The organism is Frigoribacterium sp. MEB024, assembly GCF_000878135.1.
Classification (GTDB): Bacteria; Actinomycetota; Actinomycetes; order Actinomycetales; family Microbacteriaceae; genus Frigoribacterium.
Window position 1 is genome coordinate 1 of record NZ_JXQZ01000101.1, and the last position, 56456, is coordinate 56456.

Annotated in this window: 54 protein-coding genes and 1 pseudogene (1 of these 55 running past the window's edge); 29 read left to right on the top strand and 26 right to left on the bottom strand. The window is 71.2% G+C overall.

The annotated features are described in order from the left end of the window. The 3 genes and pseudogenes from SZ60_RS14645 to SZ60_RS14655 all read left to right on the top strand — a co-directional run. Positions 1 to 559, top strand: a pseudogene (locus SZ60_RS14645) (AMP-binding protein); the annotation flags it as partial. Continuing rightward, positions 556 to 1539, top strand: coding sequence for an NAD(P)-dependent oxidoreductase (locus SZ60_RS14650; RefSeq protein WP_043597302.1), 984 nt, complete (start codon positions 556 to 558; stop codon positions 1537 to 1539). The pseudogene SZ60_RS14645 and the gene SZ60_RS14650, both read left to right, overlap by 4 nt. Positions 1540 to 1767: 228 nt before the next feature. Beyond that, positions 1768 to 2976 (top strand): alcohol dehydrogenase catalytic domain-containing protein, encoded by a 1209-nt coding sequence (locus tag SZ60_RS14655; RefSeq protein WP_043597168.1) that lies wholly within the window; start codon positions 1768 to 1770, stop codon positions 2974 to 2976. 120 nt (positions 2977 to 3096) lie between these two features. Here SZ60_RS14655 and SZ60_RS14660 read toward each other — a convergent pair whose 3' ends face one another. Beyond that, entirely contained in the window at positions 3097 to 6597 is a 3501-nt protein-coding gene (locus SZ60_RS14660; protein ID WP_043597171.1) for a bifunctional proline dehydrogenase/L-glutamate gamma-semialdehyde dehydrogenase, read from the bottom strand. Between the two features lie 205 nt (positions 6598 to 6802). Between SZ60_RS14660 and SZ60_RS14665 the strand changes: the two genes are divergently transcribed. Together SZ60_RS14665 and SZ60_RS14670 are read left to right on the top strand one after the other, a co-directional pair. Beyond that, the gene (locus tag SZ60_RS14665) at positions 6803 to 7852 is read left to right on the top strand and encodes a daunorubicin resistance protein DrrA family ABC transporter ATP-binding protein (protein WP_043597174.1); all 1050 of its coding nucleotides are present in this window, start codon (positions 6803 to 6805) and stop codon (positions 7850 to 7852) included. Continuing rightward, positions 7849 to 8703 (top strand): ABC transporter permease, encoded by an 855-nt coding sequence (locus SZ60_RS14670; protein ID WP_043597176.1) that lies wholly within the window; start codon positions 7849 to 7851, stop codon positions 8701 to 8703. The genes SZ60_RS14665 and SZ60_RS14670 overlap by 4 nt, the downstream gene beginning before the upstream one ends. A gap of 67 nt (positions 8704 to 8770) precedes the next feature. Here the strand turns inward: SZ60_RS14670 and SZ60_RS14675 are convergent, their stop codons facing one another. Next, positions 8771 to 9463: a TetR/AcrR family transcriptional regulator gene (locus SZ60_RS14675; protein WP_052505440.1), complete on the bottom strand. Its 693-nt coding sequence runs from the start codon at positions 9461 to 9463 to the stop codon at positions 8771 to 8773. Between the two features lie 87 nt (positions 9464 to 9550). Here SZ60_RS14675 and SZ60_RS14680 point away from each other — a divergent pair, with 87 nt between their 5' ends. Then, positions 9551 to 10798 (top strand): MFS transporter, encoded by a 1248-nt coding sequence (locus SZ60_RS14680; RefSeq protein WP_056228830.1) that lies wholly within the window; start codon positions 9551 to 9553, stop codon positions 10796 to 10798. On the opposite strand, the gene SZ60_RS14685 is transcribed toward SZ60_RS14680, so the two are convergent. From SZ60_RS14685 to SZ60_RS14705, 5 genes are all read right to left on the bottom strand, one after another. Continuing rightward, on the bottom strand, positions 10791 to 11027 hold the full coding sequence (locus SZ60_RS14685; RefSeq protein ID WP_043597179.1) for a hypothetical protein: 237 nt from the start codon (positions 11025 to 11027) through the stop codon (positions 10791 to 10793). The two genes, SZ60_RS14680 and SZ60_RS14685, sit on opposite strands and share 8 nt — an antisense overlap. 49 nt (positions 11028 to 11076) lie before the next feature. Next, complete coding sequence (locus SZ60_RS14690) at positions 11077 to 11286, bottom strand: DUF2945 domain-containing protein (protein ID WP_043597181.1); 210 nt, start codon at positions 11284 to 11286, stop codon at positions 11077 to 11079. Positions 11287 to 11419: 133 nt separating this feature from the next. Continuing rightward, positions 11420 to 11869: a YdeI/OmpD-associated family protein gene (locus SZ60_RS14695; protein ID WP_043597183.1), complete on the bottom strand. Its 450-nt coding sequence runs from the start codon at positions 11867 to 11869 to the stop codon at positions 11420 to 11422. 48 nt (positions 11870 to 11917) lie between these two features. Next, positions 11918 to 12682 (bottom strand): SDR family oxidoreductase, encoded by a 765-nt coding sequence (locus tag SZ60_RS14700; RefSeq protein ID WP_231567184.1) that lies wholly within the window; start codon positions 12680 to 12682, stop codon positions 11918 to 11920. 68 nt (positions 12683 to 12750) lie between these two features. After that, entirely contained in the window at positions 12751 to 13476 is a 726-nt protein-coding gene (locus SZ60_RS14705; protein ID WP_043597189.1) for a LysR substrate-binding domain-containing protein, read from the bottom strand. Between the two features lie 33 nt (positions 13477 to 13509). On the opposite strand from SZ60_RS14705, the gene SZ60_RS14710 reads away from it, so the two are divergent. The 3 genes from SZ60_RS14710 to SZ60_RS14720 all read left to right on the top strand — a co-directional run bounded on the left by SZ60_RS14710 (position 13510) and on the right by SZ60_RS14720 (position 16059). Next, positions 13510 to 13947, top strand: a complete 438-nt coding sequence (locus SZ60_RS14710) for a DUF5997 family protein (RefSeq protein WP_043597192.1) — start codon at positions 13510 to 13512, stop codon at positions 13945 to 13947. 27 nt (positions 13948 to 13974) lie between these two features. After that, on the top strand, positions 13975 to 14883 hold the full coding sequence (locus SZ60_RS14715) for a neutral zinc metallopeptidase (protein ID WP_043597195.1): 909 nt from the start codon (positions 13975 to 13977) through the stop codon (positions 14881 to 14883). A 168-nt stretch (positions 14884 to 15051) separates the two neighbouring features. Continuing rightward, on the top strand, positions 15052 to 16059 hold the full coding sequence (locus SZ60_RS14720) for an NADP-dependent oxidoreductase (protein WP_043597198.1): 1008 nt from the start codon (positions 15052 to 15054) through the stop codon (positions 16057 to 16059). Positions 16060 to 16108: 49 nt separating this feature from the next. On the opposite strand, the gene SZ60_RS14725 is transcribed toward SZ60_RS14720, so the two are convergent. Further along, a complete protein-coding gene (locus tag SZ60_RS14725; RefSeq protein ID WP_043597199.1) occupies positions 16109 to 17032 on the bottom strand; it encodes a PfkB family carbohydrate kinase in 924 nt (307 codons plus the stop codon). Positions 17033 to 17114: 82 nt separating this feature from the next. Between SZ60_RS14725 and SZ60_RS14730 the strand changes: the two genes are divergently transcribed. Both SZ60_RS14730 and SZ60_RS14735 read left to right on the top strand, forming a co-directional pair. Continuing rightward, complete coding sequence (locus SZ60_RS14730) at positions 17115 to 18056, top strand: ROK family protein (RefSeq protein ID WP_043597201.1); 942 nt, start codon at positions 17115 to 17117, stop codon at positions 18054 to 18056. A gap of 171 nt (positions 18057 to 18227) precedes the next feature. Then, positions 18228 to 19271 (top strand): NAD(P)-dependent alcohol dehydrogenase, encoded by a 1044-nt coding sequence (locus SZ60_RS14735; RefSeq protein ID WP_043597203.1) that lies wholly within the window; start codon positions 18228 to 18230, stop codon positions 19269 to 19271. Between the two features lie 173 nt (positions 19272 to 19444). Here SZ60_RS14735 and SZ60_RS14740 read toward each other — a convergent pair whose 3' ends face one another. The 3 genes from SZ60_RS14740 to SZ60_RS14750 all read right to left on the bottom strand — a co-directional run bounded on the left by SZ60_RS14740 (position 19445) and on the right by SZ60_RS14750 (position 23330). Then, positions 19445 to 19993 carry a MarR family winged helix-turn-helix transcriptional regulator gene (locus tag SZ60_RS14740; protein WP_052505442.1) on the bottom strand — a complete coding sequence of 183 codons (549 nt, stop codon included), beginning with the start codon at positions 19991 to 19993 and terminating at the stop codon, positions 19445 to 19447. After that, positions 19974 to 21911 carry an MDR family MFS transporter gene (locus SZ60_RS14745; protein WP_082060204.1) on the bottom strand — a complete coding sequence of 646 codons (1938 nt, stop codon included), beginning with the start codon at positions 21909 to 21911 and terminating at the stop codon, positions 19974 to 19976. The genes SZ60_RS14740 and SZ60_RS14745 overlap by 20 nt, the downstream gene beginning before the upstream one ends. Before the next feature lie 285 nt (positions 21912 to 22196). Continuing rightward, positions 22197 to 23330, bottom strand: a complete 1134-nt coding sequence (locus tag SZ60_RS14750) for an AI-2E family transporter (RefSeq protein ID WP_043597204.1) — start codon at positions 23328 to 23330, stop codon at positions 22197 to 22199. 190 nt (positions 23331 to 23520) lie between these two features. Here SZ60_RS14750 and SZ60_RS14755 point away from each other — a divergent pair, with 190 nt between their 5' ends. Further along, the gene (locus SZ60_RS14755) at positions 23521 to 24072 is read left to right on the top strand and encodes a metallophosphoesterase (RefSeq protein WP_043597316.1); all 552 of its coding nucleotides are present in this window, start codon (positions 23521 to 23523) and stop codon (positions 24070 to 24072) included. Here SZ60_RS14755 and SZ60_RS14760 read toward each other — a convergent pair. Continuing rightward, the gene (locus SZ60_RS14760) at positions 24069 to 25016 is read right to left on the bottom strand and encodes a thioredoxin domain-containing protein (protein ID WP_043597205.1); all 948 of its coding nucleotides are present in this window, start codon (positions 25014 to 25016) and stop codon (positions 24069 to 24071) included. The two genes, SZ60_RS14755 and SZ60_RS14760, sit on opposite strands and share 4 nt — an antisense overlap. A 273-nt stretch (positions 25017 to 25289) precedes the next feature. Between SZ60_RS14760 and SZ60_RS14765 the strand changes: the two genes are divergently transcribed. Beyond that, the gene (locus tag SZ60_RS14765; RefSeq protein ID WP_043597318.1) at positions 25290 to 26390 is read left to right on the top strand and encodes an ABC transporter ATP-binding protein; all 1101 of its coding nucleotides are present in this window, start codon (positions 25290 to 25292) and stop codon (positions 26388 to 26390) included. Between the two features lie 142 nt (positions 26391 to 26532). Further along, positions 26533 to 27825, top strand: a complete 1293-nt coding sequence (locus tag SZ60_RS14770) for a DUF4032 domain-containing protein (protein ID WP_043597207.1) — start codon at positions 26533 to 26535, stop codon at positions 27823 to 27825. 73 nt (positions 27826 to 27898) lie between these two features. Here the strand turns inward: SZ60_RS14770 and rlmB are convergent, their stop codons facing one another. Genes rlmB through SZ60_RS14790 form a run of 4 tightly spaced genes read right to left on the bottom strand, consistent with a single transcriptional unit; the run spans position 27899 to position 32139 of the window. After that, on the bottom strand, positions 27899 to 28945 hold the full coding sequence (rlmB, locus tag SZ60_RS14775) for a 23S rRNA (guanosine(2251)-2'-O)-methyltransferase RlmB (protein WP_043597208.1): 1047 nt from the start codon (positions 28943 to 28945) through the stop codon (positions 27899 to 27901). After that, on the bottom strand, positions 28942 to 30360 hold the full coding sequence (gene cysS / locus SZ60_RS14780) for a cysteine--tRNA ligase (RefSeq protein ID WP_043597209.1): 1419 nt from the start codon (positions 30358 to 30360) through the stop codon (positions 28942 to 28944). Before cysS ends, rlmB begins: the two co-directional genes overlap by 4 nt. Beyond that, positions 30357 to 31667, bottom strand: a complete 1311-nt coding sequence (gene ispD / locus SZ60_RS14785) for a 2-C-methyl-D-erythritol 4-phosphate cytidylyltransferase (protein ID WP_052505443.1) — start codon at positions 31665 to 31667, stop codon at positions 30357 to 30359. The genes cysS and ispD overlap by 4 nt, the downstream gene beginning before the upstream one ends. Then, on the bottom strand, positions 31657 to 32139 hold the full coding sequence (locus SZ60_RS14790; protein ID WP_043597211.1) for a CarD family transcriptional regulator: 483 nt from the start codon (positions 32137 to 32139) through the stop codon (positions 31657 to 31659). The genes ispD and SZ60_RS14790 overlap by 11 nt, the downstream gene beginning before the upstream one ends. Positions 32140 to 32275: 136 nt before the next feature. On the opposite strand from SZ60_RS14790, the gene SZ60_RS14795 reads away from it, so the two are divergent. Further along, positions 32276 to 32872 (top strand): hypothetical protein, encoded by a 597-nt coding sequence (locus SZ60_RS14795; protein ID WP_192118921.1) that lies wholly within the window; start codon positions 32276 to 32278, stop codon positions 32870 to 32872. A gap of 128 nt (positions 32873 to 33000) precedes the next feature. On the opposite strand, the gene SZ60_RS14800 is transcribed toward SZ60_RS14795, so the two are convergent. Beyond that, positions 33001 to 33681: a response regulator transcription factor gene (locus tag SZ60_RS14800; protein WP_043597216.1), complete on the bottom strand. Its 681-nt coding sequence runs from the start codon at positions 33679 to 33681 to the stop codon at positions 33001 to 33003. A 13-nt stretch (positions 33682 to 33694) separates the two neighbouring features. Further along, positions 33695 to 34888, bottom strand: a complete 1194-nt coding sequence (locus SZ60_RS14805; RefSeq protein ID WP_043597218.1) for a cell wall metabolism sensor histidine kinase WalK — start codon at positions 34886 to 34888, stop codon at positions 33695 to 33697. Positions 34889 to 35127: 239 nt separating this feature from the next. Here SZ60_RS14805 and phoU point away from each other — a divergent pair, with 239 nt between their 5' ends. Then, a complete protein-coding gene (phoU, locus tag SZ60_RS14810) occupies positions 35128 to 35781 on the top strand; it encodes a phosphate signaling complex protein PhoU (protein ID WP_043597221.1) in 654 nt (217 codons plus the stop codon). A 94-nt stretch (positions 35782 to 35875) separates the two neighbouring features. Beyond that, on the top strand, positions 35876 to 36409 hold the full coding sequence (locus SZ60_RS14815) for an AAA family ATPase (RefSeq protein ID WP_052505444.1): 534 nt from the start codon (positions 35876 to 35878) through the stop codon (positions 36407 to 36409). A gap of 95 nt (positions 36410 to 36504) precedes the next feature. On the opposite strand, the gene SZ60_RS14820 is transcribed toward SZ60_RS14815, so the two are convergent. After that, entirely contained in the window at positions 36505 to 37248 is a 744-nt protein-coding gene (locus tag SZ60_RS14820) for a phosphoglyceromutase (RefSeq protein WP_043597224.1), read from the bottom strand. A gap of 41 nt (positions 37249 to 37289) precedes the next feature. Here SZ60_RS14820 and SZ60_RS14825 point away from each other — a divergent pair, with 41 nt between their 5' ends. Next, positions 37290 to 38066, top strand: a complete 777-nt coding sequence (locus tag SZ60_RS14825) for a methylase (RefSeq protein WP_043597225.1) — start codon at positions 37290 to 37292, stop codon at positions 38064 to 38066. 16 nt (positions 38067 to 38082) lie between these two features. On the opposite strand, the gene SZ60_RS14830 is transcribed toward SZ60_RS14825, so the two are convergent. The 4 genes from SZ60_RS14830 to SZ60_RS14850 form a co-directional block, all read right to left on the bottom strand. Beyond that, entirely contained in the window at positions 38083 to 39198 is a 1116-nt protein-coding gene (locus SZ60_RS14830) for an aromatic acid exporter family protein (protein ID WP_192118919.1), read from the bottom strand. Between the two features lie 33 nt (positions 39199 to 39231). Further along, complete coding sequence (locus tag SZ60_RS14835; RefSeq protein ID WP_043597228.1) at positions 39232 to 40431, bottom strand: folate-binding protein YgfZ; 1200 nt, start codon at positions 40429 to 40431, stop codon at positions 39232 to 39234. 34 nt (positions 40432 to 40465) lie between these two features. Continuing rightward, entirely contained in the window at positions 40466 to 41089 is a 624-nt protein-coding gene (locus tag SZ60_RS14840) for an FABP family protein (protein WP_043597230.1), read from the bottom strand. 202 nt (positions 41090 to 41291) lie between these two features. Next, complete coding sequence (locus tag SZ60_RS14850; protein ID WP_043597234.1) at positions 41292 to 41582, bottom strand: hypothetical protein; 291 nt, start codon at positions 41580 to 41582, stop codon at positions 41292 to 41294. A 113-nt stretch (positions 41583 to 41695) separates the two neighbouring features. Here SZ60_RS14850 and SZ60_RS14855 point away from each other — a divergent pair, with 113 nt between their 5' ends. The 4 genes from SZ60_RS14855 to SZ60_RS14870 all read left to right on the top strand — a co-directional run bounded on the left by SZ60_RS14855 (position 41696) and on the right by SZ60_RS14870 (position 45178). After that, on the top strand, positions 41696 to 42376 hold the full coding sequence (locus tag SZ60_RS14855; RefSeq protein WP_043597237.1) for a winged helix-turn-helix domain-containing protein: 681 nt from the start codon (positions 41696 to 41698) through the stop codon (positions 42374 to 42376). Positions 42377 to 42389: 13 nt separating this feature from the next. Then, entirely contained in the window at positions 42390 to 43220 is an 831-nt protein-coding gene (mshD, locus tag SZ60_RS14860; RefSeq protein WP_043597238.1) for a mycothiol synthase, read from the top strand. Between the two features lie 97 nt (positions 43221 to 43317). Then, the gene (locus SZ60_RS14865) at positions 43318 to 44817 is read left to right on the top strand and encodes a hypothetical protein (protein ID WP_043597241.1); all 1500 of its coding nucleotides are present in this window, start codon (positions 43318 to 43320) and stop codon (positions 44815 to 44817) included. A gap of 142 nt (positions 44818 to 44959) precedes the next feature. After that, a complete protein-coding gene (locus SZ60_RS14870) occupies positions 44960 to 45178 on the top strand; it encodes a hypothetical protein (RefSeq protein WP_043597243.1) in 219 nt (72 codons plus the stop codon). A gap of 89 nt (positions 45179 to 45267) precedes the next feature. Here the strand turns inward: SZ60_RS14870 and SZ60_RS14875 are convergent, their stop codons facing one another. Next, positions 45268 to 46017 (bottom strand): aspartate/glutamate racemase family protein, encoded by a 750-nt coding sequence (locus tag SZ60_RS14875; protein WP_043597246.1) that lies wholly within the window; start codon positions 46015 to 46017, stop codon positions 45268 to 45270. Further along, on the bottom strand, positions 46014 to 47624 hold the full coding sequence (locus tag SZ60_RS14880; RefSeq protein ID WP_082060200.1) for an NCS1 family nucleobase:cation symporter-1: 1611 nt from the start codon (positions 47622 to 47624) through the stop codon (positions 46014 to 46016). The genes SZ60_RS14875 and SZ60_RS14880 overlap by 4 nt, the downstream gene beginning before the upstream one ends. Before the next feature lie 167 nt (positions 47625 to 47791). Between SZ60_RS14880 and SZ60_RS14885 the strand changes: the two genes are divergently transcribed. The 7 genes from SZ60_RS14885 to pstB all read left to right on the top strand — a co-directional run bounded on the left by SZ60_RS14885 (position 47792) and on the right by pstB (position 56042). Next, the gene (locus tag SZ60_RS14885) at positions 47792 to 48427 is read left to right on the top strand and encodes a helix-turn-helix domain-containing protein (protein WP_043597248.1); all 636 of its coding nucleotides are present in this window, start codon (positions 47792 to 47794) and stop codon (positions 48425 to 48427) included. A gap of 115 nt (positions 48428 to 48542) precedes the next feature. Next, complete coding sequence (locus SZ60_RS14890) at positions 48543 to 50714, top strand: RNA degradosome polyphosphate kinase (protein WP_043597251.1); 2172 nt, start codon at positions 48543 to 48545, stop codon at positions 50712 to 50714. Continuing rightward, on the top strand, positions 50711 to 51652 hold the full coding sequence (locus SZ60_RS14895; RefSeq protein ID WP_043597252.1) for an NUDIX hydrolase: 942 nt from the start codon (positions 50711 to 50713) through the stop codon (positions 51650 to 51652). Before SZ60_RS14890 ends, SZ60_RS14895 begins: the two co-directional genes overlap by 4 nt. A gap of 226 nt (positions 51653 to 51878) precedes the next feature. After that, positions 51879 to 52979, top strand: coding sequence for a phosphate ABC transporter substrate-binding protein PstS (locus tag SZ60_RS14900; RefSeq protein ID WP_369700715.1), 1101 nt, complete (start codon positions 51879 to 51881; stop codon positions 52977 to 52979). Positions 52980 to 53141: 162 nt separating this feature from the next. Beyond that, complete coding sequence (gene pstC / locus SZ60_RS14905) at positions 53142 to 54104, top strand: phosphate ABC transporter permease subunit PstC (protein ID WP_043597255.1); 963 nt, start codon at positions 53142 to 53144, stop codon at positions 54102 to 54104. Beyond that, positions 54104 to 55198, top strand: a complete 1095-nt coding sequence (gene pstA / locus SZ60_RS14910) for a phosphate ABC transporter permease PstA (RefSeq protein WP_043597258.1) — start codon at positions 54104 to 54106, stop codon at positions 55196 to 55198. Before pstC ends, pstA begins: the two co-directional genes overlap by 1 nt. Positions 55199 to 55262: 64 nt before the next feature. Continuing rightward, positions 55263 to 56042 (top strand): phosphate ABC transporter ATP-binding protein PstB, encoded by a 780-nt coding sequence (gene pstB, locus SZ60_RS14915; RefSeq protein WP_043597259.1) that lies wholly within the window; start codon positions 55263 to 55265, stop codon positions 56040 to 56042. Positions 56043 to 56199: 157 nt separating this feature from the next. Here the strand turns inward: pstB and SZ60_RS14920 are convergent, their stop codons facing one another. Continuing rightward, positions 56200 to 56456, bottom strand: the 3' portion of a protein-coding gene (locus SZ60_RS14920) for an anti-sigma factor domain-containing protein (protein ID WP_052505446.1). 685 nt of this gene lie beyond the right edge of the window; the window shows 257 of its 942 coding nt (coding positions 686–942); the start codon falls outside the window, past its right edge; its stop codon occupies positions 56200 to 56202.

Consider the following 56456-nt stretch of genomic DNA (forward strand, 5'->3'; position numbering starts at 1 on the left):
CGCCTCCTCGACGTTCACGGACGACGCCGGCGTGACCGGCGAGATCGTCGTCTCGGCGCCCCACGTCGAGGACCACTACGACCGTCTCTGGCTGACGCACCGCATCAGCCGCCTGGGCTCGACCGCCGAGACCCGCTGGCACCGCACCGGCGACGTCGGGCACCTCGACGCGCAGGGGCGACTCTGGGTCGAGGGCCGCCTGCCCCACGTGATCACGACGGCGACGGGCGTGCTGACGCCGGTGGCGTCCGAACAGGCCGTGGAGGCGCGGGCCGGCATCGCCCGCGCCGCCGTCGTGGGCGTCGGCCCGGCGGGCACGCAGCAGGTCGTCGTCGTGGCCGAGACCGTCCCCCCGGCTCGTCGCGCGGGGCTGGCGTCCGCGGCCCTGGCGGCCTCGGTCCGCTCGGCCGTCGGGTCGGCGTCGGGTCGGCCCGTGGCCGCGGTGCTCGTCGTGCCGCAGCTGCCGACCGACGTGCGACACAACAGCAAGATCGACCGCACCGGCCTCGCCGCGTGGGCGACGTCCGTGCTGTCCGGCCGCCGGATGCGCCGCCCGTGAGGGTGCTGGTCACCGGCGCGAGCGGCCTGCTCGGCGGCGCCGTCGCCCGAGCCGTCGCCGCCGCCGGCCACGAGGTCACGACCTTCCAACGCCGGGCCTCGGGCGTGCCGGGCGCCCGCGACGTGCTCGGATCGATGACGAACCCGCGGGCCGTGGCCGCCGCCGTCCGCGACCAGGACGCCGTCGTCCACCTCGCCGCGAAGGTGTCGCTCACGGGTGACGCCGCCGAGTTCGAGGCCGTCAACGTCGGGGGCACGCGCTCCCTCGTCGACGCGATGCGCGCCTCCTCGGTCCCGCGGCTGGTCTTCGTCTCGTCGCCGTCCGTCGCGCACGCCGGATCATCGATCGTCGGCGACGACGCCCTGCCCGCCTCACCCGGGCACGCTCGCGGCGACTACGCCCGCACCAAGGCCGCGGCCGAGCGCGTCGCCCTCGGAGCCGCCGACGCCGACCTGCGCGTCGTGGCCGTCCGCCCGCACCTGGTTTGGGGCCCGGGCGACACCCAACTCGTCGAGCGCATCGTCGACCGTGCGCGCTCCGGCCGCCTGCCGCTGCTCGACCACGGCGCCGCCCTGATCGACTCCACCTACGTGGACAACGCGGCGTCCGGCATCGCCGCAGCCCTCGAGCGCGTGGACGAGGTCAGCGGCGGGTCGTACGTGATCAGCAACGGCGAGCCCCGCACCGTCGCCGACCTGATGGCCGGGATCTGCGCGGCCGCCGGGGTGCCCGCGCCTCGCCTGCGGGTGCCGGCCGGGATCGCCCGCGCCGCGGGGTCGTTGGTCGAGCGCGTCTGGGCCGTGCGGCCGGGCACCGACGAACCACCCATGACGAGGTTCCTCGCCGAGCAGCTGTCCACGGCGCACTGGTTCGACCAGCGGCGCACGCAGCACGACCTCCGCTGGACGCCCGCCGTCAGCGTCGACGAGGGACTGCGCCGGCTCGCCGCCTGGTACGCCGCCGGGCAGCCCTCCGTCTGAGGCCCACCCCGGCCGCACTCGAGTCGGCCGGTTCCCGTCGTGCCCGGCGGGTCGGCGACGACCCGCCAGGGTGACGGAGTCCGCCGACCCCCCTGGCGGAGGGAAGCAGGGCGAGGCGGCGTCCCCCGTTCTCTGTGCGAGGGCACACCTCGCTCCGACGCCGTGCCGCCTACCGTCGCACGGGTACCGGCAGCTCCGGTGCCGAGGGCTCAACGGAAGGACCATCCCATGAAGGCAGTCGTCTGGCACGGCATCGGCGACATCCGACTCGACGAGGTCGCCGACCCCACGATCGTCGACCCGACCGATGCGGTCGTCCGCATCACCCGGAGTGCGATCTGCGGCACCGACCTGCACTTCGTGCGCGGCACGATGGCGCCCATGGCCGAGGGCACGATCCTCGGTCACGAGGCGGTGGGCATCGTCACCGCGGTCGGCGACGACGTGCGCGGCTTCAGTGCCGGCGACCGGGTCGTCATCAACTCGACGGTGTCGTGTGGCACCTGCCGCTACTGCCGCCAAGGCCAGACCGCTCAGTGCGACGTGGCGAACCCCAACGGCCCCGACGCCGGTACCTGCTTCTTCGGCGGTCCGGCCTCGACCGGCCCGGTGAACGGCCTGCAGGCCGAGCAGGTGCGCGTCCCGTTCGCGCAGAACACCATGCACCGCCTGCCCGACACGGTCAGCGACGAGCAGGCCATCCTGTTGAGCGACATCTTCCCCACCGGCTGGTTCGGCGCCGAACTCGCCGGGGTCACCCGCGGCGACGTGGTCGCCGTCTTCGGTGCCGGAGTGGTGGGCCAGTTCGCGATCGCCTCGGCCTTCAAGCAGGGCGCGAGCCGCGTGATCGTGGTCGACCGTGAGGAGACCCGTCTGGCGCAGGCGCTCGCCCAGAACGCCGAGATCGTGAACTTCGACGAGGAGGACCCGGTCGAGACGATCGCGCGCCTCACCGGCGGTGCGGGCGTGGACGCCGTCATCGACGCGGTCGGCGTGGACGCACAGCACGCGAGCCACGGTCCCGCCGCCCCCGACCCCGACACGGCCGCCGAGTTCGCCGCCGAGGTCGCGCAGGTGGCCCCCGACGCGAACCCGCAGGGCGACCAGTGGGTGCCCGGCAACGCGCCGACCCAGGCCCTGCGCTGGGCCGTCGAGGTCGTGGCGAAGTACGGCCGCATCGGCGTCATCGGCGTCTACTCGCCGACCGTGACGTCGTTCCCCTTCGGCGAGGCGATGCTGAAGAACCTCACCATCCGCATGGGCAACTGCGACCACCACTCGGTGACCCCGCCGCTGATCGACCTGGTCGCGTCCGGCCAGTTCGACCCCACGGCGTTCATCACCGAGCACGAGGGCATCGGCTCGGCCATCGAGGCCTACGAGGCGTTCGACCGCCGCGAGCCCGGCTGGACCAAGGTCGAGGTCGTCCCCGGCTAGGGGCTCGGGTCGGCGGGTTCCCGTCGCTCCCGGCGGGCCGGCGCCGGCCCCATGGACGGCACGAACCCGCCGACTCCCGAGGGGGTCGGCGGGTTCGGGCGTCTGCGTGCGCCGGCAGGGTCAGATGACCGAGGCGCTCCAGTCGTCGGGGTTGCCGAAGCGGTGGGCCGTGATGGCGACGGCCTGCTCGCGCAGGAACGGCAGCAGCTCGAGGCGCCCGGTCGGCGTGACGGCTGCCGCGAACACGGCCACCGCCGGGTCGCCGCCCAGGGCGTCCGCCAGAGCCGAGGAGGCGCGGGTCGCGCCATCGGCACCGGTCACCAACCGCACGCGCTCGGTCGACAGGCGACCCGCACGCACCCGCGCGTGCCAGGCGGCGTCGTCCTCGTGCACGACGTCGGAGGCCGCGAGGCCGAGCGCGCGGACGAGGGCGCCCGGCAGCTCGACCGACGACGACACCGTGAGCGGCGCACCCGAGCGCCGTCCGGCGAGCAACACGCGGACCACGTCGGCCGGCGCCGCGCCGTCGGCGGCGCGGATCGTGACGGGCAGGGGACGGTAACGCAGCAGGTCGCGCTCGAGGCCGAGGTCGCTCACGTCGCGGGCGACGCCGAACTCGGTGGCCCAGAAGTGCTCGTCGCTGGCGGCGGCGGCCCGCAGGTCGTCGGAGGCCGACGAACCCGACGCCCCGAGCAGCGGCGACGCGGCCTCGAGGGCGGCCAGGGCCTCGCGACCCGGGCGCGCCTCCTGCGGTTCGGTCAGCGACGTCGGCTGCCACGAGCCGAGGTGCACGAGGTAGTTCGGTCCGCCCGCCTTGGCGCCGGCGCCGACCGAGGACTTCTTCCAGCCGCCGAACGGCTGGCGCCGCACGATCGCCCCGGTGATGCCGCGGTTGACGTAGAGGTTCCCCGCCTCGACCCGGTCGAGCCAGGTCGAGAGCTCGGCGGGGTCGAGGGTGTGCAGGCCTGCGGTCAGGCCGTAGTCGGTCGCGTTCTGCAGCTCGATCGCCTCGTCGAGGGTCTTCGCGGTCATGATGCCGAGCACCGGGCCGAAGTACTCGGTGAGGTGGAACTCGCTGCCCGCGGCGACGCCGGCACGGACGCCGGGTGACCAGAGCCGCCCGGTGTCGTCGAGTCGCTTCGGCTCGACCAGCCAGGTCTCGCCCGCGCCGAGCGTGGTGAGCGCCCGTTCGAGCTTGCCGTGGGCCGGCTCGACGATCGGGCCCATCTGCGTCCTGGGGTCGGAGGGCAGTCCGACGCGCATCGTCGACGCGGCGTCGACGAGCTGACGGCGGAAGCGCTCCGAGGTGGCGACCGAGCCGACCAGGATCACCAGGCTCGCCGCCGAGCACTTCTGGCCCGCGTGACCGAACGCCGACTTGATGACGTCGGACGCGGCCAGGTCGAGGTCGGCACTCGGAGTGACGATGATGGCGTTCTTGCCGCTCGTCTCGGCGAGCAGGGGCAGGTCGGTGCGCCAGCTGGTGAACAGCGCGGCCGTCTCGAAGGCGCCGGTGAGGATGACGCGGTCGACCGACGGGTGCGACACGAGGTGTCGACCGAGGTCGCCTTCGTCGACGTCGACCAGCTTGAGCACCTCGCGGGGCACGCCGGCGTCCCAGAGGGCCTGCACCATCACGGCGCCGCTGCGCTTGGCCTGACCGGCCGGCTTGACGACGACGCTGCTGCCCGCGGCGAGCGCGGCGAGGGTCGAGCCGGCCGGGATCGCCAGCGGGAAGTTCCAGGGCGGCGTGACGAGGGTGAGTCGCTCGGGGACGAACGTCGCGCCGTCGACCCGGTCGAGTTCTTCGGCGAGGTGGGCGTACCAGTTCGCGAAGTCGATCGCCTCGCTGACCTCGACGTCGCCCTCGGCGACGGTCTTGCCGGTCTCGCTCGCGGCGACCTCCATCAGGTCGGCGCGGCGGGCCGACAGCGTCGCCGCGGCCTCGCGCAGGACCGCGGCCCGACCCGCGCCTCCGCGGGCAGCCCAGTCGGCGGACGCGGCGACGGCGTCGGCGACGATCGCGTCGAGGGTGGCCTCGTCGGTCACCCGGGCGGACTCGATCAGCTCGACGCCCAGGCGCGAGTCGGCCGAGCGGGCGGCGATCTCGCGGCCCCAGGCGCGGTTGTCGGCCAGGGCGGGGTCGGTGTCGGGCTCGTTGTCGAAGCCGCTGCCGGCTTCGCGGGGCTGCAACGCCTGGGCCGCGTCGAGGCGGCTCTGCACGCGGTGCGGCGCCGGGGTGTCGCCGTCGACCTCGGCGAGCGAGGCGAGGAACCGGCCCTTCTCGCGCTCGAACATGGCCTCGTTCGAGGCGAGCTCGAAGACGGCGGACATGAAGTTCTCGCTCGAGGCGTTCTCTTCGAGGCGGCGGATCAGGTAACTGATGGCGACGTCGAACTCACGAGGGTGCACGACGGGCGTGTAGAGCAGGAGGCCCCCGACGTCGGCCTTGACCAGCTCGGCCTGCCCCTCGGCCATGCCGAGCAGCATCTCGAACTCGACGCGGTCGCCGACGCCACGGGCCTCGGCCAGCAGGTGGGCGAAGGCGATGTCGAACAGGTTGTGCCCGGCGACGCCGACCCGTACGGCGCGCGTCCGCTCGGGCGTGAAGGCCCACGTCAGCACGCGCTTGTAGTTGGTGTCGCTGTCCTGCTTGGTGCCGTAGGTCGCGAGCGGCCACTCGTGCACGGTGGCGTCGACGGTCTCCATCGCGAGGTTCGCACCCTTGACGATGCGCACCTTGATCGCGGCCCCGCCGGCGTCGACCCGCTCGGTCGCCCAGGTGGTGAGGTGCTGCAGGGCGCCCAGGGCGTCGGGCAGGTAGGTCTGCAGGACGATGCCGGCCTCGAGGCCCTTCAGCTGCGGCTGGTCGAGGAGGCGCGTGAAGACCGCGATCGTCAGGTCGAGGTCGCGGTACTCCTCCATGTCGAGGTTGATGAACTTCGGCTTCGGCGACCGGGCGGCGAGTTCGTACAGCGGGGTGAGCTTCTCGACGACGCGCTCGACGGTCTCGTCGAAGGCCCACATCGAGAGCTGGCTGACGATCGACGAGACCTTGATCGACACGTAGTCGACGTCGTCTCGGGCGAGCAGCGCCCGGGTGCCGGCGAGGCGGTGCTCGGCCTCGGCGTCGCCCAGGACGGCCTCGCCGAGCAGGTTGAGGTTCAGCCGCGTCTTGTCTTTCTTGATGTTCGCGATGGCCGCACCGAGCTTGGCGGGGCGGGCATCGGCGATGAGGTGGCCGACCATGCCGCGCAGGACTCGACGGGCGATCGGCACGACCACGCCCGGCAACACGGGCGCCATGACGCCGCCGAGGCGCACGGCCGAGCGCATGTGCCACGGCAGGAAGGCCGGTGCCTGCTTCGCCAGGGTCGACAGGTTGCGGGCGGCGACGCCGAGATCTTCGGGACGGACGACGCGGTCGACGAAGCCGATCGTGAAGGCGAGTCCCGACTCGTCCTTCAGGACCTGGGCGAGCAGGTGGGCCGAGCCGGTGCTCGGGGCGCCCGACGCGTCGTGCGCCCAGCGGCGGGCGAGGGCGACGGCGTCGTCGCCGATGCCGACGGGCAGGAGCTGTTCAGCGGTGGACGGCCCCGCCGTCTCGTCGATGGTGGTCATGGGATGAATGTAGGGCGGAACTTGCCACCTGGCAAGGTTTGACACGAGACCGTAACGTGCGCCGCGCCTCCTTCTCCACAGGGGGCCGATCGGCACTGGCGGTGGGGGCCGGACAGCGCTACCTTGGGCGCGTTCAGGCGGTGCACAGCGGCCGCCAAGACCGACCCGTCTGCGGATGGACGGGCCCCATGCACCGGGAGCACCCATGGCGATGATCGAGGCCCGCGGCCTCACGAAGACCTACCGGTCCAAGTCCGGCCCGGTCCACGCACTGACCGGCCTCGACCTGATCGTGCCCGAAGGCACCGTCAAGGCGCTGCTCGGTCCGAACGGCGCGGGCAAGACCACGGGCGTCAAGATGCTCACCACCCTCGAGCGTCCGGACGCCGGCACGGCCACGATCGCCGGGCTCGACGTCGTCGCCGACGCCCAGGCCGTGCGCCGCTCGATCGGCGTCTCGGGGCAGTACGCCGCGGTCGACGAGAACCTCACCGGATTCGAGAACCTCGACATGATCGGGCGGCTGTACCACCTGGGCAGCCGCGTCAGTCGGGACCGCGCCCGCGAGCTGATCGAGGTCTTCGACCTCGCCGCCGCGGGCGACCGGCCGGTCAAGGGCTTCTCGGGCGGCATGCGCCGACGGATCGACCTCGCCGGGGCGCTCGTGACGAATCCGCGGGTGCTCTTCCTCGACGAGCCGACGACGGGGCTCGATCCCCGCAGCCGACTCGCCCTGTGGGACATCATCACCGGGCTGGTCGACGGGGGCACGACGGTCCTGCTGACCACGCAGTACCTCGAGGAGGCCGACCGCCTGGCCGACGACATCTCGGTGATCGACGGCGGGGCCGTCATCGCCGAGGGCACGGCCGACCAGCTCAAGGCCCAGGTCGGCGGCCACCGCCTCGTCGTGGCCCTCGTCGACGAGGCGCGGGCGGATCAGGCGGTCGAGGTGCTCCGTCGGCACGGAGACTCCGATCCGACCGTCGGGGCCGACGGCCGCCAGCTCGAGGTCGCGGTCACCGACGGCCCGACCGCCCTGCAGCGGACGCTCGCCGACCTCGGGGCGGCCGGCATCGAGCTGCACGACGCCGGCATGCGACGTCCGACCCTCGACGACGTGTTCCTCCAGCTCACCGGCCACCGCGCGGCCGACGACGACGCGGGCGACGACCACGGCTCCCCCGACGACGACCCGGCCGGTGGTCGAGGTCGCGGTCGGCGCGGTGCGAAGAAGAGAGAGGCACGGGCATGACCACCACCGGAACCACCGCCGCCCTGGCGCAGACGCTCGTCCCGTCGAGCGACACGGGCCTCGGCACCTGGGCCTCGGACGGCTGGACGGTCACCAAGCGCAACCTGATCAAGGTGAAGCGCTCGCCCGACATGCTGATCTTCGCCGTGCTGCAGCCGATCATGTTCGTCCTGCTCTTCAGCCAGGTCTACGGCGGGGCCATCGCCGTCCAGGGCACCGACTACACGCAGTTCCTCATGGCGGGCATCTTCGCGCAGACCGTGGTCTTCGGCTCGACCTTCTCGGGTGCCGCGATGGCCCAAGACCTGAAAGAGGGCATCATCGACCGGTTCCGCACCCTGCCCATGAGCCCGTCGGCCGTGCTGATCGGTCGCACGAACAGCGACCTCGCGCTCAACACGATCTCGATGGTCATCATGATGCTCACCGGACTCGCGGTCGGCTGGCGGGTGAACGCCTCGCCTGCCTCGTTCGTCGGCGGGGTCGCCCTCCTGCTGCTGTTCAGCTACTCGTTCAGCTGGGTGATGGCCCTGCTCGGCATGAGCGTCAAGACACCCGAGACCATCAACAACGCGTCGTTCATGATCCTGTTCCCGTTGACCTTCGTCTCGAACGCGTTCGTGCCGAGCGACACCCTGCCGACCGTGCTGAGGGTCTTCGCCGAGTGGAACCCGGTGTCGTCGCTGGTTCAGGCCGCCCGCACCTCGTTCGGCAACCTGGGTGCCACCCCGGTGCCCGACATCTGGACGATGCAGCACCCCTACGCGACCGTCCTGCTCGGCATCACCGTGATGCTGGTGGTCTTCGTGCCGCTGTGCATCCGCAAGTTCCAGCGCATCAGCGCGAAGTAGCGAACGCCGGCGGTCGACCGCGAGCCGCCGCCCGCGGACCGTCGCGCGTCCGCCGAGGAGGCGCGGGTCAGCCCGCGAGCCCGGCCGCCTCGCGCACGGCGGCGTCGAGTTCGCTCGTCGGCACCGTGAGGACGCTCCCGATCACGAGGCGCATCAGGGCGGGGACGTCCACGGCGTCCCGCTCGTACAACCACTGCAGCTGCAACCCGTCCTGGACGGCGAGCACGACGCGGGCGGCCGACTCGGCCGTGTAGCCGTCGCGCAACCACCCCCGAGCCTGGGCGAGCCCGAGGTAGGCCGAGGTCGACGAGACGATGCGTTCGTAGTAGTCGGCGTAGTACTGGTGTGCGGGGTGGTCGGGTGAGGTGGCCTCGGCCGACGCCGTGATGAACAGCGAGATGACGACGGGCACGTCGACGTTGTACTCGGCGAGCGCGACGAGCTCGTCGACCCTCATGCCCCCGTCGTCGTCGAAGTGGCGTCGCAGTCGTTCGTCGCGCCGACGGAGCACGGCCATCAGCAGCTCGTCCTTCGTCGGGAAGTAGTGCATGAGCGACTGGTGAGAGACGCCGCACCGCCGCGCGATCTCGCGCAGGGTGGCGCCGTGGAACCCGACCTTGCCGAACACCGGCAGGGCCGCGTCGAGGATCGCCTCGCGCTTGGCGATGCCCTTGCGGTAGCGACCGGGTTCGCGCACCGCACCGACCGGGGGGACGTCGGTGACGTCGGCACGGGTCGGGTCGGGCTCGGGGGCGTCCATCGGGGTCAGCCTAGGTCGTCCCCCGAGCAGATGACGACGCCCGGGGACGAGGCGTCCGCACACGGTGCGTCGGCATAGAGTTCAGCGGTGCCGTGGTCGCTGCTGAGAACGCCTGCCTTCCGGGCCCTCTGGGTCGGACGCCTGTTCTCGTGGGTGGGCAGCGGCTTCGCGCCCCTGGCCATCGTCTTCGCGGCGATCGACCTGGGGGCCGACGCCGTCGACCTCGGGCTCGTGGTCGTCGCCCGGTCCGTGCCCAACATCGCCCTGGTGCTGGTCGGCGGGGCCCTCGCGGACCGTTTCTCGAAGCGCACCGTCGCGATCGCCTCGTCGTGGCTGTCGGCGGCGTCGCTCGTCGTCGCGGCCACCCTGATGCTGACGCAGACCGAGACGTTGCCCACCCTCGCGGCGGTGGGGGCGGTGAACGGTGCCGCGGCCGCCTTCTTCGGCCCCGCGACGAGCGCCCTGCTGCGCGAGACCGTGCCCGACGAACGCCTCCGGGACGCGACGGTGCTCAGCCGCGTCGGCATGAACGTCGGATTGGTGATCGGAACGGCGGTGGGCGGCGCCGTGGTCGCGACCGCCGGGTCGGGCGTTGCCCTGGCCGTCGGGGCGGCCGTCTTCGTGGTCGCGGCCGTCGTGTTCGTGGGGCTGCCCCGGGACGGTGCCCGCGCCTCCGGAGGGACGTCGGTGCTCGAGGACCTCGGCAGCGGGCTGGGCTTCGTCTGGCGCACGCGCTGGCTCGTCGCCACGGCGGCGCTGGCCTTCACGTTCCAGTTCGCCTTCGCCGGCGGGGTGCAGGTGGTGGGCCCGCTCGTGGCCGACCAGTCGTTCGGACGGCTGCTCTGGGGGTTCGCGGGTGCCCTGCAGACCCTCGGCCTGATCGTCGGGGCGTACTGGGCCGGTGCCCTGCGAGGACGGCTGCGCCTCTGGGCGGCCTGCCTCGGAGCCGCGGCACTCGCCCTGCCGCTCGTCTTGCTCTCGTTCGCCTACGGCACGGATCCGGTCGTGTTCGACCCGCTGCACTGGTTCTTCTGGATCAGCCTCGGCCTCTTCGCCGCCAGTGTGGGGCTCGAGGTCTTCACGGTGCCGCTGGACGTGGTCGTGCAACGTCAGGTCCCGGGGGCCTACCTGGGTCGCGTGTTCTCGTGCCTGACGCTGGCCTCGTTGGCCGGTGTGCCGGTCGGCGAGGTCGTCGTCGGACCGCTCACCGAACTCATCGGCACGCCGGCGACGCTCGCCGCCCTGGCCGGCCTCGTGGTCGCCGTCGCGGTGGCCGTGGCGCTCAGCTCACGGGTGCGACGGGTCGACGCCGGCCAGGAGGCGCGGGTCAGCTGAAGTCGCCGCGCTCGATCGCCTCGGCGTACTTGCGGACGTCCGGGCCGGGCTCGTAGTCGATGAAGCGATCCTTGACGGCGTCGTTGATCGCCTTGAAGGACTCCTCCCACGACTCGCCCGAGTGGGCGGCGGCGGCGTCGCGGACCGCGTCGCGCAGCACGTTGTCGGCGTCGGTCAGGATCTTGTCGCGGGCTTCGTCGTTCCAGCGCACGTCGTTCAGGTCGGCCATGGTGTTCTCCTCGTGGGGTGGGGCGGTGGTGGGTGGGGTGCGGCTGGTGCTACTTCTTCTTCGGGCTCAACGACGAGCCCTTGTGGGCGGCCTTCGCCCCGCTCTTGTCGCTCTCGACGACGAAGTAGGGCTCGTCGTCCGAGGCCTTGAACGTCTGCCCGTCGAGCTGGAACTCCTTCACGCGCTTCTCCACGACCGTGCCGTGGGTCTCGCCCTGGGGGGTGTTCCAGGTGACGTGGTCTCCCTTGCTGAACGACATCGCGCCTCCTTGGTGTGTCGATCCGTCCGTCGGCGTCCGGTGCCGCGCGGTGGTGGCGTGGACGGTACCCCGCTCGCGCCGACCCACCACCCAGCGTGGCGGGGTACAGGTCGGACGCCGCGACCCGTCGGGCTCAGCCGGTGAGGACGGCGAGCGCCGCGGCGAGCCGACGAGCCCTGGTCTCGGAGGTCTTCGCCGCTCCGATCGGTTCGACCAGGGCGCGCTGCCGGCTGAAGGACAGGGACTCGTAGGAGGCGCGGGCCGCGTCGTCCGCGTCGAGTGCCTCGCGCAGGTCCGCCGGCACCTCGACGACCCGCGGCTCGGTGTCGAGGGCCAGTGTGACCTCGACGTCCTGCCCGCCGACGACGCCCGACCCCGCCCGGTGCTCGGCACTGACGGGGATCAGGAACCGCCCGCCCATGCTCGCGACCGTGCTGCGGTACGTGTATCCCCGGAGCGTGACGACCACTGCGGGCTTCTTCCCGGCCGCCAGGGAGTCGACGACCTCCGGCGGCACGACGATCCCGGTCGCGTTCGTCCGGGCCTCGGCTATCGTGGTGCGGAACGTCACGGGTTCGGTCATGTCCGGATGCTAACGAGCCGCCACCGCCGGCACCACCACCGGCGCCGCTCAGACCGAGAAGCCGCCGTCGGCCTTGAGCAGCTGACCCGAGATCCAGCGACCCTCGGACGACAGCAGGAAGCGCACGACCCGTCCGATGTCGGCGGGCGTGCCGAGGCGCCCGGTCGGCTGACGCTCGATGCCGCTGGCGCGGATGGCGTCGTCCATCCACCCCGTGTCGATCGGGCCGGGGTTCAGCACGTTCGACGAGACGCCCAGGTGCCCGAGCTCGCGCGCCGCCGCGACGACGAGCCGGTCGAGGGCGCCCTTGCTCGACCCGTAGGGCAGGTTGTGCACGACGTGGTCGCTCGTCAGGGCGACGATGCGGGCGCCGTCGTCGAGCCGGTCGACCGGGGGCAACTGCTCGGCGAACGCCTTGATCGCGAGCCATGCCGCCCGCACGTTGACCGCGTAGTGCGCGTCCCAGCTCTCGAGCGTCGTGTCGAGGATCGACGAGTCGACGCTGTGCGAGTGCGACAGCACGAGCGCCGTCACCGGCCCCAGGTCGTCGGCCACCGCCCCGAGGAGGCGCGCGGGGGTCCCCGGGTCCGCCAGATCCGCCGGGTACACGGCCACGCGCGCACCCGCGGCTTCGAGCTGGGCGACGAGCGTCCCCACGTCGACGGACTTCAGCCCCCAGGGCATGGCGGCGTCGTAACCGTCCCAGGTGGTCAGCGCGAGGTCCCAGCCGTCGGCGGCGAGCTCGTGGGCGATGCCGTTCGCGATCGAGTTCGTGCGGCCGGCACCGGTGAGCAGACAGATCTTCTTCGACATGCGGGTCTCCTTCGACATCCGCTCAGCTTGTCAGACCGGTCGGCGCCGGCGGGGTCACGCGAGAGGAATCAGCGCCCGCGGCGCGGTCGGCTGCGGCCCGTGCCGCGCTGCGGCCCTCGGCCCTTCGGCGGCGTGCGCTTCGGCTTCGCCCCGCGCGGGTCGGGAGCCGACCCCTTGCGGGCCGTGGCCTCCTGCTCGGGTTCGTCGCGCCTCCTCGATCGCGAGCTGCGGGCCGTCCGACCCCGCACGACCCCGATGAAGTCGTCGAGGTCGTCGGTGAGCTCGCCCTCGGGCCAGACCAGCGCGATCGTGGTCGGCGGCAGGTCGGCGACGTAGCGGTAGGTCACCTCTTTGCGGGCGTGCAGCCGGGCGAGGGACTGCGGCATGACCGCGACGCCGGCCCCGGTCGCGACGACCGCGACGGCATCGGCGAGCGAGAGGGACGGGTCGAGGTCGTGCCGGTGCTCGTCGGCGAACGCGGCGGCCTCGACCTCGTCCTCGGCGCCGGCCGCGGTGACGGCGTGGTCCTTCGGCACGACGACGACGGCCCTCTCGTCGTAGAGCCGGATGACCGACAGCCCCTCGACCTCGATCGGCAGGCGGGCCAGGGCCATGTCGACCCGGTCGTCGCCCCGGGCGTCGTCGAGGGCGGGCACCGCGTCCGCGTCGGCGAGCGGCACGAAGGCCAGCGGGGTCTCGGGACGGCGTTCCTCCCAGAGCCTCGACCACTTGGACAGGGTGACGCCGGGCACGACCCCGATGCGGAACGGGGTGCGGGTCGGCTCGGTCGTCATGGGTCGAGGGTATCGGCCCGGTACCCTGGGCAGATGACCTCCGACGCGCCGTCCGGCAAGCAGCCGCAGACCCTCAAGCCCTTCACGGCCGCCAAGAAGCTCGGGGTGTACCTGCCGGCCACGCCCGCCGAGTTCCAGGCCGCCCCCGTCACGCGCGAGGCCTTCGCCGAGCTCAGCACGAACCCGCCCGAGTGGCTGTCCGAGCTGCGCCGCACCGGTCCCCACCCGCGACCCGTCGTCGCCCAGAAGCTCGGCATCTCGACCTCCGGCCTCGCCCGGGCCGGCGTCGACGACGTCATGACCACCGACGAGATCCACGCCCTGCTCGACGAGATGCCCGACTGGCTCCGCACCGAACGCGGCATCCACGCCGACGTGCGCGAAGAAGAACTGCGCGTGAAAGAGCGCAACGCCGGCCGCGAGGTGCTCCGCAAAGAGCGCGAGGCGAAAGAAGCCGCCGAAGGGCACTGACCCCCGCCCTGCGCTACCGTCGGCGACATGTCCTTCAACGACGACGCGCGCCTCGACGGCAGCAAGGTCAAGCGACGCGGTCGCGGTCGCACGGTGGGTGTCGCCGGCGGCGGCATCGGCATCGGCATCGTCGGCCTGATCGCCGTCTTCCTCATCAGTCAGGTCACCGGCGTCGACGTCTCGGGGTTGCTCAGCGGCGGGACGGCCGGCGGAGGCGCCCAGCCGGTCAGCGAGGGCGACCTGTCGTCCGAGTGCACCACCGGCGCGCAGGCCAACGACAGCGTGGACTGCCGCATGGTCGGCGCGGCCGACTCGCTCGACGCGTACTGGGCCGCCGAGGCCCCGGCACTCGGTGTCACCGACTACCGCACCCCCGACTTCTTCCTCTTCAGCGGCTCGACCGACACCGGCTGCGGTGGGGCGACGAGCGCCACGGGCCCGTTCTACTGCCCACCCGACGAGGCCCTCTTCGTCGACACCGACTTCTTCGAGCAGCTCCGGTCGCAGTTCGGCGCCAGCGGCGGCCCCCTCGCGCAGATGTACGTCGTCGGCCACGAGTGGGGCCACCACGTCCAGCAGTTGACCGGCGCCTTCGACCGCGCCGATCGCAGCGGCACGGGCCCGGGCTCCGACACCATCCGGCTCGAGGTCCAGGCCGACTGCTACGCCGGGGCCTGGGTCGGCGCGGCGTCCACCGTGCAGGACGCGAACGGCACCACGTTCCTCGAGCCCGTGACCGACCAGCAGGTCGCCGACGCGCTCGACGCGGCGGCCGCGGTGGGCGACGACCGCATCCAGTCCGCCGGCGGCGGCCAGGTCGATCCCGACACCTGGACGCACGGCTCGGCCGAGCAGCGCCAGAAGTGGTTCGAGACCGGGCGCAGCCAGGGCGCGACGGCCTGCGACACGTTCTCGGTGCCGACCGACCAGCTCTGACGACGAGGCCGACCCGCGCCTCCTGACGGTCGACGCCGCCACCGCGGCACGGTGCGTCCAGGCAACTCGAAGCGCACCTTCCGGGCGACGGCGGCCCGGAGGGCGCACACTTCACTCACCCTCGCGACGGCACAGGCGCCACCGCGACGACAGCAGTGGAGGCACGTCATGGCACGACCGGGCAAGGCCATCGAGTTCGACGGGTACGGGGACGTCTCGCAGCTGCACTTCGTCGAGCAGCCGTTGCCGACACCGTCCGACGACGAGGTCGTCGTCGAGGTGATCTGCGCGGGCCTCAACCACATCGAGAACTTTATCCGCCAGGGAGACTTCGTCGACCGGCTGCCCCTCGACTTCCCGGCCCGTGAGGGCTCGTGCTTCGCGGGCATCGTGAAGAAGCGCGGCGCCGCGGTGCGCAACTTCTCGGTCGGTGCCGAGGTGATCGGCCACGCGGTCGGGGGCGGCGCGCACGCCACCTACATCGCCGTGCCGGCGAGCGCCGTCGTGCCCAAGCCGCAGCACGTCCCGTGGGAGGTCGCCGGAGGGCTCTACCTGGCGGGAGCCACCGCGTACGACACCGTCCGCAGCCTGCACCTCGGGCCGGACGACGTCGTCGTGATCACGGCCGCGGCGGGTGGCGTGGGCCACATCGAGTGCCAGCTCGCCCTGCAGCTCGGCGCCAAGGTGATCGGCACCTGCAGCCCGGGCAACCACGACTACCTGCGCTCGATCGGCGTCGTACCCGTCGACTACGGCGAGGGCCTGCGCGAGCGCATCGACAAGGCCGCGGGCACCGACCGCCACGTGACGGCGTTCATCGACAACTTCGGCGGGGACAACCCGGCCCTCAGCGCCGACCTCGGCGTGCTGCCGGCGCGGTTCAGCTCGAGCGAGGACCGCCTCGAGCGCGAGATCCGCTTCATCGGCGCCGAGCGCGACGACACCGAACCCGCGATGATCCTCTCGGCCCTCGCGAAGCTCATCGCCGAGAACAAACTGCGCGTGCTCGTCTCGGGCTTCTACCCGTTCGACTACATCGCCCAGGCGTTCGAGGACCTCGCCGAGCAGCACTCGCGCGGCAAGGTCGTCGTGGGCATGCAGCCGGTCGAGACCGGTGCACGCTCGCACTGGTACCTGTCGGGCAAGGCGCGGGCGGTCGCCGAGTCGCTCGGCTGATCCGCACCGACAGAGCGCAGGAGGCGCGGGTCGGCAGACCCCACGGGCGTCAGCGGGGCAGCCGCAACAACGCCCCCGGAGCCCTGACCGTCGCCGCCGCCACGTCCATGGCCCCCTCGAGGGCAGCCGGCCAGTCGACCGAGCCGGGTTCGCGCCGCTCGGCGAGCAGCGAGGCCACGATCGACGCGAAGGTCGCGTCGCCCGCGCCCATCGTGTCGACGACCTCACCCTCGGCCGACGAGATGCCCCGCGTGAGGGCAGTGACGTCCGTCGCGTCCGCCGACGCTCCGAGCGCCAGGCTCGCCCCGGCCGAGCCGCGGGTCGCGAGCACTCCCCCGGTGCCCGCCGCGAGCAGCGCCTCCTGCCAGTCGTCGAGCGAGCGCCCGGCGACGAGTTCGGCGTCGTCGTCACCGATCTTCACGAGCAGGGCCGAGGCCGCGACCCGCTCGAAGCCGACGGCGAAGTCGGCGATCTGGGCCGCCCCACCGGGCAGGAACCCCGGCCGCGGGTTCGGGTCGACCACCAGCCGCACGGGGTCGGTGCCGACCACGCGCAGCAACCGCTCGGTCAGCGGGGCGTCGTCGAACGGGTACGAGCTGACGGCGACCACGGGGGCGGCGTCGAGCACGGCGAGCTGCTCGGGCGAGAAGTCGAGACCGCGGGCGACGGCGGCGTCGGTGAAGACGTAGCTCGGCTCGCCGTCGACCCGGAGCGAGACCGCCCGGCCGGTCCCGAGGGGGTTGATCGTCGCGACGAGCTCGACGCCGTGCTCGGCGAGGAAGGCGCGGATCGACTCGCCGTCGGCGTCGTCGCCGATCGAGGCGAGCAGCGTCGTGGGGACGCCGAGGCGGCTGAGCCCCACGGCGACGTTGAGGCCGGCCCCGCCGACGTGGTCGGTCGAGCCGTCGTCGGTGCGGAGTTCGTCGATGAGGGCGTCGCCGAGAACGGCGACCCGACCGTCGGTGGTGTCCATGGGGGTGCCTTTCGTCAGCGTGCCGGCAGCCACCCTATTCCGGCACGCGGTCGGGTCGCACTCCCCCGCTACGCTGGCCGACGTGACCGATTACGCACTGGCCGTCGACGTGGGCGGAACGAAGGTCGAGGCGGCGCTGGTCGCCTCCGACGGAACCCTGCTCGACGGCAGTCGCGACCGACGCCCCACCGGCGCCGGGTCGACGTCGGACGAACTCGCCGAGGCGGTCCGCGCGGTCGTCGCGCACGCCCTCGACGCCCTGCCCGACGGTGACGCCCTCGTCGGGGCGGGCATCGGCAGCGCCGGACCGGTCGACCTCGTGCACGGCACGGTGTCGCCGATCAACCTGCACGCCTGGCGCGGCTACCCGCTGCGCGAGCAGGTCGCGGCCCTCGCGGCCTCGACCCTGCCCGACGCCGCCCCCGTCACCCTGCGGCTCGACGGCGTCAGCCTCGCCCTCGCCGAGCACTGGGTCGGTGCCACCCAGGGCGCCGACAACGCCCTGGCCATCACCGTCTCGACCGGCGTCGGCGGCGGCCTCATCGTCAACGGCCGCCTGCTCTCGGGCGGCACGGGCAACGCCGGCCACATCGGCCAGATCCAGATCGCCGACCGCCCCGCGGGCGAGAACGCCTGGGCCGCCACCCTCGAGGTCATCGCCTCGGGCCCGAACGTCGTCGCCTGGGCCCGTGAGCAGGGCTGGCAGGGCGAGCGCGGCGAAGACCTGGCGGCCGGTTACGTCGCGGGCGACGAGATCGCCGTCGCGGCCGTCCGCCGTTCGGCCAACGCCGTCGGCGAGGCCGTCTCGTCGGTCACCACGCTGCTCGACCTCGACGTCGTCGCGATCGGCGGCGGGTTCTCGCGCGTCAGCGACGACTACCTCGACCTGGTCCGGGCCACGGTCCAGGAGGCGCCGGTCAACGAGTACGCCCGTCGCGTCCGCGTCGTCCGCTCGGGCCTGAGCGACGAGAGCCCCCTGGTCGGGGCCGCAGCGCTCGTGTGGCGGGCCGAGCTGCTCGGCTGAGCCGCGCCTCCTGCGGTCGGTGACCCGCGCCTCCCGGGGTCGGTCGCTTCTCTGGGAACGGTCGTCGGCGGCCCGGCCTAGGCTGGGTTGCATCCCACAACGTCGTCGGAGTCCGTCGCGCCCTCGGGGCGCGCACCACCACCGCACCACCACTCGCAGAGAGGTCATCTCATGCCCACCACCGTCCCCGTCATGCTCACGCCGTCCGCCGGCGCACCCTTCGAGCACTCCACCGTCGAACTGCGCGACGTCGGCCCGAACGACGTCCAGATCGACATCGCGTTCGCCGGCATCTGCCACAGCGACATCCACCAGGCCCGCGAAGAATGGGGCAAGGCGATCTTCCCGATGGTGCCCGGCCACGAGATCGCCGGCATCGTCACCGAGGTCGGCTCCGAGGTCACCAAGCACCAGGTCGGCGACCGCGTCGGCATCGGCTGCTTCGTCGACAGCTGCCGTGAGTGCGAGAACTGCCTCGCGGGCGAGCAGCAGTTCTGCGTCAAGGGCAACGTCGCGACCTACAACGGCCGCCAGTACTCGGGCGAGCCCACCTACGGCGGCTACGCCAAGCAGATCGTCGCCGACGAGAACTACGTGCTGTCGATCCCCGAGGGCATCGCACTCGACGAGGCCGCGCCGCTGCTCTGCGCCGGCATCACGACCTACTCGCCCCTCAAGCACTGGGGTGCCGGCCCCGGCAAGAAGGTCGCCGTCGTCGGCATGGGCGGGCTCGGCCACATGGCCGTCAAGATCGCGCACGCCATGGGCGCCGAGGTCACCGTCATCAGCCAGACGCTGTCCAAGCAGGAGGACGGCCTGAAGCTCGGCGCCGACCACTACTACGCCTCGAGCGACCCCGAGACCTTCGGAAAGCTCAAGAACTCGTTCGACCTGATCATCAACACGATCTCGGCCGACATGGACATCGACGCCTACGCCCGCACCCTGCGCCTCAACGGCACCATGGTCTTCGTCGGCCTGCCCGAGAACCCGCAGTCCTTCCGCGCCGGGTCGCTGATCGGCGGCCGTCGCAGCCTCGCCGGCTCGAACATCGGCGGCATCCCCGAGACGCAAGAAATGCTGGACTTCTGCGCCGAGCACCACATCGGCGCCGAGATCGAGACGATCGGCGCCGACGAGGTCGACGAGGCCTACGAGCGCGTCGTCGCCAGCAAGGTCCGCTACCGCTTCGTGATCGACACCGCGACCATCTAGCACCCGCCGCAGGCACGAAGGCCCCCTCCCGTCACGGGAGGGGGCCTTCGTCGATGCCGAGGGCGGACGGGTACGACCACGGGCGACCCCGGGGACGGCGGGCGACCACGGCAGCCCCCCTCCGACGAACTCGCCCGTCGGGGGTCGGCACCAGCAGACGTCCGCCGGCTCCGCTACCCGGCGGGGGTGTTGAACCGACGAAGCCAACCGGCGAACTCGGCGAGCTCGTCGTCGGACCAGCCCTCGACGTGGTTGCGGAACACGGCGCGGTTCTCGTGCCGCACCTCGAGCATGCGGCTCTCGGCGCGTTCGGTGCTGCGCAGGGTCATGACACGACCGTCGGCCGCGTCGGGCACCACGTCGACGAACCCGGCCTCGCGGAGCAGCGTTACCTGCCTGCTGACCGCGCTCTTGTCCATCGCCATCGCCTTGACGATGTCGCCGGCGCTGCACGGCTGGTGCTTCATCACGTACCGCAGCACGTAGAAGGCCGTGGGGGGCACGTCCGGGTCGAAGCGCGACGCCGCCGCGGCGATCGTGCGTTTGGCCTCGACCATCATCGAGCCGATCTCGTCGACCACGCCGGCCATGAGGCCCTCGCGGCCGTCGTCGTCAGGACCCGGGAGGCGCGGTGCGGCCTGGTCGGGAGCCTCGGCCCCCGCAGGGCGCGGCACGTCGAGCACCGCGCCCTCGGGCTGGCCGTCAACGGTCGGCTGCGACATCTTTCTCCTCGACCAGGGACGAGAACACCGGGCTCTCGGCCAGTTCGTCGGCGGGCACCGGGTGACCCGCCACCTCGGCGGCGCCCGTCGCGATGATCGTGTCGATGGTACCGGTGGCGGTCGACGTGTGGCTGTGGTGACGGCGCTGCGCCTCGGCGACGCCGTCCCCTCCGTCGACGGGTGAGACGGGCGCGGGCGAACCCGACAGGCCCGAGGTCGGGTCGGACGCCGTGACGGGCGTGGAGGCCGTCGCCGGGGCGCTCGACACCGCGGGGGCCAGGCCGGCCGTGGCCGCGACTCCCTTGGCGGCCGGGGACGCGGCGTTCGCGTCGACCGGGGCCGCGCCTCCGTCGCTGTCGTCCGAGGCCGTGGCCGCCGACGAGTCGGCCGCCGGGCCGTCCGTCTTCGCCGCCGCACGCTGGAGACCGGTCTTGGTGCCGAGCTCGACGTTCGGGAGCAGGCAGACGAACACGATGGTGATGATCGCCAGCGGAGCCGCGATGAGGAACACGTCGGCGACGCCCTGACCGTAGGCCGATTCGATGATCGTCCGGATCGGGCCGGGCACGGTGCTGAGGTCGGGGATGCTCGTCGAGCCGCCGCTGCCGAGCGCGCTGGGGTCGACCCCGGCGTCGGTGAGGCCGTCGGTGATGTAGCCCGACACCTTGGTGCCGAGCACGGCACCCATGACCGAGACGCCGATGGTGCCGCCGAGGCTGCGGAAGAACGCGACGCTCGACGAGGCCGCCCCGACGACGCTGACGTCGACCGAGTTCTGCACGACCAGCACCAGGTTCTGCATCACCATGCCGATGCCGAGACCCATCATCGCCATGAAGACCGAGACGACGAAGAAGTTCGTGTCGTACTCGATGGTCGACATGAGGAAGAGTCCGGCGGCGAGCAGGATCGAGCCGACGATCATGTAGGGCTTCCACTTGCCGTACTTCGAGATGAGCGCACCGGCGACCATCGACGAGATCAGCAGGCCGAGCACCATCGGCAGGGTCAGGATGCCGGCCATGGTCGGCGACTGGCCGCGGGCGAGCTGCATGTACTGGCCGAGGAAGACGCTGGTGCCGAACATGGCGACGCCGACGCTGAGCGAGGCGACCACCGCGAAGGTGAAGGTGCGGTTCTTGAAGAGCGTCAGCGGGATGATCGGCTCCTTCGAGCGGAACTCCACGACCACGGCGAGCACGAGCAGGGCGGCGGCGCCGAGGCCCATGACCCAGCTGGTGACCGAGTTCCACTCGAACTGCTTGCCGCCGAGCGACACCCAGATGAGCAGCAGCGAGACGCCACCGGCGATCAGGCCGGCGCCCCAGTAGTCGATGACGACCTTCTTCTTGGGCTTGGCGGGCAGGTGCAGCGTCTTCTGGATGACGACGAGGGCCGCGATGCCCACGGGCACGCCGACGAAGAAGTTCCAGCGCCAGCCGATGCTGTCGGTCAGCACGCCGCCGAGCAGCGGGCCACCGATGGTGCCGACGCTCATGACGGCACCGAGGTAGCCCATGTACCGGCCGCGCTCGCGCGGGCTGATGATGTCGCTCATGACGACCTGCACCAGGGCGGTCAGGCCGCCGGCACCGAGACCCTGGAAGACGCGGAAGGTGATCAACGTCGCGGTGTTCTGCGAGAAGCCGGCCGCGACCGACGCGAGCACGAACAGCACGAGAGCCACCTGCAGCAGCACCTTGCGGTTCGTCAGGTCGCTGAACTTGCCCCACAGCGGGGTGCTGACCGTGGTGGCCAGCAGGGTGGCCGTGATGACCCAGGTGTACGAGGTCTGGCTGCCGTTGAGGTCGCTGACGATGCGCGGAAGCGAGGTCGACACGACGGTCGACGAGAGGATCGCCACGAGCATGCCCATCAGCAGGCCCGACAGGGCCGTGAGGACTTCGCGGTGGCTCATGCCGGGCGCTTCGCCCGGTTCGTGCGGAGCCGCGGGCTTGGTGCCCGCGGCGGTCGTGGTCTGCGACAAGGTGCGCTCCGGTGGTTCGAGATGGTGAGGGACCGATCGCCGTTGGCCGTGTCCGTTGGTTGCAGAACGTCAACCATACGCTTTCGTTGACGATCCGCAACCATTTCGCTGCAGTTGCTGCAGTTTTTTCTCTTTACGGGCGACCTCCCGGTCGCGGGAACGCAGGAGGCGCGGTGCGAGCACTGCTCGCACCGCGCCTCCTCGGGGCCTCCGGGGTCAGCGGACCTCTTCGGGCCTCTTCTGTCGGAACATCTCGGCGGGCTCGTGATCGCCGTTCCAGACCTGGGTGATGCCCCAGACGACGGCCATGAGCGGCACGGCGATGACGGCACCCACGACGCCGCCGAGGATCGTGCCGGCGGTCAGCGCGACCAGGATGACCAGGCCGTGCAGCTGCAGCGTGCGGCCCATGAGCACCGGCTGCAGCAGGTTGCCCTCGAGCTGGTTCACGACGACGACGACGGCCACGACGGCCAGGGCCGTGCCCGGCCCGTTGGCGACGAGTGCCACGAGGGCGGCGAGGATGCCCGCGGCGGTGGCACCGACCAGCGGGATGAACGCGGTCAGGAACACGACGACGGCCAACGGCAGCGCCAGGGGCACGCCGAGGGCGAAGAGGCCGATGCCGATGCCGACGGCGTCGACCGCGGCGACCGTCGCCGTCCCGCGCACGTAACCACCGAGGGTGGAGACCGTCTTGTCACCGATGCGACGGGCACGGGCGTAGTGCTCACCCCGGAACGGGCGCAGCAGGAACTCCCAGATCGCGGGGCCGTCCTTGAGGAAGAAGAACAGGACCACGATCATCAGCACGAGACCCGTCGCGAAGCTGCCGACCGCCGAGGCGCCGGCCAGGGCGCCCGAGCCGAACTGCGAGCTCGTGACGAAGTCGACGGCCGCGTTGCGGGCGTCCTCGATCTGCTGGTCGCTGATCGAGAAGGGCAGGGTCGTGATCCAGTCCTGAAGCTTGTTGAAGCCCGAGGTGGCCGAGTCGACCAGCGAGCTCGCCTGGTTCTCGACCGCCCAGACGATCAGCCAGGCGACGAGGCCGAGGATGATCAGCACGGCGAACAGGGCGATCAGCGTGGCCAGCACCGAAGGCACCTTGTGACGTCGCAGGAACGCCACGACGGGCAGCATGGCCGAGGCGAAGATGAGCGCGAGCAGCACCGGAAGGGTGACGAGGCTGAGGCTCAAGAACACGTAGATGACGCCGATCGCCACGATCAGCACGGCGATGATCTGCACGGCGCGCGTCGCGAGGGTGCCGAAGGCGTCGGCCCAGAGGGAGTGCCGGACGGCGGCGTCCTCTCGGGCGATCTCGGATTCTTGGCTGCGGAAGAGTCCCACGGTGTCGTCCTCGTTTCTGGTGGTGCGGGCGTCGAGATGGTGCCGGGCGAGGCGCGGTCGAGTGCGGCCGGGTGCCGGTGGGCTGGCAGAAGCGTCGGAGGTGATCGCCCCGACTAGGACAGCAAACCCCGCCACGACGATATCGGGCCGATCGACGCCCGCGGCTCGACGCGCGCCTAGCGTGGAGGGCATGCCGACCACCGTCCTCGTCGTGTCCGACACCCACGTCCCGCAGAAGGCGAAGGCCGTGCCGGGGGTCGTGTGGGCCGCGGTCGAGCGCGCCGACGTCGTCGTGCACGCGGGCGACTGGACCGGCGCACCGACGCTCGACGAGTTCGAGGCCCGTGCGCGCCTCCTGGTCGGGGTGTGGGGCAACAACGACGGCGACGCGTTGCGCGCCCGCCTGCCCGAGGTCGCCCGCACGACGATCGAGGGCGTACGCCTCGCCGTGGTGCACGAGACCGGAGCCAAGGAGGGGCGCGAGGCCCGCATGGACCGCGCCTTCCCCGAGACCGACCTGCTGTTGTTCGGGCACAGCCACATCCCGTGGGACACGACGACGCCCGCGGGCCTGCGCCTGCTGAACCCGGGGTCACCCACGGACCGTCGGCGCCAGCCGCACGCCACCTACCTCACGCTGACCCTCGACGCGGGCGAGGTGCGCGACGTGGTGCTGCACGAGCTGCCCGTCGCCGCGCGGGACCGCACGGGGGTGCTTCCGCACCCCCGCATGACGACCTAGCCGGCGGGCGTCTCGGCGGGGGCCGACTCGGTCGGGGTCGGCGACGGGCTGGCCGTGCCCGACTCGGTGTAGCTGTTGCCGGCCGCGGTGACGACGAAGCTGCGGAACTCCTGCACCGTGAACGGACGGCTGCCGTCGTACTTCTGGCCGTTGACCAGGACCGTCGGGGTGCCCGTCAGGGCGTCGAGGTCGCTGTTCGGCAGGGGCCCGTCGATGGCCCGCTGCGTCGACGCCGTCACCCACGAGCCGAACTCGTCGTCGTCGATGCACCTCGTGATGTCGCTCGCCTTCGTCACCCCGTCGACGCCGGTCGCGATGTCGGCGAGTTGCGAGTCGTCGAGGCCGCGGGTGCCCTCTTCGGGTTGCTGCTCGAACATGGCGGTGTTGAAGTCGAAGAACGAGTTCGGCGAGTAGTTCGCCACGCAGGCCGCCGCGTTGGCCGCCCGGTTGCTGTACTTCGTGCCGAGGGACTGGTTCGTGAGGATGGCGACCGGGTGGTACTCGACCGTCGCCGCCCCCGACTCGACGAGACCGCTGATGTAGTCGTTGTTGGCCTGCTCGAACTCGCCGCAGATGGGGCAGAGGTAGTCGAGGTAGACCACGATGTCGACCGTGTCGCTCGACGCCGTGGACGCGGACGCCGTGGGCTCGTCGTCGGGGCCCAGGGCCCCCGTCTGCACGGCCTCGAAGCCCTGACCGATCTTGATGCCGTCGCTGGCCATGTTGGCGGGACCGGGCCCGGCCGGGCGGATGCTGTTCGTGATGACCAGGACGACGCCGACGACGATGGCGATCACCACGAGGGCGAGGCCGCCCTGCAGCGCCCACTTGCCCGCGCGCTGGCGCCGCTTCTGCTTCTGGCGGGCGAGCTGGGCCTTCTGGCGGGCCGCCGCGCGCCGCTGGTTCTTGGTCAACGACGAGTCGTCGGGATTCAGGTCAGTCATGGGGCTCCGGTGCGCGACGGCCTCGCATGGTCGCGTCGAGCGGGTGGTGGGGACGGTCGCCACGAGTCGTGGCCACGAAACATGGTACGAGGCGAGCCTGGCAGAAGTCCGCCAGGCGCGGGCGAGAGAGGGTGGAGAAGAGGCGCTCCCGTGGCGATCCGAGAGATTTTCATGGCATGCTGATCGGTGGTGGTCACCGCAGACCTCTGAGGTTGATCACCGTCCATTCACAACGGATCGTCCGGCACGTACCTGCCGGTGAAGGAGAAGATCATGGCGTCAGTCACGTTCAGCAAGGCAACTCGTCTCTACCCCGGCAGCACCCGCGCCGCGGTCGACGGCATCGACCTCGAGGTCGCCGACGGCGAGTTCCTCGTCCTCGTCGGCCCCTCCGGCTGCGGCAAGTCGACCACCCTGCGCATGCTCGCGGGCCTCGAAGAGGTCAACTCGGGTGACATCTACATCGGCGACCGCAACGTCACCGACGTCCCGCCGAAGGACCGTGACATCGCGATGGTCTTCCAGAACTACGCGCTCTACCCGCACATGACGGTCGCCGAGAACATGGGCTTCGCCCTGAAGATCGCCGGCGTCGGCAAAGAAGAGCGCGCCACCCGCGTCCTCGAGGCCGCCAAGCTGCTCGACCTCGAGCCCTACCTCTCGCGCAAGCCCAAGGCCCTCTCGGGTGGTCAGCGTCAGCGCGTCGCCATGGGCCGCGCGATCGTCCGTCAGCCCCAGGTGTTCCTCATGGACGAGCCGCTGTCGAACCTCGACGCCAAGCTGCGCGTGCAGACCCGCACCCAGATCGCGTCGCTGCAGCGCCGCCTGGGCGTCACCACGGTCTACGTCACGCACGACCAGACCGAGGCCCTCACCATGGGTGACCGCATCGCGGTGCTCAAGGACGGCGTCCTGCAGCAGGTCGGCACGCCGCGCGACCTGTACGAGAAGCCGCAGAACGTCTTCGTCGCCGGCTTCATCGGTTCGCCCGCCATGAACCTGCTGCCCGCCGACGTCGTCGACGGTGGCATCCAGTTCGGCACGGCCGTCACCGCGGTCGACCGCGACACCGTCGGCCAGGCCAACGGCAAGAGCGTCACCGTGGGCGTCCGCCCCGAGGACGTCGTGGTCAACACGACCGGCGAGGGCCTCGCGGTCACCGTCGACGTCGTCGAAGAGCTCGGCGCCGACGGCTACCTCTACGGTCACACCGAGGTCGACGGCAACCGCGTCGACGTCGTCGTCCGCGTCGACGGTCGCAACCACCCGAAGCTCGGCGAGACGATCTACGTCACCCCGCAGGCGCACCACGTGCACGTCTTCGACACCGAGAGCGGCGAGCGTCTCGGCGACAAGGCCGTCGTCAGCGCCTAGCACCCCGTCGGGTCGGCCCGTCGAGTCCGGTCGGAGCATTCCTCCGATCGACCCGGCGGGCCGTCCCGCGTTCCGGCCCCGCGCCTCCTGACCTCCCCCGCCGCCTCGCCTCAGGCGGCGCTCCCCCGCACGAGAGGCCCTCATGCCCGACTCCCTGAACATCACCTCGGCCACGGCCGACCCGGCGCTTCTCGACCTGCCCTGGTCCCTGCCGCTCGACGAATGGCCCGACGAGGCCATCGCGACCCTGCCCAAGGGCATCTCGCGGCACCTGGTGCGCTTCGCGCACCTCAGCGGCTTCGTCATCGCGATCAAGGAGACGTCGGGCGAGATGGCTCGCGGCGAGTACGAGATGCTGCGCACGCTGCAGCGCATGGACATCCCGTGCGTCGATCCGCTCGCCGTCATCACCAACCGCCAGGACGCCGACGGGTCGCCGCTCAACCCGGTGCTCGTGACGCGGCACCTCAAGTTCTCGCTGCCGTACCGGGCGCTGTACTCGCAGACGTTGCGACCCGACACGGCCCGTCGCCTCGTCGACGCGCTGGCCCTGCTGCTAGTCCGGCTGCACATCATCGGCTTCTACTGGGGCGACGTGTCGCTGTCGAACACGCTGTTCCGCCGTGATGCCGGCGCGTTCGCCGCGTACCTCGTCGACGCCGAGACCGGCAAGCTCTACCCGGGCGGCCTCTCGAACGGCCAGCGCGAGAACGACCTCGAGGTCGCCCGCGTCAACATCGCCGGCGAGCTGCTCGACCTCGAGGCCGGCGGGCGCCTCGACGACAACCTCGACCCGGTCGACGTCAGCAACGGCATCGTCGCCGCGTACCGCAGCCTCTGGACCGAGCTGACCGGTGCCGAGACCTTCGACAGCTCCGAACGCTGGCGCATCAACGACCGCGTCGAGCGCCTGAACGACCTGGGCTTCGACATCGAAGAACTGGCGATCAAGACGGCCGAGGGCGGCAGCCAGGTCAAGATCCAGCCCAAGGTCGTCGACGCGGGGCACCACTCCCGCCGCCTGCTGCGACTCACCGGCCTCGACGTGGAGGAGAACCAGGCCCGTCGCCTGCTGAACGACCTCGACGCCTACCGCATGCGCACCGACCAGTCGGACTCGGACGAAGAGATGATCGCCCACGAGTGGGCCTCGCGCGTCTTCGAACCCGTCGTGCGGTCGATCCCCCGTGACCTGCGCGGACGGCTCGAACCGGCCGAGGTGTTCCACCAGCTGCTCGAGCACCGCTGGTACCAGTCGCAGGCCGAGAACCGCGACGTGCCCATCGCCGAGGCCCTCACCTCGTACATCAACGACGTGTTGCGACACCGTCGCGACGAGCAGATGGTGATCGAGCCGGCGACCGAGTCGATCACGCTGCCCGAGGCCGCCCAGCTCGAGGCCGACGCCGACGAGGACTGGCGCAGCAAGGTCTGAGGACGCAGGAGGCGCGGGCCGGCACCCAGCCGACCCGCGCCTCGTCGAGACCCCGCGTCTCGCGGGTGCCCGCCTACTTCTTCTTGCGCTCGGCGCGCAGCTTCGAGATCTCGTACAGCGTGACCGAGGCCGCGATGCCGGCGTTCAGCGACTCGACGGCACCGGTGATCGGCACCGACACGATCGCGTCGCAGGTCTCGGCGACGATGCGCGACAGGCCTTTGCCCTCGCTGCCGACGACGACCACGATCGGGCGATCGGCGAGCTCGAGGCCGGGCAGCATGACGTCGCCGTCACCGTCGAGGCCCACGACGAACACGCCCTGCTCTTTGAACGACTTGAGGGTCTGCGTCAGGTTCGACGCCATCGCGACGGGGATGCGCGCGGCCGCACCGGCCGAGGTCTTCCAGGCCGATGCCGTCAGGCCGACCGAACGACGCTGCGGGACGATGACGCCCTGCCCGCCGAACGCGGCGACCGATCGGATGATCGCCCCGAGGTTGCGCGGGTCGGTGATGCCGTCGAGTGCGACGAAGAGCGGCTTCTGCTGACGCTTGACCGCGGCCTCGAGCATGTCGACGGGGTGTGCGTACTCGTACGGCGGCACCTTGAGCGCGACGCCCTGGTGCACGGAGTCGTGCCCGGTGATGCGGTCGAGCTCGGGGCGCATGACCTCGAGGATCGGCAGGCCGCGACGGGTGGCGAGCTGCAGGATCTCTTTCGTGCGCTCGTCCATCTCGATGCGGGCGGCGATGTAGAGGGTCGTCGCCGGGATGCGCGTCCGGAGGGCCTCGACGACCGAGTTGCGACCGGTGACCATCTCGTGGTCGTCGGCCGACTTCGGGCGACGTCGGGGTGCATCGGGCCCGCCGCGACCGGCGATGGGCGACCCGGCACGGGGGCCGGCTCCGCCACGACCGCGCGCCGCCTCGAGCCGGTCGCGCGCCGCCTTGGCCTTGCCCGCGGGGTGGTACGGGCGGTCCTCGGCCGCCGGAGTGGGCTTCTTGCCCTCGAGCGCCTGGCGCCCCTGTCCGCCGCTGCCGACCTGCTTGCCCTTGCTGCCCTGACGCACGGCACTGCTGCCGGGACGGCCCTTGCGTGCTCCGCTGGTGTTCTTCACTGTTCGAGGCTCCAATGCGACCCGCTGGGGGTGTCTTCGATGGTGATGCCGGCGCCCGTCAGGACGCCTCTGATCTCGTCGGCCCGCGAGAAGTCGCGATCGGCCCGGGCTTGCTGGCGTTCGGCCAAGAGTACGTCGACGAGCGCGCCGAGCGCACGGTGCGCGTCGACCTCGTCACCGGCACGCCACTCGGGCGCGGTCGGGTCGATGCCGAGCACGGCCACCATGGCGGCCACGTGCTGCCAGGAGCGCGCGGCGGTGTCGAGGTCGCCGTCGTCGAGGGCCACGTTGCCTGCCCGCACCGTGTCGTGCAGCACGGCCACGGCCTGGGGGACGTTGAGGTCGTCGTCCATCGCCTCGCCGAACTCGTCGGGCACGACGCGGGCACCGACCCCGGCGAAGCGCGTGTCGGCGAGACGGCGCTGAGCCCGCTCGAGGAACGTCTCGACGCGGTCGAGGGCTGCCTCGGCCTCGAGCAGGGCGCCCTCGTGGTAGTCGATGGTCGACCGGTAGTGCGCGACGCTGAAGAAGTAGCGCACGACCACGGGCCGGGCCTGCGCCAGGAAGTCGGCGGCGAAGATCGAGTTGCCGAGGGACTTCGACATCTTCTGGCCCTCGACGGCGACGAGGCCGTTGTGCATCCAGTACGAGGCGAAGCCCATGCCGGCCGCGGTCGACTGCGCCAGCTCGTTCTCGTGGTGAGGGAACCGGAGGTCGAGCCCGCCGCCGTGGATGTCGAACGCCTCGCCGAGGTAGCGGGCAGACATCGCCGAGCACTCGATGTGCCAGCCGGGTCTTCCCTCGCCCCAGGGCGAGGCCCACGAGGCGGACTCGGGCTCGTCGGCCTTGTGGCCTTTCCACAGCGCGAAGTCGCGGGAGTCGCGCTTGCCCCGCGGGTCGGCGTCGGCCGCGGGTGCCATGTCGTCGATCGACTGGTTGGTCAGGGCACCGTAGGTCGGCCAGGCGGCGGTGTCGAAGTAGACGTCGCCCGAGCCGTCGGGGGCGACGTAGGCGTGCCCCTTCTCGAGCAGCGTCGTGATGATCTGCTGCATCTCGCTGACGCTGGCGGTCGCCCGGGGCTCGTAGGTCGGCGGCAGGATGCCGAGCGCCTGGTAGCCGGCGGTGAACTCGAGTTCGTAGCGGTAGGCGCGCGCCCACCACTCTTCGGTCGTGTCGGCGGCCAACGCGAGGATCTTGTCGTCGATGTCGGTGACGTTGCGCACGAGGGTGACGTCGAGGCCACGGTAGGTGAACCAGCGCCGCCAGAGGTCGTAGACCAGAGCCGAGCGCAGGTGCCCGATGTGGGGCGACGACTGGACGGTGGGTCCGCAGACGTACAGCCCCACCTGGCCGGGCACGAGCGGGACGAAGTCGACGAGCGTCTGCTGACGGGAGTCGTAGAGCCTGATGGTCACGTGATCAGCCTATTTGACGCGGCTTCTGCCGTGTCGCCGGTGGATGACCCCTCGCGCGTGACGAGCGCCGTCGCGATCACGGCCACGCCCTCGCCGCGGCCGGTGAAGCCGAGCCCGTCGGTCGTCGTGGCCGACACGCTGACCGGGGCACCCACCACGCGGGTCAGCCCGTCCTGCATCTCGACGCGACGGGACGACAGCCGGGGGCGGTTGCCGATCACCTGGACGGCGACGTTGACCGGTGCGGCCCCCGCCGCCGCGAGCAGCTCGAGGGTGGCCGTGAGGAAGACGTCGCCGGACGCCCCGGCGAACCGGGGGTCGTCGGTGCCGAAGCTCGACCCGATGTCGCCGAGACCCGCGGCCGAGAGCAGGGCGTCGACGATGGCGTGGGCGACCGCGTCGCCGTCGCTGTGGCCCGCGAGGCCCGCCTCGCCCGGGAAGTGCAGCAGCCCGAGGTGCATCGGCTGGGCCGCGTCGAACGCGTGGACGTCGGTGCCGACCCCGGTCAGGAGGCGCGGGCCGGGTCGACCGGGCGTCTCGCGCCCCGGCCCGCTCGCGTCGCTCTCGGCGACGATCGTCTCGGCCCGACGGAGGTCCCACGGGGTGGTGATCTTGAAGGCCACCGGGTCGCCCGCCACGATGCGGACGCGGTGGCCGGCGGCGGCGAAGAGCGCCGCGTCGTCCGTGTGCTCGACGGACGCCGCCGCGTAGGCGTCGTCTAGGGCGCCTCGGGGGAAACCCTGCGGCGTCTGCATGGCGACGAGTTCGCTGCGGTCGACGGTGTCGACGACGAAGGCGGCGTCACCGTCGACGCGTTTGATCGTGTCGGTGACCGGCAGGCCCGGCACGACGCCGTCGCCGGTCGCCTCGACGGTCGTGGCGACCAGGTCGAACTGGGCGGTGGGGGTGAACGGCCGGGCGCAGTCGTGGACCAGCACCGTCTCGACGTCGGGTCCCAGGGCCGTCAGACCGGCCGCGACGGACTGCTGTCGCGTGACACCGCCCACGACGACGGAGGCGTAGCCGCGGGCCGGGCCGGCGACGGCGTCGACGAGGGCGCGGGACTCGGCGACGAGAGCCTCGGGCACGACGACGACGACCTGCGTCGGGACGACCGACGCGAAGACGGCGTCGAGAGAGCGTTCGAGGATGCTGCGTCCGGCCACCTCGACGAAGGCCTTGGGCCTGCCGAGGGCGAGGCGCGTGCCACTGCCGGCCGCAACGACGACGACCGCCCGACCGACTCCGGACGGGGTGTGGACCCCACCGTCGTCGACCGAGCGGTCGTCGGGAGTGCTAGGACGCAAGGACCTCGTCGAGGACGCTCGACGCCTTCTCTTCGTCGGTCTTCTCGGCGAGCGCGAGCTCGCTGATCAGGATCTGACGAGCCTTGGCGAGCATGCGCTTCTCGCCGGCCGAGAGGCCACGGTCCTGATCGCGACGCCAGAGGTCGCGGACGACCTCGGACACCTTGATGACGTCACCGCTGGCGAGCTTCTCGAGGTTCGCCTTGTAGCGGCGCGACCAGTTGGTCGGCTCTTCGGTGAAGGGGGCGCGGAGCACGTCGAAGACGCGGTCCAGACCTTCTTTGCCGATGACGTCTCGCACGCCGACCAGGTCGACGTTGTCTGCGGGTACTTCGATGGTCAGATCACCCTGGGTGACGCGAAGCTTGAGGTACAGCTTCTCTTCGCCCTTGATGATCCGCTTCTTGACTTCTGAAATTGTCGCTGCCCCGTGATGCGGGTATACGACGGTCTCGCCGACCTCGAACTGCATGAATCAGGCTCCATTCTGCGACACCCAGGATACCATAAGCAGTCGTTGGTAAGGCTGCCCTAAGGAACCGACCCCCGCGGGCGCGGATAAGCTGGACCACGTACGTTTGTCGTGACGCTGATCCTGGAGGACACCTGTGCGAGCCCCAACCCTGAAGTCGCGCGGCTTGACGACGCGGCTCGTCTCGGCCGCCGCCGTCGGTGCCGTGGTCGTCCTGACCGCCGCCGGGTGCAACTTCATCAGCCCGCAGGCCACCACCAAGCAGTACGACGCGAGCGACGGCACGAGCGTCAACGTCGGCGACATCCAGGTGCGCAACGCGATCGCCCTCACCGCCAGCGAGGGCGACGGCGGCACCGCCAGCCTCAGCATGGTCGTGCTCAACACGAGCGACGAGGCCGCCGAGGTCTCGTTCGAGTACCCCACGACCTCGGGCAAGAAGACCCAGACCGTCGAGGTCGACGGCTCGTCGCAGGTCTCGCTGGGCACCGAGCCCGGCCAGGACCAGTTCCTCATGGAGTCCCTCGACTCCGACCCGGGTGCCCTCGTGACGATCTTCGTCCAGTACGGCACCGAGACCGGCAAGTCGTTCGTCGTGCCCGTGCTCACCGGTGCACTGGGCGAGTACGCCACCCTGCTGCCGTCGCCCACACCGTCCCGCGACGCCGCGCCGTCGTCGACACCCCTGCCCGAGGCGACCGAGCAAGCGCCGTCCTCGTCGCCGACGCCGTAGCGTCCCTCCCCCGTCAGCCGAGAGGCCCGGCCCGCCGTGTGCGGTGCCGGGCCTCTCGCGTCCGACGCGCACCGCGCCTCCTGGGCTCTCGACGTGGTCGGAGCGGGCCGTCGGCCCGTGCCCCGGGGTCAGGCCTCGATGCGGTAGCCGAGGCCGCGCACGGTGACGAGCGCCTTCGGCTCGGACGGTACGGCCTCGATCTTCGAGCGGATGCGCTTGATGTGCACGTCGAGGGTCTTCGTGTCGCCGAAGTAGTCCGACCCCCAGACCCGGTCGATCAACTGACCACGCGTGAGCACGCGCCCGGCGTTGCGCATGAGCAGTTCGAGCAGCTCGAACTCCTTGAGGGGCATGGCGACGTCGTCGCCGCGGACCGTCACGACGTGACGCTCGACGTCCATGCGGATGTCGCCTGCCTCGAGCATCGAGTCGGACAGGTCGTCGGGGTCGACGCGGCGGCGCAGCACGGCCCGGATGCGGGCGAGCAGCTCTCGGGTCGAGTACGGCTTCGTGACGTAGTCGTCGGCACCCAGCTCGAGGCCGACCACGATGTCCACCTCGCTGTCCTTGGCGGTGAGCATGACGATCGGCACCTGGGACTTGGTGCGGATCACGCGGCAGACCTCGGTGCCCGGGATGCCGGGGAGCATGAGGTCGAGCAGCACGAGGTCTGCTCCGGTCTTGTCGAACGCGGTGACGGCGGCGGGGCCGTCCTCGGCGACGCTCACCTGGTAGCCCTCGCGTTGCAGGATGTAGGCGAGGGGCTCGCTGAGGGACTCTTCGTCCTCGACGATCAAGATGTGGGTCATCGGGTCTCCATGGTCATCGTGTCTCCTGGTGCTCTGGTGCCGAGGCGGCCGTGGTGGGGATCGAGCGGGTGACGGGGTCGACGTCCGCGGCCGGGAGGCGCAGGGTGAAGGTCGAGCCCTTGCCGACCTGCGACCAGACCCGCACGTCGCCGCCGTGGTTCTGCACCACGTGCTTGACGATGGCGAGCCCGAGACCCGTGCCGCCGGTCCGTCGAGACCGGGCCGGGTCGACCCGGTAGAACCGCTCGAAGACCCGGTCGAGCTCGTCGTCGGGGATGCCGTAGCCCTGGTCGGTCACGGAGACCTCGACGACCCCGCCCGTGTCGACCGTGGCCCCGATGCCGACCCGCGACCCGTCGGGCGAGTAGTTGATGGCGTTCGCGACGAGGTTGTCGACGGCCGTGACGAGCATCGCCTGGTCGCCGATCACGTGCGCGTGCTTGCCGCCCCGGACGACGAGGTCGATGCCCCGCGCCTCGGCACCCACGCGGTTGCGGTCGACGGCGGTGTCGACCACGGTGCGGACGTCGACCGAGTCGCTGGTCTCGAGGGCGTCGGTCGCCTGAAGGCGCGACAACTCGATGATGTCCTGGGTGAGGCGACCGAGCCGGCCGGCCTCACGAGTCAGGCGGGCCGCGAAGTGACGCACCTGCTCGGGATCGGCCGACGCGGACTCGAGCGCCTCGGCGAGCAGGCCGACGGCGCCGATGGGCGTCTTGAGTTCGTGGCTGATGTTGGCGACGAAGTCACGGCGCATGTCGTCGAGCCGACGCCCCTCGGTGCGGTCCTCGGCGAGCACCAGCACGAATCGCCCACCGAGTGCCGCGGCCCGCACGTGCACGGCGATGGTGGCCTCGCTGCCGGGCAGGCGCGGCAGCGTGAGTTCTTCGACCACGGGGTCGCCGTGCCGTCGCACCGCGTCGACGATCGTCTCGACCTCGGGGTGGACGAGGTGCTGCTGGGCCGAGACCAGTCCGAGCTGGCGCGCCGCGGCCGAGGCCTTGAGCACGTTGCCCGACGGGTCGACCACGAGGCCCGCCGACTCGAGCGCGTCGAGCACGGCGTCGATGCCGTCGGGCAGGGCGACGTCGACGAGTGCCGCGGCGCGAACGGCTCGTCGGTGGGCCGAGACGACGACCACCACGATCGCGGCGCCGACGACGACCCCGAAGGCCAGCGACAACGGCACCAGCCAGGCGGATTCCATGTCGTTCACAGTAGTGACCCCCCGGTGGGTGCATGAACGGGAGGTCGTCCCATCCGCTGTACTTTGGTCAGAGTTCAGGCGGTGATCACCGGTCGTTAACCTTCACCGGAGAGCATCGTCGGGACTGTGCGGGCGACTCTGCCCCCACGTCACGAGCCGAGCGTGCGTCCCGCACGTCGCTCACAGCCACCGTGCTCCCAGGGCCACCGAGCCCCCACGACGAGAGGGTCGAACACGACATGCGCGAGGTATTCCAGCAGGAACTCCTGGAGGTGCAGGAGCGTCTCGTCGAGATCGCCGGCCTCGTCGCCGTCTCGATCGCGAACGCGACCACGGCCTTCAACGAGTCGAACGTCTCGTTGGCCGAGCAGGTCATCGCCGACGACGACAAGATCGACGAGCGCGCCATCGCCCTCGACGAACTGGCCATCGACATCCTGGCCCGCCAGAACCCGGTCGCCCGCGACCTCCGCATCGTGGTCAGTGCGCTGCGCATCAGCGCCTCGCTCGAGCGCATGGGCGACATGGCCGAGCACATCGCCCAGCTCGCCCGCTACCGGTTCCCCGAGAAGGTCGTGCCGAAGTCGTTGCGCCCGACCTTCAAAGAGCTGGGCGAGCTCGACGTCGCCATCGCGAACAAGCTCACCGAGCTGCTCACGACCGAGGACGTCCGCCTGGCCGAAGAGATCCGCAACGACGACGACCGCATCGACGAGCTGCACCTCAGCGTCTTCGACAAGGTGCTCGGCGAGACCTGGAAGGGCGCGGCCGTCGACACGGTCGACTCGACCCTCGCGTCGCGCTACCACGAGCGCTTCGCCGACCACGCGGTCTCGATCGCCAAGAAGGTCCAGTACCTCGCGACCGGCGACTGGGTCGCACCCGAGGTCTGATCGACTGCCGACCTGCAGGAGGCGCGGTGTCCGTTCGACGGGCACCGCGCCTCCTGCGTTCGGTTGGCCCTGCGCCGTCCGCGAGGATGGAGGCATGGCTTCAGTCGCGATCCTCGTCAACGGTCTGCCCGGATCGGGCAAGACCACCCTCTCGGCCACGCTCGCGGGGGTGCTCGGGTGCCCGCTGCTCGCGAAGGACCCGATCACGGAGGCGCTGGTCGACCTGGCGGGCCCCATGATCGCCCCCGAGGCCCTCGGCGGCATCGCGATGGACACCGTCTGGGCGATGGCGGGCGAGGTCGAGGCGGGCGTGGTTGTCGACGCGTCGTGGCAGCGGGAGCGCGACCTCGAGTCCGCCCGGGCCGGCGTCGAGCGCGCCGGGTCGCCGCGCACCGTCGAGGTGTGGTGCGACGTCGACCCCGAGGTGGCCCTGCAGCGCGTGGTCGACCGGCTCGCGGCCGGCGGCCGTCACCCGGCGCACGGCACCGTCGAATCGGCCCGTGCCGCCTGGCCGACCCGGGTGGCCGGTGCCGAGCCCCTCGGGCTGTGGCCGGTCATCCGCGTCGACACGAGTGCGCCCGTCGACATGGACGACCTGGTCGTGCAGATCAGCGCCCGGTTCGTCTGACGACCGCCCCGAACCCTGGGGTGCCGGGGCGCCGGACGCCGAAGCGCCCCACGCCCCCGAGAACGGGGCGCGGGGCGCGGGACCTTCGGAAGGCGCTATTTCTTGCCCTGGTTCGCGACCGCGGCGGCACCGGCGGCGGCGGCCTCGGGGTCGAGGTAGCGAGCCGGGCCGGTCGGTACGAAGTCGTCGTCGAGCTCGTAGACGAGCGGGATGCCCGTGGGGATGTTCAGCTCGGCGATCTCGTCGTCGCTGATGCCGTCGAGGTGCTTGACCAGCGCACGCAGCGAGTTGCCGTGGGCGACGACGAGGGTGACGTCGCCGGCGGCCAGGCTCTCGGTGATGTCGCTGTGCCAGTAGGGCAGCATGCGCTCGATGACGAGGGCGAGCGACTCGGTGCGCGGGGCGTCGATGCCGAGTTCGGCGTAGCGCTTGTCGTGCGCCTGCGAGAACTCGCTGTCGTCGTCGAGCGGGGGCGGCGGCACGTCGAACGAGCGACGCCAGGTCTGGAACTGCTCGGGGCCGTACTGCTCGAGCGTCTGCGCCTTGTCCTTGCCCTGGAGCGCCCCGTAGTGGCGCTCGTTGAGACGCCACGAGCGCTTCACGTCGATCCAGAGGCGGTCGGCCTCTTCGAGGGCGATGTCGGCGGTCTGGATCGCCCGGGTCAGGCGCGACGTGTAGAGGATGTCGGGCAGCAGGTCGGCCTCGCGCAGCAGCTCGCCGGCACGCTTGGCCTCTCGGCGCCCCTGCTCGGTGAGCCGCACGTCGACCCATCCGGTGAAGAGGTTCTTCGCGTTCCATTCGCTGTTGCCGTGACGCAGGAGGATGAGGGTCGAAGTCATGCCGCCAGCGTATCGCGACGGCCCGATGGCAGACTTGGCGCATGCCCATCGGTTCCGTCACGCGCGGCACGACCGGCACCAACCGCCTGCGTCGCGTCGATCGCTGGATCGCCGCGCACCCGTCGTTCCGGCGGGCGGACGACCCGCTCGTCGTCGACCTGGGGTACGGGGCGAGCGCGACGACTCCCCTCGAACTGCACCAGCGCCTCCTGAAGGTGCGCGACGACGTCGAGGTCGTGGGCATCGAGATCGAGCCCGAGCGCGTCCGACTCGCCGGCCTGTCGGCGCGGCCCGGTGTGAGCTTCCGGCGGGGCGGCTTCGAGGTGCCGCTCGACGGCGACCGGCGGCCCGCCGTGATCCGCGCGTTCAACGTGCTGCGGCAGTACGACGAGTCTCAGGTCGCCGATGCCTGGGCGCTCATGACGGCTCGGCTGCAGCCCGGTGGCGTCCTCGTCGAGGGCACCTGCAACGAGGTGGGGCGCGTGGCGAGCTGGATCGACGTGACGCCCGCGGGGCCCACGACCTTCACGATCTCGCTGCGGCTCGCCGGGCTCGAGCTGCCCTCGATCGTGGCCGAACGGCTGCCCAAGGCGTTGATCCACCGCAACGTCCGGGGCGAGCGCGTCCACGACCTGCTCGTCGACCTCGACCGGCAGTGGGCGGTGGCGGCACCGCTCTCGGTCTACGGGCCGGTGCAGCGGTGGCTCGCGACGGTGCAGGGGCTGCGCGACGCGGGCTGGCCGGTGCAGGGCGGACGGTCGCGGTGGCGGCTCGGCGAGCTCTCGCTGCCCTGGGCCGCGGTCGCGCCACGGGACTGACCCTGGGCGGGTCTCCTCAGACGCGGGCGAGCCGGGCGCGGGCCTCGTCGTGGTCCAGGCCCGTGGCCATGAGCAGGTCGACGAGCAGCGGGCGCAGCATCAGCACGACCATCGCCTCGGTCACGGGCGCTCCGGGCAGCACCGCCGTCGGGTCGAGTCGTCGGGCGACGGCCGACAGGGCCTCGCGGGCGACGGGACGCTGCTCGACGTCGTGCACCGACCGGCCGAGCACGGCGACCGCGCGCGAGGTCGACTCGAGCAGGTCGGCCAGGGCCGACCGGTCGACACCGTCGCCGAGTTGCGTGTCGAGCCGCCGTGCGACCACCCGCAGGTTGCGCACGGCGAGGTCGACGTAGCGCCGCACCGTCGCCTGCTGCCGCAGGTCGGGCAGCCGAGAACGCAGGAACGGCGACAGCCGGGCGATGGACTCGGCCGACTCGAGGGTGGACGACCAGTCGTCGAGGACGGGCTGCGTCGACCGCAGCCGCTCGAGGGCGTCGTCGGCCCGTGGGGCGTCGTCGGTGCGGAGGGCGCCGACGAGCGCCGCGAAGGCCCGATCGACCTCGTCGAACAGGCGCCGGGCGTCGTGGCGGGCCAGGCCGACGGGGTCGCGGGGCACGATCGCCGTGACGAGCAACGCCACCGCTCCGCCGACGGCGCCGTCGATGCTGCGGACGAACGCACCTCCGTCGGGGTCGGGCAGCAGCATGACGAGCATCGACTGGGTCGCGGCGGCCGCGGCGAAGGCGCTGCTCGACGAGAAGAACCGCGCGACCAGCAGCGTCACGAACAACACGAGGGCGATCTGCCACAGCCCCTTGCCCACTACCATGAGCAGGACCTCGCTGAGCGCGATGCCGATCAGCACGCCGACGGCGTTCTCGAGCACCCGTCGCGGGCGGGCGTCGCGGGCCAGACCGAGCGACGAGATCGTGACGGTCACCGCCAGCAGGGGGATCGCGTGCCCCAGTCCGTAGTGCGTGATCGCGTAGGCCCCGGCCACGGCGAGCACGATCTGGACGATCGCCGGGCCGGACGCGATCGTGCGCGCCGTCGCGTCGCGCACGTCGAAGGACGAGGAGGCGCGGTGCCAGCCGCGTCGCAGACCGCCGCCGCGCGTCGGCCCGGTCACGACCGGGCCCGGCTGCACTGCCTCACCGGGCCGTCAGCGGCGGACGGCGCCGAGGCGCGGCAAGCGGGGAACACCCGCGGCGGCACCGGCCGAAGCGGGTACGACGATCTCTTGAGCGGCCGCGATCATCAGGCCGTCGACGACGACGGCGAGCGGGGCGGACTCGTCGGTGCCGCGCTTGACGAGCGCGAGGGCGACCGGGCCGAGCTCGTGGTGCAGGGCGACGCTCGTGACGTGACCGACCGACCTGGGTGCGGTCGCCTCGGCAACAGGCTCTGCGCCTCCTGCGGTGTCGGACTCGTCGGGGACGCTGCCCGCGACCGGGGCCAGCACGACCTCGGCACCGCGCTCGGGCAGCACCCCGTCGCTGCCGTCGAGGTGGAGCATGACGAGCCGACGTGGCGGGTGGCCGATGTTGTGAACCTTGGCGACGGTCTCTTGGCCGCGGTAGCACCCCTTGGTGAGGTGGACGGCGCTGCGCATCCAGTCGAGTTCGTGCGGGATGGTGCGCTCGTCGACCTCGGTCGAGAGGCGGGGACGCCAGGCCTCGATGCGCAGGGCCTCGAGGGCGAGGGTGCCCGCCACGGCGAGCCGCTCGGCCGGGAGGGCCGCGAGCGCGTCGAGGTCGGATCGTCGGACCAGGCTCTCGCGGTAGGTCCAGTCGTGACCGGGGTGACGGTCGGAGTCGGCGTAGCTGTGGCCGCCGACGGTCACCTCGTGCCAGGGATCGACCCAGACGAGCGCCGTGTCGTGCGACGTCAGGACCGGGACGAGCGGGACGGTGCCGTCGCCGTCGCCGTCGTCGAGCAGGTCGTGCATCGAGCCGATCGTCGCGACGTCGCCCGTGCGGTCGGCGACCTCGACGCGCAGCATGAAGCGCATCCGGTCGAGCCAGGTGCCGAGGGGGGCGACCTCGGAGCGGTCGACGAGCAGCCAGGAGGTCTCGCCGTCGTCGAGGACGCGGGCCGCGTGCTCGAGACGTCCGTTGGCGTCGAGCAGCAGGGTCTCGGTCGAGACTCCCGGCGCGAGACCGACGAGGGCCTGGCTCGTCAGCGAGTTGAGCCAGCTGAGCCGATCGGGCCCCGTCACGGTCAGCACGCCGCGGTCGGACAGGTCGACGATCGCCGCCCCCCGAGCGAGCAGACGCTGTTCGCCGAGTGGGTTGCCGTAGTGCGCCGCCACGCCCGAACCGTCGTCGACGAAGCCGTCGCGCGACGAGAAGGGCGAGACCACGGGGCCCGTGGCCTCGGGGGTCGAGCCGCCGGCGTCAGTCAACGCGTGCCAGCTGCCCGGACGCGTGAGAACGCAGCTCTTGGCCGAGGGCCGCGATGTCCCACGCCCAGAAGAGCTTGCCCTCGACGAGGCCGTACATGCGGGTGGCGGCCGAGTACTCTTTCGCGTTGCTCGACCGGACGACGGCATCGGTGGCGAGGTCGATCCGCGGCCCCTTGACCCGACCGAGGTAGAGCTCGTTGACGCCGGTCGGATGGGCGATCTGCACTTCGAGGCCGAAGCCGTCGTCGGGCGTCCGGAGGATCTCGACCGCCCGGGCCGACGTGAAGGGCTGGACGCCGACACCGGGCAGCATGCCGGGGCCGCGGTCACCCGGCTCGGCCGGGCGTTCGAGCCGCCAGTAGCCGGTCTCGCTCGTCAGCGGCGTGTGCTCGTCGTCGAGCAGCCAGGTGAACGAGCTGTAGTTCAGGAAGGGCAGGCCGTCGTGGCTGAAGCTGATGCGCTGCCCGAACTCGTGGGTGCGCCGTTCGGTGCCCGGCTCGGAGTCGGGGTCGCCCTCGCCGATCTTGTAGTCGACGACGCCGGTGCCCTGCCAGACGCCGATCAACCACGAGAGGGGGACGAGCTCGGACGGCAGGTCGGTGGGGATGTCGATCATGGAGCGGTCAGCGCTGACCCTTGAACAACTTGAGCAGGACGACGACCGAGACGAAGCCGATGGCGAGGGTGGCGAGGCCGAGGAGCCCGATGTAGAACACCTCGAGTGCGAGCAGGGAATCCATGACGTCGAGCCTACCCGGCGACCACCGACGTGCCCAGTCCTTCGGGGCGACCGTTCAGACGATCCGAGCGGCGGGCGGTCAGACGAGCGCGAAGACGCCCGTCACGACGCCCAGGATCACCAGGCTGCCGCAGGTGCTGAGCATCGTGCGCGAGACCAGGCCGTCCTTCTGGCTCGTGGCGAGCTGCAGCACGAAGGTGAGCACGATGGCCCCGCCGAGGGCGAGGACGACGTGGTCCCAGTACTCGGAGGCGGGCGACCGGAGGCCGATCAGCACGGCCACGACGAGCGTGGCGACCCAGACCGGGACGACCGTGATCGGCTTGAGCCGTGCCGTCGTCGCGTCGACGTCTCGTTCGCCTGCCTGCACCGTTCGTCCCTCGTTCGTGTCCGCCGTTCTGCCGACCTGCCCTAGCATCGGATGGTCGGAGTGGCGGGGTCTCATGTTTTAGACTGCTCGACAGTACATTCACTGGAGGTCGTGTGGCGCAGCTCTTGGTACTGACCTCTGCGGGCGGCCCCGACGTCCTGCCGTCGCTCGCCTTGCTCAGCCACCGTACCCGGCAGATCCCGGCCGAACCCGCGCAACTGGTGAACGCGCCCTCGAGCGACCTGATCTTCGTCGACGCCCGCGCCGACCTCGCCAGCGCCAAGTCGCTGTGCAAGATCCTCCGCACCACCGGCGTCACGGTGCCGCTCGTCCTGGTGCTCACCGAGGGCGGGCTGACCGCCGTCAACAGCGAGTGGGGCGTCGACGACGTCATCCTCGAGACCGCCGGTCCCGCCGAGATCGACGCCCGCATCCGCCTGGTCACGGGTCGCCTCGCGCAGTCGCAGAACGGCTCGAAGATCCACGCCTCGGGTGTCGTCATCGACGAGGCCAGCTACTCGGCGAAGGTGCACGGCCGCCCCCTCGACCTCACCTTCAAAGAGTTCGAGCTGCTCCGCTTCTTCGCCACGCATCCGTCCCGCGTCTTCACCCGCGAGCAGCTGCTCAGCGAGGTCTGGGGCTACGACTACTTCGGCGGCACGCGCACGGTCGACGTGCACGTCCGGCGCCTCCGGGCCAAGCTCGGCGACCTCGAGTCGCTGATCGGCACCGTGCGCAACGTGGGTTACCGGTTCAACGTCTACGACGACGACGCCCAGGCGGTCGTCTCGTGAGCACGGTGGCGTCGTGACGGGCGCGGCCGACGCGACCCGCGCCTCCTTCGTGCCCGCTCTCGCCCGCGCGGCCATCGAGGCCGACGGCAGCCCGCCGTTCTCCGACCAGACGCTGGTCGACGTCCGGTCGGGCGCGGCGACCGTGGTCGGCGATGCGCACGCCGCGGCGGTGCTGCGCGACGGCGAGGCCGAACTGGTCGTGCATCCCGACGACCGCCGACAGGGACGCGGCGCCGAGCTGCTGCAGCGACTCGTCGACGAGACCGAGGGTCCGCTGCTGCTCTGGGCCCACGGCGACCACCCGGGCTCGCGCGTGCTCGCCGCGCGCTTCGGCCTCGCCGAGACGCGTCGCTTGGTGCAACAGCGTGCCGACGTCCCCGCCGGGCCCCCCGCGCCCCGCCTGCGTGACGGCGACCGGGTCGCCTCGTTCCGACCGGGCGTCGACGACCAGGCCTGGCTCGACCTCAACGCCCGGGCGTTCGCCGACCACCCCGAGCAGGGCTCGCTGGTCCAGGCCGACCTCGACGCGCGGAAGGCCGAGCCGTGGTTCGACGCGGGCGACTTCGTCCTGCTCTGGCGCGGCGACGAACTGCTCGCCTTCTGCTGGCTGAAGCTCGACGAGAATCAGCCCGGGGAGTTCTACGCGGTCGGCGTCTCGCCCGACCACCAGGGCGAAGGCCTCGGAGGCGCGGTGGTCGACGCCGGGTTCGCCCGCCTCGCCGAGCGCGGGGCCGGCACCGCGGGACTGTACGTCGAGGGCGACAACACCGCTGCCCTCCGGCTCTACGCGGCTCGCGGGTTCACGGACCACGCGGTCGACGTGCAGTACACGCTCACGCGCTGAACGCTCCCGGCAGGCGTGCCGTTCTCGATCGGGGGGTGCGCGTCGATCCGGTCCACCGATATGCTGCGGTTCGGATGACAGCGATCGAGGGGGCATCATGACCGATCAGACCAGACCGAGCGGCGACGACCAGGGGCACGACGGGCCGCCGGCCGAGGGGCAGCACCCCGAAGGGCAGCAGCCTCAGGGGCAGCACCCCGAGGGGCAGGGGCACGGGCAGGGGCAGGGGCACGAACCGACCACAGCGCCCGCCGCGTTCCCGTACCAGGACCTGCCGTACGGACGACAGCCCGACGGTCAGGCGCCGCAGCCGACCGGCCACGGACACCAGCTCTACGGTTCCGCGCCGCGGCCGAGCGACCACGAGCAGCAGCAGGGTGCGTACGGACAGCCCCAGGGTGCGTACGGACAGCCCCAGGGCGCTTACGAGCAGCCACAGGGCGCGTACGGGCAGCCGTACGGCGTCGCCGGCCACGCGCAGGAGACACCCGGGCAGGATGCCTACGGCCAGCCGACCCAGCAGTTCGCGTACGCGCAGGCTCCCACTCCCCCGGCACCGAGCACGCCCGAGCAGGCCGCACGGCGTCGGCGACTGCTGATCGGCCTCATCGGCGGAGCAGCCCTGCTGCTCGTGTTGGTCGTGGCGGGTGCCGTGACGTTCGCCACGATGAGCGCCTCCCACCGGCCCGAGGCCACCGTCCGCGACTACCTGGGCGCGGTCCAAGCCGGCGAGGTCGAACGCGCCCTGGCCCTGGACGGCACCGAGGTCGCCGACGGCGACGTCCTGCTGACCGACGACGCCTACGCCGCAGCCGATGACCAGGTCGACGGGTTCCAGCTGGGCGCCGTCTCGACCGACGGAGACGACGCGCAGGTCGAGGCCGTCGTGCACCGTGACGACGGGTCGACCCATGCGCAGGACTTCACGCTCGTCCGCGACGGGCGCGATCTGCTGTTCTTCGACCGCTGGGCGCTCCAGCCGGTCGACCTCGGCACGGTCTCGGTGCAGGTCGCCGGCCCGGCGTCGGCCGAGATCGCCGTCGACGGAACGCCCGTCACCCGGGGGTCCGACGGCTCGGTGAGCCTCAAGGCCTTCCCCGGCAGCTACGAGGTCGCCCTCGCCGCCGAGAACGAGTCGTACTCCGCCACCGCCGCGACGGCCGTGGTCGAGGGTGCCGTCGTCACCGCCCAGCCGACCCTGCTCACGACCACCCTCACGCCGGCGGGAACCACGGCGGCGACCGCGGCCGTCGACGCCTGGGTCGCGGGCTGCATCGCCTCGACCGACCTGCGTCCGGAGGGCTGCAGCTTCGGCCTGTACGACACGGAGTCGGGCCGGTACACGCTGTCCGGGCAGAAATGGACGCTCGAGTCGGCACCGCAGTTCACCGTCGGCGACTGGCAGGACGGCGGTTGGGCGGTCAGCACGACGACCCCGGGCTCGGCCTCCTTCACCGCCCAGGGGGTCGACGCCGCGGGCAACAGCGGCGTGTACGGGTCGCTCGCACCGGTGCCGGTGCGGGTGGGCGGCCTGATCAGCGACGTGACCGCCGACGGCGCCACGTTCACCTCGAGCGTCGCCACGCCGCTCACCTGACGCGAGGGGTACAACCGGGGTACGCGAACGGCTCGGCGAGGCCTACTCCAGGGGGCCGGGCGGAGCTGCCATCGCGCTCCCAGCACCAAGGAGTGGATTGAGGCACCGCGCACGGTACGCATCCCATCGTCAGGAGAACACCATGAACCCCGTCAAGTTCCTTTCCGATCTCGGCCTCCAGAGCAAGCACGCCTACTGGGGAGGCTTCGCCTCCATCGTCATCGCCCTCGTGGCCTGGATCGCCTCACAGGGGAAGGACTCGTCCGACAAGGCGCAGTCCGACCGCTGGGGCATCTTCATCGGCCACTGGGCGCCGACCTTCTTCGCCCTGGGCATCGCGCTGAAGAACGAAGAGAAGTAGGCACGACACCACCAGTACGACGACGCCCCCGCCGAACCGGCGGGGGCGTCGTCGTCCGCGGGGTGCGGCGGCGGTCGGCCGAGGGCACCTCAGAGCAGGGCCGGCGCACCGCCCAGGGCGAACGGTGACAGCAGGCCGGTGATCTCCTTGAGCGGCGGTCGCGCGTACTCGCCGCGCTTGCCGGTGACGAGCCCCAGACGCACGAGGGACTCGGCGAACACCGTCGCGGCGGCGACCCCGTCGACGACGGGGGCGCCGATCTCGTCCGAGATCGACCGACAGAGGTCGGTCATCCCGGCACAGCCGAGCAGGACCGCGTCGGCCCCCGACGCCAGGACCTCGTGACACTCGTCGACGATCAGGGCTCGCGCGTCCGACGAGGGGTCGTCGAGTCCCAGCACCGACACCTCGCACGCGCGGACCTCGACGCAGCGGTCGGCGAAGCCGTACCGCTGCACCAGCTCGCGGGACCGCCCGACGGTGCGCCCGAGCGTGGTCACGATGCCGAAGCCGCGCCCGACCATCGAGGCCGCGTGCATGCCGGCCTCGGCGATGCCCAGCACGGGGCCGGTCGCCAGCTCGCGGGCGGCGTCCAACCCCGGGTCGCCGAAGCAGGCGAGCACGTGGGCGTCGACACCGTCGCGTTCTCCGTCGCGGACCAACTCGAGGACACCGGGTACCGCCAGCGCCTCCTCGTAGTGGCTCTCGATCGACGCGGGACCCATCGACGGGCCGAGCGCCTCGACGCGGGTGCCCGGCCCGACGACGGCGGCCGCGGTGCGGCCGATCGCGGCGGTCATGGCCTGTGTCGTGTTGGGGTTGATCAGGCGGAGCCTCATGCGGTCCGGCCCTCGGTCGGTCGGGCGACGGTCCCGTCGTCGACCGTGGGGTCGTCGGCGTCGAGTCGGGGCATGCGGGGCCGACGCTTCTCGAGGGCCCAGAACAGCACGAGACCGAGGCCGCAGCCGACGAACCAGCTGTAGTTGCCGATCCAGGTGAGCGAGGGGCCACCGGCGTCCACGACCCAGCCGGGCACGAGTGCCGACGCGACCGAGACGGCGCCCGCGAGCACGAGGGTCCAGACGGCGTTGGGGTTGAACCCGCCGCGGTACCAGTAGCGACCCGACGGCGACATCGTGAACATGTCCTCGACGGCGACGCGCTGACGGGCGACGAGGTAGTAGCCGGCGATCAGCATGCCGAACAGGGGCCCGATCAGCGCCCCCAGCACGCCGAGCGTGTACTGGATCGCCTCGGCGTTGCCGTACCAGTTCCAGGGGGTGAGCAGCACGGAACCGACGGCGGCGATCATGCCGCCGAGCCGCCAGCTGATCTTCCGCGGCGCGACGTTCGAGAAGTCGAAGGCCGGGGCGATGAAGTTGGCGACGATGTTGATGCCGACGGTCGCGGTGACGAAGGTGAAACCGCCGAGCAGGACCACGAAGGGCGTGCCGATGGCGTCCACGGTCTCGATCGGGTCGGTGATGAGTCGACCGAACACCGGCACCGTCGCCGAGGCGCACAGCACGGTGAGGATCGAGAAGAAGAGGAAGTTCACCGGCAGCCCGAGGAAGTTGCCTCGCTTCACCGCCGAGAAGCTCTTGCCGTACCGGGAGAAATCACCGAAGTTCAGGACGGGCCCCGAGAAGTAGCTGACGACGATGGCGACGGCCGACGCCATGACCGGCAACGACGCGGCGAACGACAGGGGCTCGCCCACCGAGAGGTCGAGGTCGATCGCGCTCCAGCCCGCCTGCGAGACGAGGTAGACCGCGAGGGCGATCATCAGCACGTAGACGGCGGGACCGGCGAAGTCGATGAACCGACGGATGGTCTCCATGCCGCGCCAGAACAGGGCCGCCTGGGCGAACCACAGGATGCCGTACGAGATCCACCCCAGGGCGCTGAGGCCGAGGAAGGACGGCTCGAGCAGCGCGGCCGTCGACGGGACGAACTTGAGGAGGACGATGTTGAGCGATTCCGCGGCCAGGTAGGTCTGCACGCCGTACCAGGCCGTCGCGATGAGGCCCCGGATGATCGCCGGCACGTTGGCCCCGAGCACGCCGAAGACGGCGCGGTTGATGACCGGGTAGGGAACACCCGTGCGCTGGCTGGGCTTGGCGACGAGGTTCGCGAAGACGTTGACGATCACGATGCCGACCACGAGCGACACGAGCACCTGCCAGCTCGCGATGCCGAGGGCGAAGAGGCTGCCGGCGGTCACGTAGCCGCCGACCGAGTGCACGTCCGACATCCAGAAGGCGAAGATGTTGTAGCTCGACCAGGACTGTCTCTTCAGCGGTGCGAGGTCGTCGTTCGTCAGCCGGGGGTCCCGGGCACCCTCGATCCGAGCGGCCGCGACGGACGTGAGCGGGGCGGGTGGGCCGGCGGCTCCGACGGCGGACGGGGCCGGGTCGGCCGGGGGTCGGGCGATGTCTGTGGTCACGGCGTGCCTCCAGGCGGCGTTGTAGTCTGACGATCGGCGGGACGGGTCGACCGTGAATCTATGGCTTCACGGATTCGGCCTCATGTCGGCCGTGTTACGTGTTCGTGACAGCGGTTGCTTCACGAAAGCGCGCCAGCCCGACCACCCGTCCCCGCACCAGGAGGGTCATGCCCGACGACCCCGACGCGTCCCCGTCGGCGATCGGCGATCTCGACGCCGCCGCCCTCGGCGCCCGCCTGCGCCACCTCCGCGCGGCGGCGGGTCTCTCGCTCAGCGCCCTCGCCCGGGCCCTCGACATCTCACCCAGTGCCGTGTCGCAGATCGAGCGCGGCGTCCGGCGCCCCTCGGTCAGCCGGCTGATCGCCATCGTCCAGGTGCTCGGGGTGCCGCTCGCCGACGTCTTCGACGACCGGGCCGAGCCCGCCACCCGTCGCACGGCCCCGTCCGACCGCGGCGACGCCGCCACGGGCGGCTACGTCCTGGCCCGAGGAGGCGCGGCGCAGCCGGTCGTGCTCCGCGGCGGAGTGGTCTTCCGCCGCCTCTCGCCCGCCCATCTCTCGGGCGTCGACTTCTTCGAGTCGACCTACCCGCCCGGAGCCCTCGCCACCGAGGTCGCCGCCCTCGTCACCCACGAGGGCTACGAGGTCGGCACCGTCACCTCGGGAGAGCTGACCATCGACTTCCCCGACGAGACCGTCACGATGCGGGCCGGCGACTCGATCACCTTCCCGTGCGACCTGCCGCACCGGTTGAGCAACGTCGGCGGGGTCGACGCGGTCGCCACGTGGCTGATCGTGCACTGAACCGGCGCGACCGGGCCCGCCCGCGCCTCCTCCCCCGGCCGTCGGGTGTCCACACGTCATCTCGCGTTTACCCGGGACGACGCTGAGAGGCGGTCGGGGGTGGCACGATGGTGCGATGGACAGCAGCGAACCCCGCGTCGACGGCGCCGGCGTCACCCCCGACTTCCTCGACGACTTCGACGAGATCGTCAGCTTCGAGGACGGCACCCTGCCCGCCGAGCGCTACCTCGACCGCGAGCTGAGCTGGCTGGCGTTCAACCAGCGCGTGCTCGAGCTCGCAGAGGACCCGACGACGCCGCTGCTCGAACGGGCCAACTTCCTGGCGATCTTCGCGAGCAACCTCGACGAGTTCTTCATGGTGCGCGTCGCCGGCCTGAAGCGCCGCATCGCGACGGGCCTCGCCGTGCCGACCAACGTGGGGCGCGGGCCGAACGAGGTGTTGGCCGACATCAACAAGAAGGCCCACGAGCTGCAAGAGCGCCATGCCCGGGCGTTCCTCGACCTGGTCAAGCCCGACCTCGACGACGCAGGCATCCACATCGAGAACTGGTCCGACCTCGAAGAGGCCGACCGGGTGCGCATGCGCGAGATCTTCGCCGAGCAGATCTTCCCGGTGCTCATGCCGCTCGCGGTCGACCCGGCCCACCCCTTCCCCTACATCTCGGGGCTGTCGCTGAACCTGTCCATCCGCGTCCGCAACCCCAAGACGATGCGTCAGGAGTTCGCCCGCCTCAAGGTGCCGCAGATGCTGCCGCGCTTCGTGCAGCTGCCCGACAACGACAGCGGCCGCGTGCGGTTCATCCCCCTCGAGGACCTCATCGCCAACCACCTGCAAGACCTCTTCCCCGGCATGGAGGTCGTCGAGCACCACGTGTTCCGCGTCACCCGCAACGAAGACGTCGAGGTCGACGAGGACGAGTCCGAGAACCTCATCCAGGCCCTCGAGCGCGAGCTGCTGCGCCGCCGGTTCGGTCCGCCGATCCGCCTCGAGATCACCGACGACATGGACCCGGTCACCCTCGAGCTGCTCGTCCGCGAACTCGACGTGACCGACCAAGAGGTCTACAAGCTGCCGGCCCCGCTCGACCTGGCCGGCCTGTTCGAGATCACCAAGATGCCGCGGGCCGACCTCAAGTACCCCAAGCACCTGCCGACCACGGCGGTCCAGCTGCAGCAGACCGAGCCGAACATGAAGCCCGACATGTTCGCCAGCATCGCGCGTCAGGACATCCTCGTGCACCACCCGTACGAGTCGTTCGCGACCAGCGTGCAGGCGTTCCTCGAACAGGCCGCGGCCGACCCCAACGTGCTGGCCATCAAGCAGACGCTCTATCGCACGAGCGGTGACAGCCCGATCATCGAGGCCCTCATCGACGCCGCCGAGGCGGGCAAGCAGGTGCTCGCGCTCGTCGAGGTCAAGGCGCGGTTCGACGAACAGAACAACATCACCTGGGCCCGCAAGCTCGAGAAGGCCGGCGTGCACGTCGTCTACGGCCTCGTCGGGCTCAAGACCCACTGCAAGCTCGCCCTGGTCATCCGCCAGGAGAAGGGCACGCTCAAGCACTACACGCACATCGGCACGGGCAACTACAACCCGAAGACCAGCCGCATCTACGAAGACATGGGGCTCTTCACCGCCGACGACCAGGTCGGGAAAGACCTGACGCGCCTGTTCAACGAACTGTCGGGCTACGCGATCGAGAAGAAGTTCAAGCGGCTGCTCGTGGCTCCCCGCTACCTCCGCCGAGGTCTGCTCAAGCAGATCCAGAACGAGATCGAGAACGCCCAGGCCGGCCGACCCGCCGGCATCCGCATCAAGATCAACTCCATCGTCGACGAGCAGATCATCGACGCCCTCTACAAGGCGAGCCAGGCGGGGGTGCCCGTCGACGTCTGGGTACGCGGCATCTGCACCATCAAGCCGGGCGAGCCGGGCCTGAGCGAGAACATCCGGGTGCGGTCGATCCTCGGGCGGTACCTCGAGCACAGCCGTCTGTTCTGGTTCCTCAACGACGGCGACCCGCAGGTCTTCATCGGGAGCGCCGACATGATGCACCGCAACCTCGACCGTCGCGTCGAGGCCCTGGTGCGCCTGACGCAGGCCGACCACCTCGCCGAGGTCGCCGACCTGTTCGAGCAGGCGATGTCGGACGAGACCGCCTCGTGGTGGCTCGAGGCCGACGGCACCTGGACCCGCCACGCGCGTGACGCCGACGGCCGCTCGCTGACCGATCTGCAGAACGCCCAGATGAAGGCCATCACGCAGCGGAAGCGCTCCAAGCGATGACCATCACCTCGACGACGGTCGTCGCCGCGGGTGCCGTCTGCTGGCGGCTGGTCGACGGCAAGGTCCGGGTGCTGCTGATCCACCGCGACCACCACGGCGACGTCTCGCTGCCGAAGGGCAAGGTCGACCCGGGCGAGGCGACGCCGCAGACGGCCGTGCGCGAGATCCACGAAGAGACGGGCTACCGGGTGACGCTGGGCGCCCCGCTCGGCACGGCCGAGTACCTGCTGCCCGGCGGTCGCGACAAGGTGGTGCACTACTGGTCCGCCGAGGTGACCGACGAGTCCTTCGCCGCGGCCGGGACGTTCACGCCCAACCACGAGGTCGCGGCCATCGAGTGGGTCGGCATCGAGAAGGCGAAGGCCATGCTGACCTACGCCCGCGACGCCGACGTCCTGCAGCGCTTCGCCGACCGGGTGGCGACGGGCACGGCCCGCACCTTCCCGATCGTGGCCCTCCGCCACGCCAAGACGACCTCGCCGTCGGACTGGCACGGCTCGGACGCCACGCGCCCCCTGCTGCCCCAGGGCCGCCGCCAGGCGAGGTCGGTCGCCCCCGTCATCGCGGCCTGGGCCCCCACCCGCATCGTCAGCAGCACGGCGGCGCGCTGCCTGGCCACCCTCGAGCCCCTCTCCGAGCTGACCCGGGTCGGCGTCAAGCAGACCGACGCGATCAGCCAGGACGCCTTCGAGCAGGGCACGGACGACGTCGCCGGCGTCGTCAAGAAGCGCCTCAAGAAGAAGGCCGCGGCCGTCATCTGCAGCCACGGCCCGGTGCTGCCCGAGGTCATCCGACAGATCTCGTTGGGCACCAAGGGGGGCGACCGCATCGATCTGCGCCGTGCCTCTTCGCTCGGCACGGCCGAGTTCACGGTGCTACACGTCTCGGTCGACGACACGGCGCTCGTCGCGATCGAGACGCACGGCCCGGAAGACTGACCCGCGCCTCCTCGGCTCGCCGCGACGCCGAGACGGTCGACCCCCGCCCGCACCGGGCCGGGGTCGACCGCCGTCCGGACGCGCCTGTCCGGGCCGATGTTCCCCCCTCGTTCACCTTCCGTTCACCGGGGCAGGCGACCGTGGTTAACCCGTCGCCGTAGCGTCTCGCACGGGTCGGCACCTGGCCCACAGCACCCAGCCATCACATCCCGAAAAGGACCCCCCTGTGAACTTCAAGCGCACCGGCAGCATCGTCGCGATCGCCGCGGTCGGAACCATGCTCCTCGCGTCCTGCGCCAGCAACGAAGGCGGCGCTTCGCCCTCGGGCGACGCATCGGCCAGCGACCTCTCCGGCTCCATCTCGGGCATCGGCGCCTCGTCGCAGCAGGCTGCGCAGGAGGCCTGGGTCGCGGGCTTCCAGACCGCCAACCCCGACGTCACGATCAACTACGACCCGCAGGGTTCGGGTGGCGGCCGTGAGAGCTTCATCTCGGGCGCCGCGGACTTCGCCGGCTCCGACCGTGCGTTCAAGACCGACGAGATCTCGTCGAGCACCTTCGCCGGCTGCACGCCCGACACCGGCATCGTCGAACTGCCCGCCTACGTCTCGCCCATCGCGGTCGTCTTCAACCTCGACGGCGTGAAGGAGCTCAACCTCACGCCCGCCACCCTCGCCGGCATCTTCAGCGGCAAGATCACCACCTGGGACGCCTCCGAGATCAAGGCCGACAACCCCGACGCCGACCTGCCCAGCACGGGCATCACGGCCGTCCACCGCTCGGACGACTCGGGCACCACCGAGAACTTCACCGACTACCTGCACGCCACGGCCGGCGACACCTGGACCGAAGAGGCCGACGGCACCTGGCCGACCGCGTTCGGCGGCGAGGGCGCCTCGGGCACCACCGGCGTGATCGACGCCGTCACCAACGGCACCGGCACCATCGGCTACGCCGACGCCTCGCGCGCCGGTGACCTCGGCGTCGCCAAGGTCAAGGTCGGCGACGACTTCGTCGGCTACTCGGCCGAGGCCGCAGCCGCCATCGTCGACGAGTCGCCCGAAGAAGAGGGTCGCACCGACGGCGACATCGCCATCAAGCTCGACCGCACCTCGAGCGCCGCAGGCGTCTACCCGATCGTCCTGGTCAGCTACCTGATCGCGTGCGAGTCCTACGAGGACGCCGCCAAGGGCGAGCTCGTCAAGGCGTACCTCTCGTACGTCACCAGCGAAGACGGCCAGAAGGTCGCGGCCGACGCCGCCGGCTCGGCCCCGATCTCGAGCACCCTCTCGGGCCAGGTCGCCGACGCCATCGCACTGATCAAGTAACACGGCACCACCCCGGGGGCCCGGGAACGCACCGCGTGCGTTCCCGGGCCATCGGCCTGACAGGCACCACGCACGACGCACGACGCACGACGCACGACCATCAGCACCACGCACCACGCACCACCCCCGAATCCCACCCGAGCCTCCGGAGGACCCCGTCCGATGACCGCCCCCGCCACGACCTCGGCCCCCGCCGTCGTCCCGAAGCCCAAGCGACGTCCTGCCGACCGGATCTTCTCGGGCAGCACGGTCGTCGCCGGCGGCCTCATCCTCGCGATCCTCGCGGCCGTCGCGCTCTTCCTCATCGTGCAGAGCATCCCGGCCCTCACCGCGGCTCCCGAGGACGTCTCGCTCTCGGGCTACCCCGGATCGTTCTGGCAGTACGTCGGACCGCTGGCATTCGGCACGGTCTACGCCGCCGCCCTCGCCCTCCTGATGGCCCTCCCCGTCGCCATCGGCATCGCCCTCTTCATCTCGCACTACGCGCCGCGCAAGCTCGCCCAGGGACTCGGCTACGTGATCGACCTCCTGGCCGCCGTGCCGTCGGTCGTCTTCGGCCTGTGGGGCAGCATCGTGCTCGCCCCCGCGATCCAGCCCTTCTACGACTGGCTGGTCAGCACGTTCGGCTGGTTCCCGCTCTTCGCCGGCCCCGTCTCGGGCACGGGTCGTACCCTCCTGACCGCCTCGATCGTGCTCGCCGTGATGATCCTGCCGATCATCACCGCCCTGAGCCGCGAGGTCTTCCTCCAGACGCCGGTGCTGCACGAAGAGGCCGCCCTGGCCCTCGGGGCCACCCGCTGGGAGATGATCCAGATCGCCGTGCTGCCGTTCGGCCGCCCCGGCGTCATCTCGTCCGCGATGCTGGGCCTCGGGCGTGCTCTCGGCGAGACCATGGCTGTGGCCCTCGTGCTCTCGCCGGCGCTCGTCATCAACCCCGCGATCCTGACCTCGACGAACTCCTCGACCATCGCGGCGAACATCGCCCTGCGGTTCCCCGAGGCGCACGACATCGGCATCAACACCCTGATCGCGACCGGCCTCGTGCTGTTCGTCATCACCCTGATCGTGAACTCGATCGCCCGCTACGTCATCAACCGCCGCAAGGCCTTCTCGGGAGCGAACTGATGGCCACCACCACCGCCGGCGTGCGCCGGTCCAGCCCCTCGGTCAACGCCCTCACGACGGGCCGTCTGCCCAAGGCCGCCCCGCTGGTCATCCTGCTCGGCAGCTGGGTCGTCATGGGAGTCGTCTTCGCGCTGCTGAACGCGGCCGGCGTCACCGAGTCGTTCAACTGGGTCGGTGCGATCATCCTCGGCACCGTGCTCTACGCCGTGCTCGTCTTCGTCGTCGCGATGCAGATCGAGGGCATCCGCCGCGCGAAGGACCGCGTCGTCACGACCGCCGTCAGTGCCGCGTTCATCATCGCGTTGGTCCCGCTGGTCTCGCTCCTCTTCACGGTCGTGACCTCGGGGACCAACCGGTTCGACGCGGACTTCTTCGCGATGTCAATGCGCAACGTCGTCGGAGCCGGCGGCGGTGGCCTGCACGCCATCACCGGCACCCTGCTCATCACGGCGCTGGCCGCGGTCATCTCGGTGCCGATCGGCCTGCTGACCGCAATCTACCTCGTCGAGTACGGCCAGGGCCGTCTGGCTCGCGCGATCACGTTCTTCGTCGACGTCATGACGGGCATCCCGTCGATCGTCGCCGGCCTGTTCGCCTACGCCCTCTTCGTGATCTTCTTCGGCGAAGGCGTCCGCATGGGCGCCGCGGGCTCCGTGGCACTCGCCGTCCTGATGATCCCGGTCGTCGTGCGCAGCACGGAAGAGATGCTGAAGCTCGTGCCGAACGAGTTGCGCGAGGCCGCCTACGCCCTCGGCGTGCCGAAGTGGTTGACCATCGTCAAGGTGGTCATCCCCACCTCGGTCGCCGGCATCACGACCGGCGTCATGCTGGCCATCGCGCGCATCATCGGTGAGACCGCGCCGCTGCTGATCACGGCGGGGTTCACCGCCAGCATGAACTACAACCTCTTCGACGGTCGCATGCAGTCGCTGCCGGTGTTCGCCTACAGCTCGTACGTGAGCCAGGGCACCGACGCGGCGGCCTTCATCGACCGGGCCTGGACCTCCGCCCTCACCCTGATCCTCATGGTGATGGCGCTGAACCTGCTGGCCCGCCTGATCGCCCGCGTCTTCGCCCCCAAGCTCGGCCGCTGACCCGGCCGCCCCGACCCACACCCCGTCCCGGCTCCCACCCGGCTCCCACCCCGAAGGAATCACCGTGTCCAAGCGCATCGAGGTCAACGACCTCAACGTCTACTACAGCAAGTTCAAGGCTGTCGAAGACGTCAACATCACCATCGAGCCCCGCACGGTCACCGCGTTCATCGGCCCGTCCGGCTGTGGCAAGTCGACCTTCCTGCGCACGCTCAACCGCATGCACGAGGTCATCCCCGGTGCCTACGTCGAGGGCGAGGTGCTGATCGACGGCAACGACCTCTACAGCCCCGGCGTCGACCCCGTCCTGGTCCGTCGTCAGGTCGGCATGGTGTTCCAGCGCCCCAACCCGTTCCCGACGATGAGCATCCGCGACAACGTGCTCGCGGGCGTCAAGCTCAACAACCGTCGCATGTCGAAGAGCGACCAGGACGGCCTCGTCGAGTCGTCGCTGCAGGGTGCGAACCTCTGGAACGAGGTCAAGGACCGCCTCGACAAGCCCGGCTCCGGCCTCTCGGGCGGTCAGCAGCAGCGCCTCTGCATCGCACGGGCCATCGCGGTCTCCCCCGACGTCGTGCTGATGGACGAGCCCTGCTCGGCCCTCGACCCGATCTCGACGCTCGCCATCGAGGACCTCATCGAGGAGCTCAAGCAGCAGTACACGATCGTCATCGTGACCCACAACATGCAGCAGGCCAGCCGCGTCAGCGACAAGACCGCGTTCTTCAACATCGCGGGCACCGGCAAGCCCGGCAAGCTGATCGAGTACGACGACACCGCGAAGATGTTCTCGAACCCGAGCGTGCAGGCCACGGAAGACTACGTGTCGGGACGCTTCGGCTGATCCGACACCGCGCCTCCTCGGGGTGAGGCGCATCTGCACGTCGCGTGTCCGCGAGGTGCACACGAGAAGAGGCGGTCCACCGGGTGGTGGACCGCCTCTTCTCGTGGCTGCCGGGTCAGGCGTGCCGGACCAGGCGTGCCGGGTCAGGCGTGCCGGGTCAGGCGCTGGGGATGGCGACGACCGGGTCGCTGGTCGGCGACGACGATCCACCCGCGGGCTCGACCGTGATGCCGACCGTGTCGCCTGCGTTCATCTCGCCCTTGAGCACGTGGGTGGCCGGGGCGTTCGACGAGGCGTCGAAGGTACCAGCGGGCACGGCACCGTCGTCGTTGATGTACCAGAGCTCGTAGGTCTGGTCGCCGGGCAGCGAGGTCATCCCGTCGACGACGACGGCCGAGCGACCGAGTTCGTTCG

Coding starts and splice junctions, on each gene's coding strand:
- SZ60_RS14725 (WP_043597199.1), bottom strand. CDS start 17,032: ATGGACACCACCGACGGTCGGGTCGCCGTTCTCGGCGACGCCCTCATC.
- SZ60_RS14720 (WP_043597198.1), top strand. CDS start 15,052: ATGGCACGACCGGGCAAGGCCATCGAGTTCGACGGGTACGGGGACGTC.
- SZ60_RS14870 (WP_043597243.1), top strand. CDS start 44,960: ATGAACCCCGTCAAGTTCCTTTCCGATCTCGGCCTCCAGAGCAAGCAC.
- SZ60_RS14790 (WP_043597211.1), bottom strand. CDS start 32,139: ATGCAGTTCGAGGTCGGCGAGACCGTCGTATACCCGCATCACGGGGCA.
- SZ60_RS14705 (WP_043597189.1), bottom strand. CDS start 13,476: ATGACGACCGAGCCGACCCGCACCCCGTTCCGCATCGGGGTCGTGCCC.
- SZ60_RS14660 (WP_043597171.1), bottom strand. CDS start 6,597: ATGACCACCATCGACGAGACGGCGGGGCCGTCCACCGCTGAACAGCTC.
- SZ60_RS14800 (WP_043597216.1), bottom strand. CDS start 33,681: ATGACCCACATCTTGATCGTCGAGGACGAAGAGTCCCTCAGCGAGCCC.
- SZ60_RS14655 (WP_043597168.1), top strand. CDS start 1,768: ATGAAGGCAGTCGTCTGGCACGGCATCGGCGACATCCGACTCGACGAG.
- SZ60_RS14765 (WP_043597318.1), top strand. CDS start 25,290: ATGGCGTCAGTCACGTTCAGCAAGGCAACTCGTCTCTACCCCGGCAGC.
- SZ60_RS14710 (WP_043597192.1), top strand. CDS start 13,510: ATGACCTCCGACGCGCCGTCCGGCAAGCAGCCGCAGACCCTCAAGCCC.
- SZ60_RS14805 (WP_043597218.1), bottom strand. CDS start 34,888: ATGGAATCCGCCTGGCTGGTGCCGTTGTCGCTGGCCTTCGGGGTCGTC.
- SZ60_RS14740 (WP_052505442.1), bottom strand. CDS start 19,993: ATGTCGCAGCCGACCGTTGACGGCCAGCCCGAGGGCGCGGTGCTCGAC.
- SZ60_RS14825 (WP_043597225.1), top strand. CDS start 37,290: ATGCCCATCGGTTCCGTCACGCGCGGCACGACCGGCACCAACCGCCTG.
- SZ60_RS14760 (WP_043597205.1), bottom strand. CDS start 25,016: ATGACTGACCTGAATCCCGACGACTCGTCGTTGACCAAGAACCAGCGG.
- phoU (WP_043597221.1), top strand. CDS start 35,128: ATGCGCGAGGTATTCCAGCAGGAACTCCTGGAGGTGCAGGAGCGTCTC.
- SZ60_RS14690 (WP_043597181.1), bottom strand. CDS start 11,286: ATGTCGTTCAGCAAGGGAGACCACGTCACCTGGAACACCCCCCAGGGC.
- SZ60_RS14840 (WP_043597230.1), bottom strand. CDS start 41,089: ATGATCGACATCCCCACCGACCTGCCGTCCGAGCTCGTCCCCCTCTCG.
- SZ60_RS14745 (WP_082060204.1), bottom strand. CDS start 21,911: ATGAGCCACCGCGAAGTCCTCACGGCCCTGTCGGGCCTGCTGATGGGC.
- SZ60_RS14885 (WP_043597248.1), top strand. CDS start 47,792: ATGCCCGACGACCCCGACGCGTCCCCGTCGGCGATCGGCGATCTCGAC.
- SZ60_RS14890 (WP_043597251.1), top strand. CDS start 48,543: ATGGACAGCAGCGAACCCCGCGTCGACGGCGCCGGCGTCACCCCCGAC.
- SZ60_RS14715 (WP_043597195.1), top strand. CDS start 13,975: ATGTCCTTCAACGACGACGCGCGCCTCGACGGCAGCAAGGTCAAGCGA.
- SZ60_RS14695 (WP_043597183.1), bottom strand. CDS start 11,869: ATGACCGAACCCGTGACGTTCCGCACCACGATAGCCGAGGCCCGGACG.
- SZ60_RS14735 (WP_043597203.1), top strand. CDS start 18,228: ATGCCCACCACCGTCCCCGTCATGCTCACGCCGTCCGCCGGCGCACCC.
- pstC (WP_043597255.1), top strand. CDS start 53,142: ATGACCGCCCCCGCCACGACCTCGGCCCCCGCCGTCGTCCCGAAGCCC.
- SZ60_RS14700 (WP_231567184.1), bottom strand. CDS start 12,682: ATGTCGAAGAAGATCTGTCTGCTCACCGGTGCCGGCCGCACGAACTCG.
- SZ60_RS14820 (WP_043597224.1), bottom strand. CDS start 37,248: ATGACTTCGACCCTCATCCTCCTGCGTCACGGCAACAGCGAATGGAAC.
- SZ60_RS14770 (WP_043597207.1), top strand. CDS start 26,533: ATGCCCGACTCCCTGAACATCACCTCGGCCACGGCCGACCCGGCGCTT.
- pstA (WP_043597258.1), top strand. CDS start 54,104: ATGGCCACCACCACCGCCGGCGTGCGCCGGTCCAGCCCCTCGGTCAAC.
- SZ60_RS14685 (WP_043597179.1), bottom strand. CDS start 11,027: ATGGCCGACCTGAACGACGTGCGCTGGAACGACGAAGCCCGCGACAAG.
- SZ60_RS14895 (WP_043597252.1), top strand. CDS start 50,711: ATGACCATCACCTCGACGACGGTCGTCGCCGCGGGTGCCGTCTGCTGG.
- SZ60_RS14675 (WP_052505440.1), bottom strand. CDS start 9,463: ATGGACGCCCCCGAGCCCGACCCGACCCGTGCCGACGTCACCGACGTC.
- SZ60_RS14670 (WP_043597176.1), top strand. CDS start 7,849: ATGACCACCACCGGAACCACCGCCGCCCTGGCGCAGACGCTCGTCCCG.
- SZ60_RS14815 (WP_052505444.1), top strand. CDS start 35,876: ATGGCTTCAGTCGCGATCCTCGTCAACGGTCTGCCCGGATCGGGCAAG.
- SZ60_RS14665 (WP_043597174.1), top strand. CDS start 6,803: ATGGCGATGATCGAGGCCCGCGGCCTCACGAAGACCTACCGGTCCAAG.
- SZ60_RS14875 (WP_043597246.1), bottom strand. CDS start 46,017: ATGAGGCTCCGCCTGATCAACCCCAACACGACACAGGCCATGACCGCC.
- SZ60_RS14865 (WP_043597241.1), top strand. CDS start 43,318: ATGACCGATCAGACCAGACCGAGCGGCGACGACCAGGGGCACGACGGG.
- SZ60_RS14755 (WP_043597316.1), top strand. CDS start 23,521: ATGCCGACCACCGTCCTCGTCGTGTCCGACACCCACGTCCCGCAGAAG.